Here is a 56980-nt window from a genome sequence, read left to right as displayed (position 1 = left end):
CACCGGCCGGGCGGTGACGGGGCCGGTCGCCCTTTCCCCCGGGGGCGGCTGGCCCAACCCCAGGCGGCCTGCCCGACACAGCCGTATCTGCTCCATGCCAACTCGGCGCTACGGAAGGATGGATGGATGAGCGACTGGGAGTTCGTGAAGGACAGAACTGCCACCGAAGGTGCGGTGTGGAAGTCGGCTGACGGCCTGCTCTACAAGCGGACCGGCGGCGAGGATCTGCGGGCGGAGACCGAGTTCCAGCAGCTGGCCGCCGGCCTCGGCTACCCGGTGCCGGAGATCGTCGACAGTGGCTCGGAGGACGGGCGCTACTTCGTCGTCGAGCGCGCCATCGGCGACAACTCGCTGCACGAGGAGGCGCTGGCGCTGGCCGACGCCGGACGGGACGGTCAAGTCAGCTACCAGGTGATCAGCACGGCGGCCGCCGTCGCGTCGAAGCTCCTGCAGGCCCAGACGAGGCACCCCCTCCCCGCCACGCCGTGGTTCGAGAAGGCGGCCTTCGCGGCCGAGGTCTTCGAGGAGAATCCGGACTTCGACATCCCACGCGTCCACGAGGCGGTCAAGCACGCCCTCGACCGGCTGGCCCGGCTCCCGATGGTGCAGGGGCACCTGGACTACGGCCTACCCAACGTCCTTCAGGCCGGCGTCATCGACTGGCAGCACCACGGACCGATCCCGCTCGGCTACGACGTTTACCCCGCGCTCGACATCGTGGCCTTCAAGGGCGGCGGCAAGGGCTACAGCATCACCCCGGAACAGCGCGCCGCCTACACCGCAGCGCTCGACGAGACCACCGCATCCCTGATCGGGCAGCGGGTGAGCGAGCACCTGGGCGACTTCCTGCTGGTCAAGTGCTTCTTCTTCCTAGCCCTCATGCGGCCCACCGACCCCGCCCGGCACGACAAGCACATCAAGTGGCAGTACCGCCGCACCCTTTTCACGATGGGACTTGATCAGTATGAGTCGTCCGACACGATCGACACCGGCACCTTCCCCACTCTGGAACGGTTCACCGCTAAACACCGGTAGGCCGGTCCCCACCGTCCGCGACCGCGACTACCTGATGGACCACCACGGAGTGGTCTTCAAGGTCATCGGCGACAGCCACCCCGGCAGCCACTACCTCGGCTACGTCAAGTATCACCCCCGACGAGAAGGGCGACCGGCGGCTGTTCGGCCAGACCTACCGGCAGAACAGCGTCGTGTCGAAGTCCTTCGGCATCCTGGCCGGCAGGCCGGAGTGCTACGTCTACTCCGACACCCTCGGCTGTGTCATCACCGGCATCCCGCGAGAGGACGTGGCCGTCCACTACTCCTGCCGCCAGGCCCTCGCCGCCATCCACGAGGACCCCGGCGCGGTCGCCGACAACCCGGTCGGCAAGGACCTTCTGGCGATCACCGAGTGGATCACCGCGAACGACGCCCAGGGCCTGATCGGCGTCACCGGCTCCTTCCTCGTCGGCTGCTTCAACGAGCGCTCCGACATCGACCTCGTCTGCTACGGACCGGAGGGCTACCAGGCCGCGCAGGAGCTGTTCCAGCAGGCCGACCTGATCCGGCCGTACGACGGAGACGACCTCACCCGGCTGTACATCCGCCGGGCCAAGTACATGGAGGGCAGCTCATTCGATGCCCTCATCAAGCAGGAACGCCGCAAGCTCCAAGGACTTACCGCCAACGCCGGCGCGCACATCAACTGCGAACCCATCCGCTCCGACCGCGACAAGACCTTCGCCCGGATCTCCTCCAAGGAGATCGGCGAGATTTCCCTCCTCGTCAAGATCACCGACCACGCCGAGGGCCTCACCACCCCGGCCGTGTACGGGATCAAGGTCAAGACCATCCTCAGCTCGACCATCGACGAGGCCGACTCCTTCGCCCGCCGGATCACCCACATGCGCTCGTACCTCGGCGCCTACACCGGAGCGTTCCGATCCGGTGACACCGTGCATCTGGCCGGCAAGCTCGTCCACACCCAGGACGGCGACCACAGCGGCTTCGGCATCGAACTCACCCCCTGGACCGTCAGCGGCTCCTACGTCGCCAACCTCGCCGGATAGGAGCCTCGTCTTGCCCCTGCTCGTCATCCGACACGCCGAGTCCGTCGAGAACGCCGACAAGTACAACGGCTTCTACCAGGACCCCCGCCCCTACAGCGGAACCGCCGCGCACGCCATCTCCCGCACCATCGTCGGCCTGACCCCGCGCGGCTTCCGGCAGGCCCAGTGGCTCGCCGAGGTCCTCCCGCAGCTCGCGGGCTCCGAGCTGCTGCACGTCTACACCTCGACCTACCGCAGGGCGATCGACACCGCCGCGATCGCCCTGCCGGCCCTCCCCGATGGCTGGCCCCAGCAGACCGCGCTTCTGGACGAGCAGCACTACGGCGACGCCACCTACATGACCAAGCGCGAGCTGTACGAGAGCTACCCCGCACTCGCCGAGGACCGCCGCCTGCGCAAGCACGTCTGGACCGCGCCAGGTGGCGGCGAGTCGCTCGCCGAGGGCGTACTCAATCGGGCCGCCGAGTTCGCCGCCCTTGCCCAGGCCGAACTCCAGGGAGCGCGCACCGTCGTCGCCTTCACACACCAGACCGCCGCGGTGGCGCTGCGATCCCTGCTCGAACTCCGCAGCCTGCCCGAGATCCTCGCCGAGGAGCGGAAGGGCAAGATGCCAAACGCCGCGATCCTCCACTACGAGCTGCACGACGGCCGGTTCACCCGGACGGGAACCACCACCCCGCCGATCTAGGAGGAGCCCGTGCGACACCTGTTCCTCAATGGGCCCGTCCAGAACGGGCCCTTCACCTTCGACACCCGCCCTGGCAAGGCCGTCGGCATCCGCCTCGCTGCCGCTCTCAACGCCATCCTCGGCTTACCGTCCGCACCCCACCTGTGGAACACCGTCACCCTCGCCGGAGATCTTCGCCACCGCGAGGCTGGCGGCCCGACGATCCCCCGCCAGCGGTTCGAGGCCGACCTGATAGCCGACAAGTACCCGCCCGGACAGTTCCCGGTGGGCGGCATCATGACCGACACCGACGCGGAGGTCGCCAACCTCGCGCTGGAGATGATCGAGAACAACCTCCGCGCCGGCACCCTCACCATCAGCCGCGAGACCGTCCCCACTTGCCGGGCTTGCAGTCACATGACCGGCACCGGCAGCCACCCCTGCAACGCCTGCGGCAGCACCGACACCGAGGACCGCACGGGCCTCCAGCTTGTCGCCGAACTCGCGAAGGACCGCCCCGTCTTTGACCGCTCGGACATCCACGCCAGCCATCGCCAGCAGCCCAAGCACCTCCAGCACACCGCTGCCAACGTCGCCCAGCGCCTGATCCTCTCCCGAACCCGCGACCACGGCATCAACCTCTCGCCCCTCGGTCTCAACGGCCTCGTCCTCGATCCGCGCGTCGGCATCCACGCCACCGTCCTCGCCGCCGCCCGGAAGCAGCAGGCAGACGTGGTCGTCATGACCATCACCCAGAACGCGGCCAACCACATCGTCGCCCACGGCCAGCACTTCCGCGCGTACGACGGCATCCGCCTCCAGTACACCCTCCACGGCCACCTTCCCTACGACCACACGGCAAGCCTGCAGCCACTGCTCGAGGCGTACCAAACCACCCAGGCGATCACGGACGGCTTCGAGCAGTGGTTCCTTCCGCTCTTGTCCCTGAAGGCGAAGACAACAACTCGGTCGGACCAGCTGCCCGCGCTTTTCAAGCACTACATGCGGGCACACCTGGCTCGGCCGGCCGAGGCCAACGAAGCCGTCCTCAAGGCAGTGCAGCACGCGGTCGCCGCCGGTGACACGGACTGGATCACGAGCAAGCAGACGCTGGCCAACGTGATAGCGGGCCTTGAGACAGCGCTGGTCGTTGCTGCAGAGATCTGACCAGCTGCTCCGACATAGCCGCTGCCCTCGGCTTGAGGTTGTTCGCGAGCGTCTCCTGGGCGCCCGACCAGGAGACCGGCCCAGTCTCCGGTCCGATGCACGTGTCCTGGTCGGACTGCGCGAACTGTAGCCAACCTCTCTCTCGTCCACGCCTGTCATCCTGAAATCGGCGCCGCTGGACTCATTGATAGGGCAGGCTGGCGGCATAGGGAGGGAGTCCGATGGGACAAGCATCGCGAAGGAAGCGCGCCCGCCAGGCAGCGGACGTGAGGGCCGCGGCCAGACCCAGCTCGGCAGCGTCGACAGACCCACGTGCCGAGGGAGAGGCTGCGCTCGGGCGCCTTCTTCGGACCAACGCTCCGGGCAAAGTGAGCCTGGCCGGGGCGTATGTGTTCGGGTACGGCGCTCTGGGAATGGCACAACTGGAGGCTGACGGTCCTCGCTGGTTCCACGACCTCGACCCCCTCGACGCGCTTTTCCTTGGAACGGCCTGGCCCCAACGCTTCCGTGACGAGTTCGAGTTCTCCAACGCGCGTGACGGATGGCTCAGGCTCGTACGTGGAACCGTTCACTGGAAGGGCATTGAGCGCTTCGTACTTGAGGTCGTGGCGGCAAGTGAGCAACACGACCTTCCTGTGGACGAAGGTGAGTTGATGCTGCTGCTAGCGGGGCGTCTGGAGGAGATCGGCCTGGACCAGCGAAAGCTACCCGCCAGGCTACTGCCTGGAGCGGCGCTCTCGGGGACCCGGCTGATCGATGGTCCACCGGTGGACTTGGCACTGCCGGAGCCGCCAGCCGACGCAGCGCAGAAGGTGGCTCAGTTCTGGGAGAGCACCCAGGTTGAGGTCCCACATGACGGCACCATTCTGGACGCGCTCCGTGAAGGGGTCCATCTCCTCCACCGCGCCGGGCTCGCAGTACGTGAGGAATCGGGTCTGCTCCTGCCCGCTCTCTACCTCGCTCTCGTCGCGAAGGAGGACGAGGAGATCGAGGAGGCGGGGCCGCGATCAGCAGTTTGGGCACTGGCGTTGCCCGCCGATTCATCTCTGATCTCGGTGACGGACCTGCTTCTCGTAGCGCCGGAACAGAGACTCACTGCGGACGAGGCATTGGCGCACCTCTTCGCTCTGCCGTCTCTTGCCGCAGGAACCAGCGCTGCAGACAGAAGGTGGACCAGCTCCCCGGGGCGCGCCCTGATCGATCTGGCCTTCGAGCTGGAGATTCCTCAGGTCACGACCAGAAACGGCAAGATCATCCGGTTCGGTGAGAATGCTGCAGCTTCCTTCAGGGCACAGCTGCGACGCTTTGAAGAGAAGTTCGGCCGTCCGCCGGAGCCAAACGACCCGGTGTTCTTCGATCCGGATGCGGATACTCCGCGGCTTCGCCCGTTTAGTGACATCGAGACGAAGGGCGCGACCCTCCTTGAAGAGATCGGGCTGTCCGCGGCCTGGGCCTTCGCCTATCGCGAGACCGGGGGACTACTGCCTCGGCTCGACGGCACATTTCTGACAGAGCGTGATGCCGAGGAGTGGGATGATGCGGTCAGCCGATACGTGCAACAGTACGGCGGCGAGTCCCCCGACTTCGACGACAACATGCGTGTCCTTCGCACCAGCGTGGTGACTGCAGAAGTGATCAGTGCTGCCCGAGACCCTGAGCACGGGCGCGAACTCGTAGCCATCCTCGAAGAAGGGCACGGCGAGGAATCGCTTCACTCCTTCCTTGTTCACATGGGCCCACACCTTCTTCAAACGCTTCAGGAGGAGCCTGAGATCCTGCGCTCTGCAGCCGAGTTCGCCCGGGCTTGGAGCGGTGCCGGCCTACACGACCGGGTGCGTGATTCGGCCCACGGCCCGATCAGCGACGACTTCGCTGACGCGCCTGTTCTCCTCGCCATCGCCGCAGCGACCTTTGCTCCTCAGAGCCCCGCGATGGTTGAGGAGTAGTACCACCTACTCGCTCCGGCCCTTCCAGTAGATGTGTCGCGGAACCATCTACCGGAAGGGCGAAGACTTCGACTGCCCCCCGATCGGTGGTGGCACCGGCAGGAGGCTGGACTCCAGAGGAGTGCCATGGAACCGCGCAGCGCAGGAGCACTGGGAGCGGATTTCCCCTACACCCAGCGCACCTTGTGCTACATCGAGGTCGCCAAGGACGGCGCGGTGTCCCACGGCACCGACGCCGGCACGTATGAACGCGCCCGGACTGGCGAGTCCCGGCTATTCGCTGTATGGCCTGGCGAGTGGGCCAGCCACCTGTTCGTGATCGACGACCTTGATCAATACGCCCGCGCCCACGGTCTCATCCACGACAAGGAGCGCACGGGCCTGGCTGAACATGAGCACTCGGTCCGGTGGGAGATCGGCCCCAGTGAGACGAAGCCCAGTTCCATCTATGTCAGCATCGAGGTTGAACTGGACTGCGAATGCACCATTGAGGATCTCAGGACCTTCGCCAGCCAGATGCGAGTACAGCGCGGATGGGACATCGCCACATCCGGTGGCTGGGGCCGGAGCACCCGGCAAGGTCGTACGACTTACTCTCTGCGCGCCCGCCGCAAGAGCCTAACCTCATGATGACGGTGGTTACCGCGCTTCGCCCGCCTCACGAGTCAGCAGTCGCTATTCAAGCGGGCCTGGTGACGTGTAGACGTACTGGCGGGCGTAGACCTGGCCTTCGACAACGTACGCCGGGGCGACGGCGAACCGTACCGGGTTATTCGGATCGCAGGGGGACCAGGGCTCCTGGCGTTCCGCGTCCAAGGCTGCGCCGTTGGTGCAGGTGAAGTCCCAGTGGGCGTGCAAGCCTGCCTCCTCCGCGCGCTTCCCAAGGCTCACGCACTCCGAGCGAAGTTTCCTCAGCGACTCGTTGCTGGTGTCGCTGTCTCGTGACACGCCTAGCGCGGCGCGGAGGTCGGGGACCAAGGGAATGAGAGTTCCCGCGGCATAGAAGAGGTGCCTGCTCAACTCGGAGATGAAGCGCGGAAGCTGCTGTCGTTCAGGCCAACGGGCAGTGTGGCGGCTGTGCTTGAACTCGCCACGTGCGAAAGCCTGCACTCGCTGTTCAACCAGTGCACGATAGTTGAGCGCGATTGTCTGGTGCGCGCTGTGGCTGCTGGTTGCCAGATCCGCACGATCGCGAGTGCGGGCGGCCAGGAGGGTATTCACACGTCCTTCAAGCTTCCTCAGCGACCCGTTCAGCTCGTTTTGGTTCCTCTCCAATCGATGGGTGATCTGCTCCAACTTGAGGAGGCGGAGGTCAAGTTCCGCGAGCTGCTGGCTCCAGGCTTCGGGGTCTTGCTGGAAACTTAGGCCGAGTCGGGCTAGGACGGCTTCCACGATGGCTGGCAGGGACTGTGCCGCGACTTCCTTCCCATTGTTAAGGCCGTGACCTTCATCGCGGGGTACGCCGATCATGGGCTCCTGGAAGCCCGACGACCAGGTGCCGTGGTGGTACTCGTTGTCATAATCGTCGGTGTGATATGGGGTCATGCCGAGGTCCTCTTCGCCTAGTAGTTGGAGTGGAAGCGGAGGGAGGTCCCAACCTCCTCCCCGGTTTGCATCACCACCGCGCGGGCCTTGACCTCGGTCTCGCCGAACCGCATGTGCAGCTTGATGCCTCGGTCATCCAGGGCGAAGCGCATCACCCGCTTGAGGTCGACGTGGATGGAGCCGACCTCGTCACAACCCTCGTCGGTGACGTAGCGTGGATCGGGGTCAGCGGTGGCGTATAGATCGAAGTCCACACCGGTCTGGGTTCCCTCGACTGGGAAGTAGACGTGTGTGACCTCCTGGTCGGAGTCGACGGTGTCACCAGCTGACACAAAGATCGAGAATCGCGTAGCGCACAGTTCTTCTCCGGCGGAGGTCGTGTACTTCGATGCCTCGGGGTCGGTCCCGCTCTCAAATGGCTTGCACACGTCCACGCCGTACGTGAATCGGCTGCGGCGGGCCCGGGTGTGGGGCTCGTAGCAGAAGTGGACTGCGCCGAACAGCACCGCGACGTTAGGGTCCGGGGGGATCAGTACGGCAGCGCGGGCTCCCAGCCGGTCCTTGACGGCCTGCTGCAGGTATGGGGAGGTGCTGAACCCGCCGACAAGGAGAACCACCTCACGCTGGGAGTCCTCGGTGCGCGTCCGATACATCTCGGTCAGTTGGTCATCGATCAAGTCCAGGACGTCGGGGACCACGTTGTCGAACAAGGCGCGTGCCTCGTCGGCGGTGATGACGATTGCGTCATTGGTGCCGTTCTGCTGCCGGGCCAGGCGCCGGCGCATGGGGGCGCCCAGGTGCCGGTCGATGGCGGCCGGAATGTTGAGGTAGATGGGATCGTGCTGGTCGATCCGGATGTGAAGCTTCGCCCGTTCCCAGGCATCCGTGAGGTCGAGCAGAGCCTCGGGGAATCGTTCACGCAGGTCCTGGAGGACTTCCGCCCCTCCGAAGCGGGAGACGAGGAACTGATCCTCGAAGGTGCGGTTGAGGTAATCGGAGCCCAAACGTCCGCCGCTGACCTGTCCGATCTCGACCATGCGCCCTGACGGGTCATTCTCATAGGCAGTGATGTCGACGGTGCCGCCGCCGCAGTCCACGACCATGAACCGGGCGCCCGCTGTCATCAAGTCAGTCGGATTGCTTCCGTCTGGTGAAGCGACACTGACGCCGCACACGCGTGCGTGGTGAGCTGCGGCCTCAGGCTCAAGGGCAAGCATGAGCCGCCCGTCCTCGGTGGGCATACCGGCATTCTTCGCCACGTCACGCATGACCATCTTCTGGTAGTCGGACCAGATGGCGGGGACGGTGAGGCACCAACGGATGTCGTCTTCGTCGTAGCCGCTGGCTGTGATCTGCTCCAATGCCCGAGCGTAGACCTGCCGCACGTACGCAGTGATGAGGCCTGGAGTGACGCTGTCCCCGGGCAGTCCGTTGGCGCGGGGCTGTCGATCCTCAGAGTCGAGACCAACGCTCTCAGAGTCGTCGTCGGCTTCGGGACCGTCGGAATCCGCTTCGAGGGCTTCGTCCTTCGTGCGACGACCGCCCGCCGCCAGGTTCATCTTGAAGCCCGCGTGGTATCGCATCTGACCGGGAGCCGCCTCAGTACGGGTGGTGAGAAAGCGGCGCCGGGCCTCGAAGCCCCAGGCCAGTACATCACCCTGGTGGTCTAGGATTAGCGCGGACAAATTCTTGGCACACGCTACGGGCTGTGCTTCCCAGCGGTTGCAGTAGTTGATCTGCCGCTTCCTAGGATCGGAGTTTCCGTCCTCCACTACACACCACGCGAAGCCGGTTCCGTGTGTCCCGAAATCAATTGCAGCCACGACGCGAGGCTCGAACATTTTGCTCTCCCTGCTCTGGAAGCACCTGAGATCGTCGAGTCGAGCGTGGCCCACCCGCCCAGGGCGTCCCATGCCTGTACGGATCTGTACAGATGTGGGACCCCACGCACGGCTCTCCTGCGCGGAACTCTCGCGAAGAATGGGGACATGGGGCAAATCAAGAAGGTCGAGCCGCACCGAAATGAATTCAGATAGCGTAGTTGGAGTATTGTCGCACTGGGCCTGAGCGGCGTTTAGGGTGTGCAAATCTGTACATGGGCGCGGCCGGTGAACTAGGTTGGCGTACTCTGCCGGATATGCGTAACGAGTCGCGGCTTGAAGCGGGCAATCCGAGCAGGAGAGCTCTTGGCCCCTTTCCTGTGCAGGAGCAAGGTGGCCAGGCGTCGGAACGCATGCACTCGCAGGCGCGCGACGGGGGTTTGGACCTCAGAGAGCCAGGTCATGTCGAGCCGGGGCAGTCGGCCGCCGAGGGAGACGTTCTCAAGCAGCTTGAGGCATACAGGGCCGCACTGGAAGCGCGCGATGGCTTGGTCCGACGCGCCCGCGACGCCGGGCTGAGCGAGACCCAGATTGCCAAGGCGACAGGGCACTCGCGGACGACGGTTCGGAACATCCTGGCCAGAACGAACTGAAGGTAGATTCCGCCGGTCTGGAGCGAGTCTGCGTGAGCGATGCGTGAGCAGACGGCGCAGCACGTGCCGGTTCGGGCGGGAACTTGGATCACGGGGCAGCGCTCTGACCTGCGAGTTCATCACCAAGTGATCGATACTGGCAGCAGCCAGCATGATCACTCTCGGGCTCGTAATGCGTAGGTCGCGGGTTCGAATCCCGCAGGCGGCTCAGTGATGAGCCCCAGGTCAGTCCTCTGGCCTGGGGTTTTTGGTTTTGGGGAGGGAGGGGTGGGTGGGGGTCGTATGGTGGTGACGGGGTGTCAGGCAGAGTGGGCGGCGGGGGTGGGGACGTGTATCACGCTGTTGTTCGGCGCAATCTGCGGAAGTCGTTCGGTGAGGTGAACCGGGGGAACTACGGGGCGATCGTGCGGCAGTTCGCGCCGGAGGCGGAGCACTGGTTCTCGGGGCGGCACGCGTTGTCGGGGGCGCGGCGGCGGGGGGAGGAGATCCAGCGGTGGTACGACCGGCTGGCGGAGGTCATGCCGGATCTGCGGTTCGAGGTGAAGAAGGTGGTGGCGAAGGGGTGGCCGTGGGACACGGTGGCCTTCGCGGAGTGGGTCGACCACCTCACGGACCGGGAGGGCAACCGGTACTCGAACCAGGGGGTGCACGTGGTGCGGATCAAATGGGGGAGGATCACCGAGCTGCACATCTACTGTGACACCGAACTCCTGGAGCGGGTGCTGGAGAGGATCGGGGGGCAGGGGGTCGGGGAGGCCGTCGCCGAGCCGGTCGGGGAGCCCGGGCCCTGGGCCTCCTAGAGGAAGAGGCGTTCCCACCAGGGGACGGGGGTGGGGACGGGGGGTTCGGTGACGATCGGGACGAAGCGGCTCTCGATCGGGGTGTCCCACTCGACGAGGGCGGCCGGGAACCAGGTGACCGGCTGGGTGTCGTCGAGGGCGTTGGCCCAGGCGGCGAGGCGGTCGGCGGGCTCGCGGGATGGGATCAGGCCGCGGCTGTCGGTGGTCACTCCGAGGTCGCGCACGGCGTCCTGGTAGAGGTCGTTGCAGAGCCAGCTGTGGAGTACGCCGCCGTTGTAGCCGAGCACCTCCCAGCCGATCTCGCGCCCGCCCCCGGCCGGTTCGGGGGCGGGGCCGGCGCCGACCCGGCGGTCGAGGTGGGCGAGCAGTACCGGCTCGTACACCGCGGACGCGCGGATGTCGGCGACGAGGCCGGCGGTGTGCTCGGCGGGGACCAGCAGCGCGTACAGCCGTGCTCCGGCGGGCACTTGGATCATCGCGCAGGCGTCCAGGGCCTCCTGCGGGGTGTCGAACCAGCAGCCGTCCTCCGGCAGGCGGTCGATCAGGCAGTCGCAGGCCGTGGTCAGCCGCTCGTGCGGGACGTCCAGGCCGGTCAGTGGTTCGGGGACCGCCACGAAGTAGCCCGCGAGCAGCGGACCGCCGGTGGCGCGAGCGGGCGGTGGCGCGGGAGTGCGGCGGCGGGACGGTCCCAGCTCCGGCCGGGCCTCGCCCGGGCGGGGCGGGCGGCGCTCGGCGAGCCAGAAGAGGTAGCCGCGCAGGTACTCCTCCAGGCCCTGGTCGAGGTGGGCGATGTAGTCGCGCAGACCCTGGGCGGAGTCCCGGTGGTGCGACCGGTACTCGCCGCCGGTCCGGGCCAGGCGGTCGGAGGCCGTGACGGCCCACTCCCGGACCCGGCCGCGCCCGTGCCACCACTCGCGGACGCCCGGGACGGTCCAGTGGTCGTCACCGTCCATCGCGAAGCCGCCGTGGCCGAAGAAGCAGCCGCTCAGGAGGTCGTAGGTCTGGTCCGGGTCGGTCGGCTGGCGGTAGACGAACTCCCGGCCGTCGTCGTCGTAGGCGATGTGGAACGGTGCGTCGAGCCGGCCCATCTCCATGGTGTCCGTGTCGGCGCCGTAGAACGGGCCGGGGACGTTGAGGTGGTTGCGCTCCCGCCAGAGACCGCCGAACTGGTCCAGGTGCGGGTCTTCGAGGATCAGGTGCCGGGCGGTCGGCAGGGGGTCCCAGTAGCCCTCGCGCATGGGGAGTGGTCCGTTCGCTGGTGGCGGCTGCGGACTGCCAGTCATATCAGAGCCCGGAGGCGGCGGTGCGGCCCCGGCCGGGGGACGGGGAGGGGGCGGCCTCCGGGCGGCGGCGCAGCAGGACCGCGACCAGGGCGGCGCCCGCCAGGGCGGTGAGGCCGGCGGCCAGCAGGGTGTGGTTCAGGGCGGTGGCGAAGGCCGTCCGGAGCAGTTCCCCGGGCAGTTCGGCCGGGGGGCGTCCGGCGCTCAGGGCGGAGGCGGCGGCGTCCGGGTCGGCGACGGCGGACGGGTGCCCGGCCAGGGCGTCGCGCAGTCCGCGGTGCAGGACGAGGCCGAACACCGCGATGCCGAAGGCCTGGCCGAGCTGGCGGAAGGTGTTGAGGGCGCCGCCGGCCATGCCGCCGCGCTCCGGCGGGACGGCCGCCATCGCGCCGGAGGCCAGGACCGGGCTGACCGCGCCGACCCCGAGGCCGGTCAGGGCGAGGCCGGGCAGCAGTGCCGGCCAGCCGGACGATCCGTTCAGCACGGACTGGAGCAGCGAGCCCAGGCCGATCACGGCCAGGCCGCCGGCCAGCGGGACCGCCATCGGCAGGGCGGCCAGTCGGCGGCCCGCGAGCGCGGAGACGGTGAACGCGGTGGCGCTCATCGGCAGCAGGGTGAGCCCGGCGGCCATCGGGCCGAGGCCGAGCACCGACTGCAGCCACAGCGAGGTGTAGGGCAGCGCGGAGAATGCGGCCGCGGAGTAGACGGCGCCGCACAGCAGCACTCCGGTGAAGGCCGGGCGGCGGAACAGCGCGAGGTCCAGCAGCGGCTCCGGGCTGCGGCTTTCGACCAGCAGGAAGGCGGTGAGCGCGACCGTGGCGGCCGTGCCCGCGCCGAGGACGGCGGGCGAGGTCCAGCCGTCCGACCCGCCGCGGACCAGCGCCAGGACCGCCGCGCCGGCCGCGACGGTGAAGGACGCGGCGCCGGGCAGGTCGAGCCGGCGGGTACCGGGGTCGCGGGACTCCGTCAGCGTGCGGCGGGCCAGGACGCCGCCGGCCAGCGCCAGCGGGAGGTTCACCAGGAAGACCGACCGCCAGCCCAGGAACTCGGTGAGCAGACCGCCGGCCACCGGTCCGACGGCGGCGGCCGCGCCGCTGACGGCTCCCCAGACTCCGAACGCCACCGCCCGGTCGCGGCCCCGGTAGGCGAGGTTGAGCAGGGCCATCGCGGTGGCGAACATCGCCGCGCCGCCCACTGCCTGGACGATCCGCGCCGCCACCAGGGTGCCGCCGTCCGGGGCGAGCCCGCAGGCGAGCGAGGCGAGCGCGAACACGGCCAGGCCCGCCGTGTACACCCTTCGCCGGCCCGCCCGGTCGGCCAGCGCGCCGAGGCCGAGCAGCAGCGCGGCCAGCGCTAGCGCGTAGCCGTCCAGCACCCACTGCAGGCCGTCGAAGCCCATGTCCAGCCCGGCGCCGATGTCCGGCAGCGCCACGATCACGATGCTGACGTCGGTCAGCAGCATGAACACCCCGATGCTCACCGCGACCAGCGGTCCCCACTTGCGCATCCCCGTCGTCCCCGTTCCCTCGCTCCGCGTCGGCCGCTGCGGCGGACGCTCCGTCACCTTCGGTCCCCGGGCGGTCTCCGCGCCGCCCGGCGGCGGGTTTCCGGCGGATCTCGACACGCCCTACCATCCCGGTGGTGGAAACCCTGACCCTGGACGAGGTGGACCGGGCGCTGCTGCACGCCCTGCAAGTGGACGGCCGGGCGCCGTTCCGGCGGATCGCCGAGGTGATCGGGGTGTCCGACCAGACGGTGGCCCGCCGCTACCAGCGGCTGCGCGCCGCCGGGGTGGTGCGGGTGGTGGGGCGGACCAGCGCCCGGCTGCTCGGGCAGGTCGACTGGCTCACCCGGATCCGGTGCGTGCCGGACGCCGCGGCGTCGATCGCCGAGGCACTGGCCCGGCGGCCGGACACCTCCTGGGTGAGCCTGCTGTCCGGCGGCGAGATCGTCTGCAACGCCCGGGCGCAGGTCCGGCCGGAGCGTGAGGAACTGCTGCTCGGCAGGTTGCCGCGGACCCCCCGGGTGCTGTCGGTCGCGGCGCACTACCTGCTGCGCACCTACGTCGGCGGGCGGGTGGCGTGGAGCGGGCGGACCTCGGCGCTGAGCGCCGGGCAGGTGGAGCGGCTGCGGGCGCCCGCGCCCGCGGCCCCTCCACCGGGCGGCGCGGTGGTGGTGCCGGGGGCTCCGGCGGCGCCGGTGGTCCTGGACGAGCTGGACCGGGCGCTGCTGGCGGCGCTCGCGGTGGACGGCCGGACGCCGTCGGCGGCGCTGGCGGCCGGCACCGGGAGCCCCGAGGCGACGGTGCGCCGGCGGCTGGCCGCGCTGGTCGCCGGTGGGCTGCTCTTCTTCGACGTGGACGTGGATCCCCGGCCGCTCGGCTACGAGATCGAGGCGTTCTGCTGGCTGGCGGTGGCTCCGGGGCGGCTGGCCGCGATCGGCCGGGCGATGGCGGACCACCCGGAGGTGGGCTTCGTGGCGGCGACCACCGGGCCGACGAACCTGGTGGCCGGGCTGGTCTGCCGGGACACCGAAGCGTTCTACACCTATCTGACGGAGCGGCTGGGCGCGCTGGAGGGAGTCGGCGCGCTGGAGACGGCGCCGGTGGTCCGGAGCGTCAAGCGCGCCGGAATGATGATTCCTTAATCTAATAACCTGCAAAAAGCTTTCGATGGCTGGAAATTCATGACTCCTGGCGGATTATCCGCCTGGAGATCATCAGACAAATCGAGAATTCCATGATTCCCCTCGAAAATGCCTCGCCAGGCGTTCCGGGCGGCCTTAGTATCTGAACGAACACTTTCGGTGATCGTTCGACTGTGGGCTGCAAAGGGGGTCGTCATGGGGGAGTGGCCTCGAACCGCTGTGCGTCATGCTGCGTACCCGTTCCTGCTGGTGATCCTGGTTGTGATCTCGGCCGCTTCCCTGCGTCTGCGCTGGGACCTCGGCCGTGCGAGCCAGCTCTTCCTGCTCGGGACGATCGGGTACATGGCACTGCTCGAACAGTTGATTCCGTACGAATCGGAGTGGGTGCCGAATGTGCGCGAGTGGGGCTGGTACGGGATCTATTTCGTCCTGACGACGATCGGCGGGGCCCTGTCCCAGGTGCCCGTTTCCGCCCTCGTCGGCTGGGCGGCGCCGGACCGCGGGGTGCTGCCGCTCTGGGCGGAGATCCCGGCCGCGCTGCTGCTCGGCTCGCTGGCCAACTACCTGGTCCACCGCTGGTGCCACACCGATCCCAGGCTCTGGCGGCTGCACGGGGTGCACCACGTGCCCGACAAGGTGAACGTCGGCAACAACGGGGTCAACCACCTGCTGGACGTCGTGCTCACCCAGGGCTGTGTCCAGTTCTCCCTGGCGCTCGCCGGATTCTCGGAACCGGCGGTGTTCGTGGTGGGCCTGTTCGTCGTCGCCCAGGGCTACTTCGTGCACGCCAACATCGATGTCCGGCTCGGCCTGCTCAACCATGTGCTCGCCGGACCCGAGCAGCACCGGCTGCACCACAGCACCGACCTGGCGGAGGCCGGCCACTACGGCTCCGACCTCTCGGTGTGGGACCACGTCTTCGGCAGCTTCACCTGGCGGCCGGGGCGCCGTCCGGCCGCGGTGGGGCTGGCCGATCCGGGAGCCTTCCCCGCCACCGGCCGGGTGATCGCCAGCCACGTCCAGGCCTGGCGCCGCCCCGCCCGGGCCGAGGGCTCCCCGACCGGCTCGACCTGACGCACTCGCCTCACATTCGACCCGCCGCACCCCCGTTGACCGCCCCTCCCACCGACCGCCCCTCCCACCGACCGGCGCGTCCCTTCGGCCGACCCGGTGTCCGGCCTGCCCGGAACCGGTGCCCGGCCCGTGTCCCCGGCGCGCGCGGAAGCTCCCGCCAACCCGCCCGCGCGCGCGAACGCAGCGACCCAAGGACTCGACTCGCATGACGGATTCCCGCTTCGTCACCTCCCCGGAACCCTCCGCACGCCCCGCACCGGCCGGTCCGTCCGCCGCCGGGCGGGAGAAGATCGCGATCATCGGGATCGGCCTCCGCCTGCCCGGCGGGGCCTGCGACCACCGGTCGTTCTGGCAGAACCTGGTCGACGGCAAGGACTGCATCACCCCCACCCCGCGCAACCGCTACGACGTCGCCACCCTCGGCAGCCGTGACAAGGCCAAGCCGGGCCGGCTGGTCGGCGGCCGCGGCGGCTACATCGACGGCTTCGACGAGTTCGACCCGGCGTTCTTCGGCATCAGCGGCCGCGAGGCCGACCACATGGACCCGCAGCAGCGGAAACTGCTGGAGGTGGCCTGGGAGGCGCTGGAGGACGGCGGGCAGAAGCCGGCCGAGCTGGCCGGCCGCGAGGTCGGGGTCTACGTCGGCGCGTTCACCCTGGACTACAAGATCGTCCAGTTCTCCGACCTGTCCTTCGAGACGCTCGCCGCGCACACCGCCACCGGCACCATGATGACGATGGTGTCGAACCGCATCTCGCACTGCTTCGACTTCCGCGGCCCCAGCGTCTCCATCGACACCGCCTGCTCCTCCTCCCTGGTCGCCGTCCACCTCGCCGCACAGAGCCTGCAGCGCGGCGAGACCGATCTGGCACTGGCCGGCGGCACCCTGCTGCACATCGCCCCGCAGTACACGATCGCCGAGACCAAGGGCGGCTTCCTCTCCCCACAGGGCCGCTCGCGCACCTTCGACGCCGCCGCCGACGGCTACGTCCGGGCCGAGGGCGTCGCCGTGGTCGCGCTCAAGCGGCTCTCCGACGCCCTGCGCGACGGCGACCCGGTGCACGCCGTCGTCATCGGCAGCGGCGTCAACCAGGACGGCCGCACCAACGGCATCACCGTGCCCAATCCGGACGCCCAGGTCGCGCTGATCGAGCGGGTCTGCGCCGAGGCCGGGATCACCCCGGGAAGCCTCCAGTACGTCGAGGCGCACGGCACCTCCACCCCGGTCGGCGACCCGATCGAGGCGAACGCGCTGGCCCGGGCGCTCGCGGTCGGCCGCCGTCCCGGCGACGCCTGCTACGTCGGCTCGGTCAAGACCAACATCGGGCACACCGAGTCCGCCTCCGGACTGGCCGGACTGATCAAGTCCGCGCTCGCCCTCAAGCACCGGACCATCCCGCCGCACATCAACCTGGAGACGCTCAACCCGGCGATCGACCCGGCCACCCTGCCGTACGAGATCCCCACCGAGCCGACGCCCTGGCCGGCCCACGAGGGACCGGCCCGCGCCGGGGTCAACTCCTTCGGCTTCGGCGGCACCAACGCGCACGTCCTCCTGGAGGCCGCGCCGGAGGACGATGCCGGTGCCGCCGAGCCCGGTGCCGCTGATCCCGGTGCCGCCGAGCCCGAGCCGGCCGCCGCGCTGCCCGCCTGGACGGTGCTGCCGCTCACCGCCAGGGAGGCCGCCGCGCTGCCCGAACTGGCCGCGGGCGTCCAGGCCGAACTGGCCGGTGTCCGCGGCGGCCGCCCGGCCCGTCCGGCCGACCTCGGCCACACCCTGGCGCACCGCCGCCAGCACCACGACGCCCGGCTCTCGATCGTCTACGACGCCCGCGAGCACGCCGCCCGCGCCTCCCTGGACGAGGCGCTCACCGCCCATCTGCGCGGCGAGCCGCACCCCCGGGTCCTCACCGACCACCGCCGGGAGGCCCGGCACCGCCGGCTGGCCTGGGTCTTCACCGGGATGGGCCCGCAGTGGTGGGCGATGGGCCGTCAGCTGTTCGCCACCGAGCCCGTCTACCGGGAGGCCGTCGAGCAGTGCGCCGAGCACCTCGCAGACCTCACCGGCTGGTCGCTGACCGATGAACTCGCCGCCGACGAGACGGCGTCCAGGATGGCCGAGACCTGGCTCGCCCAGCCCGCCAACTTCGCCGTCCAGATCGGCCTCGCCGCCCTCTGGCGCAGCCGGGGCGTACGGCCGGACGCGATCGTCGGCCACTCCACCGGTGAGGTGGCGGCCTTCCACGAGGCCGGCGTCTACGACCTGGCCGACGCGGTCAAGGTGGTGGTCCACCGCAGCCGCCTCCAGCAGCGGCTCGCCGGCACCGGCGGCATGCTCGCGGTCGCGCTCACCGAGGCCGAGGCGCTGCGCCGGCTCCGCCCGTACGGGGACGCGGTCTCCGTCGCCGCCGTCAACAGCCCGGGCTCGCTCACCCTCGCGGGGGACGCGGCGGCGCTGGCCGAGATCGCCGCCGCGCTCACCGCCGAGCAGGTATTCGCCCGGCCGCTGACCGTGGAAGTCCCCTACCACAGCGCCCGGATGGAGCTGATCAAGGACGAGCTGCTGGAGTCGTTGGCCGACCTCAAGGCCCGCCCGGCGCAGGTCCCGCTCTACCTCACCGGCCGCGAGGGCACCGCGCACGGCACCGAACTCGACGCCGGGTACTGGTGGCAGAACGTCCGCGACAGCGTGCGCTTCCGGCAGGCCGTGGAACGGCTGGCCGACGACGGCTACGGGCTGTTCCTGGAGATCGGCCCGCACCCGGTGCTCGGCCGTTCGATCCAGGAGACCGTCGAGGCCCACCCGGGCACGGCGGACCGGCCCGAGGTGCGGACCCTGCCCTCGATCCGCCGCGAGGAGGACGAGCGGGCCGTCCTCACCGCCTCGCTGGCCGCGCTGCACAACCTCGGCGTCGCGGTCGACTGGTCGGCGCTCCAGCCCGCCGGGCGGATCGTCCCGCTGCCGCGCTACCCGTTCCGGCGCGACCGGCACTGGGTGGAGCCGCAGCCGGTGGAGCAGGTCCGGCGCGGACGGCTCGACCACCCGCTGCTCGGCCGCCGGCTGCCCGGGGCCGAACCGGCCTGGGAGGCCCGGCTGGACGCCGAGGCCCTGCCCTACCTGGAGGACCACCGGATCCAGGGCGACGTGCTGTTCCCGGCCGCCGGCTACCTGGAGATGGCCGTCCAGGCGGTCCGCGCGCTGACCGGCGGGACGGACGCCGCGCTGGCCGACGTCGAGCTGCGCAAGGCGCTGTTCCTGCCGGACGAGGAGAGCCGCGCCGTCCGGCTGACCCTCGCCGCCGAGCACGGCACGTTCACCGTCGCCACCGGCGAGGGCACCGAGCGCACCGTGCACACGGTCGGCACCGTCCGCCCCGCCCAGCGCCGCCGGCCCGGCCGGCCACTGGACGTCGAGGCGGTGCGCGGGCGCGCCCGCCGTCGGCTCGCCGGACCGGACTGCTACGCCGAACTCGCCGCGCTGGGCTACCACTACGGCCCGGCCTTCCAGGGCATCGAGGAGGTCTGGATCGGGCCCGGCGAGGCGCTGGCCAGGATCCGTCCGACGGCGGCGGTCGCCGGCCAGGGCGCGAACCACCAGGTGCACCCGGTGGTGATGGACGCCTTCTTCCAGACCCTGCTGACGCCCCAGTTGCTGGACGGCCGCCCCGAGGATGCGGGCATCCGGCTGCCGGTGGCGATCGCGGAGGTCCGGCTGGAGGCGGTCGGCGAGCGCCCGCTCTGGGTGCACGCCACCGTCACCCGGGACGCCGGCAGCGAACTCGTCGGCGACCTCGCGGTGCACGACGATCACGGTGCGCCGCTCGGCGGGATCACCGGCTTCCGGGCCGCCGACGTCGAGCAGGCGGCCACCGCCGTCGGCCTCGGCACCATCGACGGCTGGCTCGCCGAACCGGCCTGGACGGAGCTGCCGGCCGCCGCCGACACCCCCGACCTGCCGGCCGAGCACCCCGACCGGTGGCTGCTGTTCGCCGACCGGGGCGGCGTCGCCGACGCGCTGGCCGCGCGGATCGCCGAGCGCGGCGGCGACCGCCTGCTGGTCCGCCCCGGCCCCGGCTACCGGCCCGCCGACGGCGACCGCCCGGCCACCGTCGACCCCGGCTCGGCGGACGACCTCGCCCGGCTGCTCGCCGACCGCAGGGCCGCGGGCCTCCCCGACCCGGCCGCGGTGGTCCACCTGTGGAACCTCGACCGGCCCCGGCTGGCCGGGGCCGACCACGCCACCGTCGCCGGTCACACCGCCGAGGGCGCCTACAGCCTGGTCGTGCTGGCGGCCCTGCTGGCCGCCGAACTCCCCGACTGCCGGCTGCACGTGGTCACCCGGTCCGCGCAGTCCACCGTCCCCGGCGAGCTCGTCGAACCGCTCGCCGCCCCCGCCTGGGGCATCACCCGCGTGCTGCGCCACCAGGAACTCCCCGCCCACCGGGGAAAGCTGATCGACCTCGGCGAGGCTGCGGAGGCCGGAACCGAGGCCGAGGCCCTGCTGCGGGAGTTCGCGCTCGCGGACGAGGACGAGATCGCCCTGCGCGCCGGGCGTCGGCTGACCTGCCGGCTGCGGACCGCCGAGGGGCTGAGCCGCCCGCTCGCGCCACGCCTGCGCGCGGACGCGGCGTACCTGGTCACCGGGGCGTTCGGAGCGCTCGGGCGGCTGCTCTGCCGCACCCTGGTGAAGCGCGGGGCGCGCCGACTGATCCTGGTCGGCCGCAGCCCGCTGCCGCCGCGCGAGCAGTGGCGCGACCTCGACCCGGCGAGTCCGGCCGGGCAGCGGACGGCCTTCCTGCGCGAACTGGAGGCGCTCGGCGCCGAGCCGGTCCCGGCGCCGCTGGACGTCACCGACGGGGCCGCGCTGGCCGCCTGGCTGGCCGAGTACCGGCGACTGGACCGGCCGCCGATCAGGGGCGTCTTCCACCTCGCCGGACAGGTCAGGGACACCCTGGTGGGCGAGCTGGACCGGTCGACCTTCGAGACCGTCCACGGCCCCAAGGTGCTCGGCGCCTTCGCCCTGCACCGGCAGTTGGCCGGCGAACCGCTCGACCACTTCGTGCTGTTCGCCTCGATCGCCTCGCTGCTGACCACCGCCGGACAGACCAACTACGCCGCCGGCAACGCCTTCCTGGACGCCCTGGCCCACCACCGCCGCGCCCTCGGCCTGCCCGCGCTCAGCCTCGACTGGGGCCCCTGGGCCACCGGCATGATCGAGGAACTCGGCCTCATCGACCACTACCGGCACAGCCGGGGGATGAGCTCGCTCGCCCCGGAGACCGGGATGGCGGTGCTGGAGCGGGTGCTCGGCCAGGACCGCGCCCAACTGCTGGTCGCCACCGTCGTCGACTGGCCGGTGTTCCTCTCCTGGTACCCGGCGCCGCCGCCGCTGGTCGCCGAACTCGCCGCGGCCGCCCGGGAGTCCGCCCCGGTGACCGGACAGACCGGGCTGCTGGACGCGCTGCGGGCGGCCGGCGAGGAGGAGCGGCGTGCGCTGCTCACCGAGCGGTTCACCGCGCTGGCCGGAACCGTGCTGCGGGTGCCGGTCGAGCAGATCGACCCCGCGGCCGGCCTCGGCGTCCTCGGCCTGGACTCGCTGCTCGCGATGGAGCTGCGGGCCCGGCTGAGCGCCGAACTCGGCGTCACCCTCCCGGTGGTGGCGCTGCTCGGCAACACCCCGGTGGCCGAACTGGCCGCCCGGCTGCACGAGTCGCTGGCCGAGCTGCTGGACGAGGACCCGGACGGCCCGGGCGCGGCCGAGGTCGAGCGCTACGAGGACGAGTCGGCCCACCCGCTGACCCAGAACCAGAAGGCGCTCTGGTTCCTCAAGCAGCTCAACCCGGACGGCTTCGCCTACAACATCGGCGGCGCCGTCGAGGTCCGGGTGGAGCTGGAGCCCGAGCTGATGGCCCTGGCCTTCCGGACCATGGTCGAGCGCCACCCGAGCCTGCGGGCCAACTTCGTGCTGGACGGCGGCCGGGCCGTGCAGCGGATCTCCGCCGCGGTGGAGCCGGACTTCGGGGTCTTCGACGTCGAGGGCCTGGCCTGGGACGACATCCACGCGATGATCGTCCGCGAGTACCGCAAGCCGTACGACCTGGAGCGCGACCCGCTGGTGCGGTTCCGGCTGTTCCGGCGCGGACCGGCCCGATGGGTGATCATGAAGGCCGTCCACCACATCATCTCGGACGCGATCTCCACCTTCACCTTCATCGAGGAACTGCTCGCCGTCTACGAGGGGCTGCGCCGCGGCCGGGCGCCCGGCCTGCCCCCGGTGGCCGCCCGCTACCTGGACTTCCTCAACCGGCAGAACGCCTTCCTGGCCGGCCGCGAGGCGCCGAGGATGCTGGAGTACTGGCGCTCGCACCTGCCCGCCGAGGTGCCGGTGCTCAGCCTGCCCACCGACAGGCCGCGCCCGGCGGTGCAGACCCACAATGGCGCCTCCGAGTTCTTCGTCCTGGACGAGGAGCTCAGCGCCCGGGTGCACGCACTGGCCCGCGAGCACAACGTCACCGTCTTCATGGTGCTGCTCAGTGCCTACTACCTGCTGCTGCACGCCTACGCGGGCCAGGACGACATCATCGTCGGCAGCCCGGTGACCGGCCGCACCGACGAGGAGTTCGCCGGCGTCTACGGCTACTTCGTCAACCCGCTGCCGCTGCACGTCTCGCTGGCCGGTGCGCCGACCGTCGCCGAGCTGCTGGACCGGGTGCGGACCACGGTGCTCGGCGGGCTCGACCACCAGGAGTACCCGTTCGTGCTGCTGGTGGAGAAGCTCGGGCTGCAGCACGACCCGAGCCGCTCGGCGGTCTTCCAGGCGATGTTCATCCTGCTCCACCACAAGGTGGCCACCGAGAAGTACGGCTACCACCTGGAGTACATCGAACTCCCCGAGGAGGAGGGCCAGTTCGACCTCACCCTGTCCGCCTACGAGGACGAGGCCGAGCACCGCTTCCACTGCGTCTTCAAGTACAACACCGACCTCTTCCTGCCCGCGACGACGGCCCGGATGGCCGGCCACTACGTCAACCTGGTCGAGGCGCTGACCACGGCCGGCCCGGAGCGGGCCGCCACCGGCCTGGAGCTGCTCGGCCGCGAGGAGCGGGCCGTGGTGCTCCGGCAGTGGAGCGGCGCCGAGCGGCGGGTGCCCTTCCCCGAGCCGGTGCACGAACTGGTGCTGCGCGCGGCGGCGGCCGACCCCGCGGCGCCCGCGGTGGCGACGCCCGCCGAGTCCGGCCCGACCGCCCGGCTGACCTACGGCGAGCTGGCCGAGCGCTCCCGGCGGGCCGCCGCCCGGCTGCGCGCGCTGGGCGCCGGACCGGGCACCGTCGTGGCGCTCTGCCTGCCGAAGTCGCCCGAGCTGATCACCGCCCTGCTCGCGGTGCTCCGCACCGGCGCCGCCTACCTCTCGCTGGACCCGGCCCACCCGGTGGACCGGCTGGCGTACATGGTGGGGCACGCGGGCGCCGCCCTGCTGGTCGGCGACGACGCCGAGCGCCTCGGCGGGCTGCCCACCCGGCTGGTTTCCACCGCCGAACTCGACGCACCCGGCGCACCCGGCGCACCCGACGCACCCGGCGCACCCGCCGGGCCCGCCGGGCCCGCCGAACCGGGCGCACCCGCCGGACCCGGCGCACCCGACCGGCCCGGAGTCGGGTTCACCGACGCGGCGGTGAGCCACGACGACCCGGCGTACGTCATCTACACCTCGGGCTCCACCGGCCGGCCCAAGGCGGTGCGGGTCTCCCACGGCAACCTCGCCTCGGCCTACCGGGCCTGGCACGCCGAGTACCGGCTGGACGCCGACGCCCGGGTGCACCTCCAGATGGCCAGCCCGTCCTTCGACGTCTTCACCGGTGACGTGGTCCGCGCGCTCTGCTCGGGCGGCGCCCTGGTGCTGATCGGCCGGGAACTGCTGTTCAACACGGCCCGGCTGTACGAGGTGATGCGCACCGAGCGGGTGGACGCCGCCGAGTTCGTCCCCGCGGTGGTCCGCACCGTCATGGACCACTGCGAACGCACCAGGCAGGACCTGGCGTTCATGCGGCTGCTGGTGGTCGGCTCGGACGTCTGGAAGGTCGAGGAGTACCAGCGGCTGGGCGCCCTCTGTGGGCCCCGCACCCGGCTGGTCAACTCCTACGGGCTGACCGAGACCACCATCGACAGCGCGTACTTCGAGGGCCCGGCGGACGGCCTGGAGCCCGGCCGGATGGTCCCCATCGGGCGGCCCTTCCCCAACAGCGCCTTCTACCTGCTCGACGCCCAGGGCCGCCCCGTGCCGCCCGGCGTCACCGGGGAGCTGTGGATCGGCGGCTCCGGCGTCGCGCTCGGCTACCTCGGCGACGAGGAGCAGACCGCCCGCCGGTTCGCCACCCTGCCGCTCGGCGGCGACGACGGCACCCGACCGGTCCGGCTCTACCGCACCGGCGACCTCGCCCGCTGGGACGCCGGCGGCGGGGTGCACCTGCTCGGCCGGGCCGACTCGCAGATCAAGGTCCGCGGCCACCGGATCGAGCTGGGCGAGATCGAGACCCAGCTCGCCGACTGGCCCGAGCTGGAGCGGGCGGTGGTCACCGTCCGGCCGGACCGCGACGGCGAGCCCGTGCTCTGCGCCTACTGCGTGCCGGCCCCCGGGCAGGTCTTCGACCACCGCGAGCTGCGCCGCCACCTGGCCGGGTACCTGCCGACCTTCATGATCCCGACGCACTTCGTCGAGCTGTCCGAGCTGCCGCTCACCGCCAACGGCAAGGTGGACACGGCCGCGCTGCCCGATCCCCGCACGGATGCCGCGGAGGCCGCCGAGCCGCCGGTCACCCTCTACGAGGTCCGGATGGCCGAGCACTGGCGCGCGCTGCTCGGCATCGGGGAACCCGGTCTCCAGCACGACTTCTTCGAGTCGGGCGGCTCCTCGATCAAGCTGATCGAGCTGATCCACGGCTTGCAGGCCGAGTTCAACATCAGCATCCCGGTCAGCCAGCTCTTCAAGGTCACCACCCTGCACGGGATGGCGAAGACCGTCGAGCACATCATCACCGGCCGGATCGAGGGCGCCCAGCCGTACCTCTGGTTCAACCAGGAGCAGCAGCAGACGCTGTTCTGCTTCCCGCCGGCCGGCGGCCACGGGCTGGTGTACCGGCAGTTCGCGGCGCACCTCCCGGAGTACCGGATGGTCGCCTTCAACTACGTGAGCGGCGACGACAAGGTCGACCGGTACGCCGACCTGGTCGAGGCGCTCCAGCCGGAGGGCCCGTGCGCCCTGCTCGGCTACTCGCTCGGCGGCAACCTCGCCTTCGAGGTGGCCAAGGAGCTGGAGCGGCGCGGCCGGGCGGTGCCCAATGTGGTGATCATGGACTCGCACCGCATCCCGGAGTCCTTCGACCTCGGCGACGAGCACCTCCAGGCCTTCGAGCGGGAACTGGCCGAGCACCTCCAGCGGCACACCGGCTCGGCCGCGGTCGCCCAGGAGACCCGTGAACAGGCCCGGGACTACCTGCGGTTCTGCAGCCGCACGCCCAACCTCGGGGTGGTCACCGCCGCGCTCAGCGTGATCTCCGACGACGAGAAGCTGGCGCTGTACGAGGCCGGGCAGCACGGAGCCTGGCACGGCAGCTCGGCCACCCGGACGGCGGTCTTCCGGGGTTTCGGCCCGCACGCCGAGATGCTCGACCGCGAGTTCATCGCCCACAACGCCGGGCTCGCCCGGTCGATCCTCACCGGAGCCGCCCCCCATGCGTCCTGACACGGTCCGGGGCCGCGCCCCGAGCCTGCCCGCCCCCGCACGAGAGACGGATCCGCCCATGCTCCGCCAGCACCCGCCGCTGACCTACCCCTTCGAGCCGAACGGCCTCGAACTCGACCCCCGTTACGCCGAGTTGCGCGAGCAGCCGCTGGTCAGGATCCGGATGCCGTACGGCGACGGCGCCTGGCTGGTCACCCGCTACGAGGACGTCCGGACGGTGCTCGGCGACCCGCGGTTCAGCCTGGCCGCCGCGATGGGCGAGGACCAGCCGCGGATGCGTCCGGTGGCCCGCACCGGCGCCGGCCTGTTCTCCACCGAGCCGCCCGAGCACACCCGGCTGCGCTCGCTGGTGGCCAAGGAGTTCAGCGCCCGCCGGGTCGAGCGGCTGCGCGCGCGGGCCGGGGAGCTGGCCGACGAGCTGCTCGACGCCATCCTCGCCAAGGGGCAACCCGCCGAGCTGGTCGAGGACTTCGCGATCCCGATGCCGACCACCATCATCTGCGAGGTGCTCGGCATCCCGGCCGAGGACCACCGGATGCTCTGGCGCTGGGCGGAGACGGTGCTCTCCGCCGTCACCCCCGGTGAGGTGCTGGCCGTCGACGGGCAGGCGTTCATCGACTACATGGCCGGGGTGCTGGAGCTGCGCGGCCGCGAGCCCGGCCCGGACCTGCTCACCACGCTGGTCCGGGCCTGCCGGGAGCAGCGGCTGATCAGCGAGGAGGAACTGCTCTCCATCGCCTGCGACCTGCTGATCGCCGGGTTCGTCTCCACCACCAACCAGATCGGCAACTTCTTCCACCAACTCCTGGTGAACCCGGGGGAGCCGGCGCGGCTGCGGGAGCGTCCCGAGCTGATCCCCAAGGCCGTCGAGGAGCTGATGCGCTACGTGCCGCTGCTCACCGGCTTCAGCCTGCCGCGGTACGCCACCGCGGACGTCGAGCTGGGCGGGGTGGTGATCCGGGCCGGCGAGGCGGTGATGATCGCCACCGCCGCCGCCAACCGGGACCCGGAGGTGTTCGAGGAGCCGGAGCGGCTGGTGCTGGACCGGCCGGCCAACCCGCACATCGGCTTCGGCCACGGCGTGCACTACTGCATCGGCGCGCACCTCGCCCGGCTGGAGCTCCAGGTGGCGATCGAGCGGGTGCTGACCCGGCTGCCGGGGCTGCGGCTGGCCGTCCCCGAGCGTGAACTGCGCTGGAAGGAGGACGCCATGGTGAACGGCCTCCAGGCGCTCCCGATCACCTGGTGAGCAGCCGCAGCCGCAGCCCCGCTCCCGCCGCACCGCACCGCACGACACCACGGCAAGGCACGCGAAGCACGACACCACGGCACACCGCACCACGGCAACGGCTAGGCAAGGACGACGAGGAAGGCCAGGAATGGCACGGCAGACAGACACCGCGCGCCGGCGGGAGTCGATGATCATCGTCGGCGGCGGGCTCGGCGGCCTGTCCACCGGGTGCTACGCCCGGATGAACGGCTACCGCACCAGGATCTTCGAGATGCACGAGATCCCCGGCGGCTCCTGCACCGGCTGGGACCGCAGCGACTTCACCTTCGACTGGTGCATCAGCTGGCTGCTCGGCAACGGCCCGGGCAACGAGATGTACCAGATCTGGCTCGAACTGGGCGCGCTCCAGGGCAAGGAGATGCGGCACTTCGACGTGTTCAACATCGTCCGGAGCCGGGACGGCCGGGCGGTCTACTTCTACTCCGACCCGGACCGGCTGGAGGCGCACCTGCTCGGCCTCTCGCCGGCCGACGCGGCGCCGATCCGGGAGTTCTGCGCGGGCATCCGGACCTTCCGCAAGGCGCTCGCGGCCTACCCCTTCCTCAAGCCGGTCGGGCTGATGGGCCGGCTGGAGCGCTGGCGGATGCTGGCCTCCTTCACGCCGTACTTCAACACCATCCGCAAGTCGATCGCGGTGCTGATGACGGACTTCTCGCAGCGCTTCCGCGACCCGCTGCTGCGCGAGGCGTTCAACTTCATCCTCTACGAGAAGCACCCGGCCTTCCCGGTGCTGCCGTTCTACTTCCAGCTCGCCTCGCACGCCAACCACGCCGCCGGGGTGCCGGAGGGCGGTTCGCTGGCGCTGGCCCGGTCGATCGAGGAGCGCTACCGCGGGCTCGGCGGCGAGATCACCTACAACGCCAAGGTCGAGGAGATCCTGGTCGAGCGGGACCGCGCGGTGGGCGTGCGGCTCAGCGACGGCCGCGAGTACCGGGCCGACATCGTGGTGTCCGCCGCCGACGGCCACACCACGGTGATGAAGCTGCTCAAGGGCCAGTACCTCAACGACACCTACCGCCGGCTCTACACCTCGCTGATCGACGAGCCCGGCCAGCTGTCGCCCGGCTACGTGGCGCTCTTCCTGGGCCTGCGCAAGCCCTTCCCGGCGGGCGACCCGTGCACCACCCACCTGCTCGACGAGCAGACCGCGGCGCAGTTGACCGGCATCCGCTGCCCGTCGATGAACGTCCAGTTCCGCACCCGGCACTACCCGGAGCTGGCGCCGGCCGACTCCACCGTGGTGTTCGCGACGTACTTCTCCGACATCGCCCCCTGGCGGGCGCTGCACGAGGGTCCCGAGCAGTCCTCCCGGATCCGGCGCGGGGAGGAGCTGCACACCCTGCCGGTCAAGCACGGCCGGGAGTACATGGCGGCCAAGCGGCGGGTCCGCAACGGCATCGTCGGCTTCCTGGACGAGCGCTTCCCCGGCTTCAAGGACGCGGTGGCCGTCGCCGACGTGTCCACCCCGCTCACCCAGGTCCGCTACACCGGCGTCTACGACGGCACCTTCCCCGGCTGGAACCCCTTCGTGGAGGGGGCCGAGACGGTGGAGGAGGAGATCAAGAAGAGCGGTCCGGTGCTGCCCGGGCTGTCGAACTTCTACCTCTCCGGGGTCTGGGCGACCATCGGCGGGCTGATCAGGGCGGCGGCCGCCGGGCGGCACGTCATGCAGTTCGTCTGCCGGGACGACGGGCTGGAGTTCACCGCCGAGATCGACCGCAGCGCGCCGCCGCCGACGCACCTGGTCATCCCGGTGGGACGGCCCGCCGAGCCGGCCCGGCGGACGGTGCCGGCGGGCGTCGGAAAGGCGGCACGGACCGAGGACAGCGAGAACGTGGAGACGGGAGCCCTGGCATGAGGATCGAGAAGTGGGTGGTCCGGGAGCACCTGGACGGTGTGCCCGACGTCAACCGGATCTACGAGAAGGTCGTGGAGGACGTCGAGATCGACCTGCGGCCGGACGAGATGCTGTTCCGGACCAGGTACGTCTCGGTGGACCCGTACCAGAACGGGCTGGCGCTGGAGACCCCGGTCGGCCACCACATGGGCGCCGACTCGATCATGGAGGTGGTCGAGGCCGGACCGGAGGCGGCGTTCGCGGTCGGCGACCTGGTGCAGGGCTTCGGCGGCTGGCGCACCCATGTCGTCCACAACGGCGCCGAGGAGCTGTGGACCACCGGCATCTTCCCGATGGTCTTCCCGGCCTACCGCCGACTGGACCCGTCCTGGTACGACGAGCGGCTGCCGCTGTCCACCGCGCTCGGCGTCATGGGCGCGCCCGGGATGACCGCCTGGGGCACGCTCACCCGCTTCCTGGAGGTCCGTCCCGGCGACACCGTGGTGATCAGCGGCGCGTCCGGCTCGATCGGCACCCTGGTGGGCCAGTTGGCGAAGCGGGCCGGCGCCGGCCGGGTGGTCGGCACCACCGGTTCGCCGGGCAAGGCCGAGTACCTGCGCGAGCTGGGCTTCGACGAGGTGGTGCTCTACTCGCAGGGCGACGACGCGGAGAAGGCCCGGCAGGCGCTGCTGCTCGCCGCTCCGGACGGCGTCGACCGGTACTTCGACAACCTCGGCGGGACCGTCACGGACGCGGTGTTCACCATGCTGAACGTGGACAGCCGGGTGGCGGTCTGCTGGCAGTGGGCGACCACCGTGAACGGTGAGCTGACCGGGCCGCGGCTGTTGCCGTACATCATGTTCCCGCGCACCACGATCCGCGGGATCTTCACCCAGGAGTGGTTCACCGAGCCGCTGTTGGCGCAGATGCACCGGGAGCTGGGCGGGCTGGTCGCCGGCGGGGAGATCCGCTACCACCAGACCGTGCACAAGGGCTTCGACGCGATCCCGCAGGCCTACCGGAGCCTCTACCTGGACCGGGAGGCCAACCGGGGCAAGGTGCTGGTGGAGGTGTGAGCCGGTGCCGAGCGGGCGGACGGCTCCGTCCGCCCGCCCGGCACCCGGGAACCTCAGTCCTCGTCGAGGCCGTCGAGCCCGCCGGCGTCGGAGCCGTCCGGAGTGCCGGAGAGCGCGTACCCCTGGCGGCGCGCCTCGTAGCAGGCCACCGTGGCGGCGGCGGAGACGTTCAGCGAGCCGACCCGGCCCAGCTGCGGAACGAACACCACCTGGTCGCAGAGGCCGAGCGCCTCCGCCGTCACCCCGCGGTCCTCGTGCCCGAGCACGAAGGCGACCGCCGGGGTCAGCGCGGCGGCGAACATCGGCACCGCCTCGTCCGCGAGCTCCAGGCCGACCACCTTGAAGCCGTCGGCCTTCGCCGCCGCGATCGCCTCGGCGACGGTGGGGAAGTGCTCCACCTTCAGGTACTTGTCGGTGCCCATCGCCGCCTTCTGCGCGCCGGAGGAGCGCACCGACGGGGTGTCACCGGTGAGGTAGAGCTTCTCCGCGCCCATCGCGGCGCCGGTCCGGACGACCGAGCCGACGTTGAACGGCGACTGGAGGTTCTCCAGGATCATCGCGAGCCGGAACTCGTTGCCACGCCGCCACGAGCGGTGCAGCCGCTTCAGTTCGGTCCCGCGGAGCTGCTTCACGACGTCGTCCCTCGTCCACTCTCGGGGCCCTCGCCCGCCGCCGGGCGGGGCCGCGCTTCCAGAATCCGGAACCCGTTGACCGAGGTCAGCCGGGTGGTCGGCCAGCCCTGCTCGTTCAGCCACTTCTGCAGCGAGTCCGAGCCGAGGTGCTTCTGCACCACCAGGAAGGCGGAGCCGTCCGGGGTCAGCCGCCCGAGCCACTGCTCCAGCAGCCGGCGCAGCGCCGCCTTGCCGATCCGGATCGGCGGGTTGGAGTAGATCGCCGCGAACCGCAGGTCGGCGGGGACCTCCTCGGGCAGCGCGGCCTGTACGTTGCCCAGCCCCAGCGATTCGGCGTTGTGCCGGACCAGTTCCAGGGCGCGGCCGTTGACGTCCACCGCCCAGACCGGGAGCCGCTTGCGGCGGCTCGCCCAGGTCAGCGCGATCGGGCCGTAGCCGCAGCCGACGTCCAGGATCGGGCCGCGGACCCGGGGCGGCGGCGCGTGCTCCAGCAGGATCCGGGTGCCGGGGTCCAGCCGGGTGCGGGAGAAGACGCCCGCGTCGGTGGTGAGCTCCAGGGTGAGGTCCGGCAGGGTGACCGTGATCGGACGGCGCTCGCTGGCGACGTCGGGTGCACCGGTGAAGTAGTGCGAGCCGGACATGGTTTCCCCGTCGTTCGTAAGGGCCTCGGGGCCACCGGGAGGTGTGGGTAAGCCCTGCTGGTACGGCTCCGATCGTACCCCGGTGGCCGGGAGGCCCGGTCTGCCCGAGCGGACGGCCCGCGGCGGTCAGTGGGTGCCGGGGGTCTTGCGGGTGGCGACGTTGATCCGGTTCCAGGCGTTGATGGTGTAGCAGAGCGAGATCAGCTGGGCCAGCTCCTGCTCCGGGAACAGCGCGGCGGCCCGCCCGTACACCTCGTCGGACACGCCGCCGCCGATGTGGGTGATCTGCTCGGCCAGCGCGAGGGCGGCGCGGTCGCGCTCGCTGTAGACGCCCTCGGGGGCCTCCCGCCAGGCGGGCAGCAGATAGATCCGCTCGTCGCTCTCGCCGGCCTTGCGGGCGTCCTTGACGTGCATGTCCAGGCAGTAGGCGCAGCCGTTGAGCTGGGAGGAGCGGATCTGCACCAGCTCGACGAGGGCCGGGTCGAGGCCCTCCCGGGCGGCTGCGTCCAGCGCGATCATCGCGCGGAAGGCCTTGGGGGCGGTGCGGGCGTAGTCGAGGCGGGCGGTGTGCTGCGGGGTGTGCGTGTTCGTCGTCATGGCTATGACCCTAGGAAGCGGGTGAACCCCGTACGGGGTGCATTCCCGATCGGTTTCGACGGGTCAATCCGGGTAGGAGGCAACACGCCGACGGGCCGGTGGCGCTTCGCGCCCGGGCGGTGGCCGACGGATACTGCCAGTACGCCACCGGGCAGTCGCCACCGGGTCAGAGGAAGCCTCCGATGAAGTCTCCGATGAAGTCTCCGAGGAACCTTCGAGGAACGAGGACGGACGCCATGCCGCAGAACCACGAGGACTACCTGGACGAGGTCGACGAGGCCGCGGAGCCGGACGAGCAGACGGTGGAGGACGAGTACGACGAGCTGGCCGAGCGGCGCGCGCTCGGAGCGGACCCGGCCACCGATGTCGCGGACGTCGCCGAGCAGAGCCGGATCGTCCAGCTCGACGAGGACGAGTACCGGGAGTAGCCCCGCGCCGGGGAGTGGCCCGCCTCAGAGCGCCCCGCGGCGCTGGAGCCAGCTGAACGCCGCCCAGCCCGGGAGCACCGGCAGCAGGAGGGTGAGCAGCCGGAAGAGCGTGACGGCGGCCAGCGCCCCGCCCTCCTCCATCGAGGAGGTCAGCCCCAGGCCGGCCACCAGCGCGGTGTCCACGATCCCGGCCCCGCCGGGCGTCGGCGCCGCGCTCCCGGCCGTGTTGCCGACCAGGAACACCACGCCGACCGCGGCGAAGCCGGGCTCCGAGCCGACCGCCCGGGCGGAGCAGTACAGGCAGGCGATCAGCGTGATCGACACCAGCAGCTGCCCGGTGAAGCCGACCGCCAGCCGCCACGGGTTGCGCAGCAGCTCCACCAGCCGGGGCAGCACCTCGGCGGTCAGCGGGCGCAGCCGGGTGGCCAGCCAGCGCCGGGCCGGCGGTACGGCGGACACCGCGGCCAGCAGGACGCCCGCCACGGCGAGGCCGCCGACCACGAACGGCAGGGCCTCCAGCTCGGAGCCGCCGGTCTCCACCCCGGTCAGGTAGACGAAGGCGCCGATCTGGAGCAGGTGCAGCACCAGCCCGAGCAGCTGTCCCACGCCGACGCTGGAGAGCGCCTGCGCGGTCGGGATGCCGGCCCGCTGGAGGAAGCGGGTGTTCAGGGCGACGCCGCCGACCCCGCCGGGGGAGACCAGCTTCACGAAGGAGCCGGCGACCTGGGCGAGCACCGCGTTGCGGAAGTCCAGCCGCTCGGGGACGAAGCCGACGAAGCCCATCGCCCCCATGACGTGGCTGACGGCCGCCGCGAGCAGGGCGAGGACCAGCCAGAACGGGTCGGCGTCGGCGACGGCGGCGATCGGGTTGCGCTCGGTGGCGAAGAACTGCGGCACCAGCAGCCAGCCGGCCACCACGCCGCCGCCGACGGCGAGCAGGGTGCGGGGGCGCAGCCGCTCCAGCCGGACCGGGCGGACGGGGGCCTGCGGGCGGCTGCGGAGGACTTCGGCGCGGATCTCCTCCAGCAGGTCGGGTGCGGGTGCTCCGGTCTCCGCGGTTCCCGCGCTCTGCGCGGCCCGTCCGGCCTGCTTGAGGGCGTGCCGGGTGCCGCGGGTCAGCGCGATCGGCTGGAGCAGCGGCAGCGCGGCGGCGACCGCGTCCGGGCCGAGCACCGCCACCGCGGCGCGTACCGACCGTTCGGCCCCGGTGCGCAGCGCGAGCGTGGTGAGCAGCTGGGCGATGTCGCTGCGCAGCACCAGTTCGCCCGCCGCGATGTCGCCGTCCGCGAGGCCCACCAGGTGCACCGCGCCCGCCGCGTCGACCAGCAGCGCGGAGGGCACCAGCGCGCGGTGTGCGATCGCCCGCCGCTGGAGCAGGGCCAGCTGGCTCCAGGCGTCGGCGAGCAGCGCGTCGGTGAGTTCCCCGTCGGCCAGCTCGTCCAGGGTGCGGCCGGGCAGCCGCTGGTAGGCGACCAGCGCGGTGTCCGGACCGAGTTCGGCGGTGGCGGCGATCGGGCGGGTGCGGACCCCGGCGGCGACGGCCGCGTAGGAGACCAGCGCCTCGTGCTCCAGTCCGGTGCGCAGCGAGCGCAGGGCGCGCGGGTGCGGGGCGGTGCGCAGCCGCAGCCGCCGCCAGGCCCGCTGCACCAGGGCGGCGGTGACCGCCTGCCGGTCGAGCAGCTGGACGTCCAGCTCGGGGCGGCCGTCCCGTTGGCGGACCAGGTAGCGGTCCTGGCCGGCGGGGGTGGCGGCGACCGGGCGCAGGCCGGCCTCGCGCAGGCTGTGCAGCAGCTGGGCGGGCCGGGGGCGGGGATCCGGCGTGCCGACGGCCCAGCGGGTGCCGTGGGCGGCCGTCCAGCCGATCAGCACCCCCAGCAGCAGGGCGGTCGGGGTGGCGGCCCCGCCGGCGAGCCCGGCGAGCGCGGAGAGGGCGAGGACGGTCCGCGGGACCCGGCGTTCGCGGGCCGCCGAGGCGGTGAGGAAGGCCAGGACCGGGGCGAGGTGGCCGTAGACCGGTTCGGTGCGGGCCAGCGGGTCGCCGGGCAGCGGCTGGGTGAGTGCGGAGACCAGGGAGAACGGGGCGGGTCCGTCGATCCACAGGTCCAGGGCGATCGAGGCGCCGTAGGCCAGGACGGCGGCCAGCAGGCCGTCGGCGAGCTGCTGGAGGACGTGCCGCCGGTCGGCCGTCGGGCGCAGCAGCCGGCGGGTGGCGGACAGGACGGGCAGGAGCAGCAGTGCGGCGGTGGTGAGGCCGGTGGCGACGCCGCCCAGCGGGTGCGGCACCAGCGCCGCGGCGGCGGCGACGTCCTCGGCGAGGCCGCTGGTGGTGGCGCGGGCGCAGTCGGCGGAGAGCAGGGCCAGGGCGATCACGGTGAGGCCGGCGAGCAGCCGGATCAGCGCCGCGGGCTGCCGGATCCGGCCGGTGGCGGATATGCCGGACGGCGGGGGGTCCCCCGTGTCGCTGGTCGTGCCAACCGTCGTGCTCCCCGTCGCATCCGCCACTGGGGCATGCTCCCACGACCCCTCGGGCGCGTGTCCCGGGGAGCGGGTCGGGCCCGGCGTCACTACTGTGCGTTCCATGAGCGCCTGCGAAGACCTCGCCGCCGCACCCCGGGACATCGCGCCCCGGCCGCCCGTCGACGGCTGCGCCGACTGCCTGGCCCAGGGACGCCGGGACTGGGTGCACCTGCGGCTCTGCCTGGACTGCGGCCACATCGGCTGCTGTGACTTCTCGCCGCAGCGGCACGCCACCGCGCACTTCCACGACAGCTCGCACCCGGTGATCCGGTCGTACGAGCCGGGGGAGGACTGGCGGTGGTGTTTCGTCCACGAGCTCATGGGGTGACTGACCGGGTTGACGTTCCGGCGGCCATGGGTTGAGGTGTAATCCCCGACCAATCGGGACATAACGCCCGTGCGGCCTCCGGCCGGGTCCTGTCCGGCCGGCGGCCACCGAAGGGAGGCCGACGATGACCAAGCGAACAGCGGGAAGCCCGTCCAGGCTCCGCAGCGGTGCCCAGGAGCTGCTGGAGCGCCGGGGCATGGCGACGACGCCGGACACGCTCCTGCCGAGGCTGCGCACCGCGACCCCGCAGCCCGCCGCCGGTGCCGGGACCGCGGGCGGCGCCTCCTTCCGGCACGGCGGGCGGGACGCGGCGACGGCGGTCCCGCACTCCGCGCCCGCGCAGCACGCCGAACTCAAGGGTCACCGGCACCGCGGTGCCGAGAAGCACAGCGCGCACTGATCGCCCCGGCCGCCGTCCTGACCCGTGTTCAGGACGGCGGCCGAGGGTGCGCGGTGGCGTTGTCAGTGCGCTGCGGTACCTTTCCCGGTGATCGACGACAGCAGGTGAGCGGGGGCGCGGACGATGACCGAGCTGATGACCGAGCCGGTGACCGGGCCGGTGACGGAGGAGCCGGTCGAGCTCCAGCTGGAGCGGTACCGGACGGAGCTGACCGGGTACTGCTACCGCATGCTCGGCTCGGTCTTCGAGGCCGAGGACGCGGTGCAGGACACCATGGTCCGCGCCTGGCGCGGGTACCGGGGGTTCGAGGGCCGCGCCGCGCTGCGCTCCTGGCTCTACCGGATCGCCACCAATGTCTGCCTGGACGCGCTGAACGGCCGCAACGCCCGGGCCCGGCCGATGGACCTGGCGGGCCCGTCCACCGTGGCCACCGCGACCGACGCCCAGCTGCCCGAGGTGACCTGGATCGGCCCGACGCCGGACGGCCGGGTGCTGCCCGAGACCGGCGACCCGGCCGAGGTGGCCGCGCAGCGCGAGTCGGTGCGGCTGGCCTTCGTCGCCGCGCTCCAGCGGCTGGCGCCCCGGCAGCGTGCGGTGCTGATCCTGCGCGAAGTACTCGGCTGGCGGGCCAATGAGGTGGCCGAACTGCTCGGCGTGACCGTCGCCTCGGTGAACAGCGCGCTCCAGCGGGCCCGGGCCGCGCTCGCCGCCGAGCCGGCCGCGTCCCGGCCGGCGGCTGGGCTGGACGAGGACCACCGGGCGCTGCTGGCCCGGTACGTCACCGCCTTCGAGGCGTACGACATGGACGGCCTGGCGGCGCTGCTGCACGAGGACGTCACGCTCAACATGCCGCCGTTCGCGCTCTGGCTGACCGGGCACGCGGACATCCGGGAGTGGATGCTGGGGCCCGGCCACGGCTGCCGGGGCTCGCGGCTGGTGCCGGTGGAGGCCAACGGCGGTCCCGCGTTCGGCCAGTACCGGCCGAGCCCGGACGGCGGGCACGAGCCGTGGGCGCTGATCGTGCTGGAGGTGTCAGCGGGCCGGATCACCGGGCTCACCAACTTCCTCGACACCGACGTGCTGTTCCCGCTCTTCGGCCTGCCGCCGCGACTGGAGGCCGGGGAGTAGCCCCACGGCGTCCTCCCCGCTGCCGTCCTCCCCGACGCCGTTCGCCTCGGCGGGGAGGACAGCAGCGGGGAGGACGGCGGCCAGCCCGCTGAACGCGAGCAGTTCGCGCAGCGGGCCGCTCGCGTTGCGCAGCACGAGGCGCACACCGTGCCGGGCGGCGGCGAGCCGCAGCCGGGCCAGGGCGTCGACGACGGCCAGGTCGGGGATGGTGAGCGCGCCCAGGTCGCAGCTCAGCGGGCGGTCGGCGGGTGCTTCCGGTTCGGTCTTCACGGAGGTGAGACCGGTGCGGCGGACAGGGCTCATCGGCCCGGCGGAAAGATTCCGGAAAAAACTTCGCCGGGGAGCGATGAGTTTCCGATGAGTCCCCGGTCTACCCCTGTGAAAGCGCGGCACCGAGCAGCGCGTCCACCGAACAGAGGGAACCACCACCATGACCGAGAACCTCGGCACCCTGTCCATCGTCCGCGAGCTGCCGGCCACCCCGGCCGAGGTCTTCCGGGCGTACGTCGAGCCGGAGCAGTTCGTCCGCTTCTGGGGCCCGGTCGGCACCCATGTGCCGCTGGACACCGTGACCATCGAGCCGGAGGTGGGCGGGCGCTTCGACAGCACGATGGTGATCGAGGAGACCGGCGACCGCTACCCGCTGAGCGGCCGGTTCACCGCGATCCGCGAGGGCGAGATGCTGGAGTTCCTGGAGGAGGGCGTCGGCCTCACCGGCCGGATCACCCTCACCGACCTCGGCGACGGCCGCACCCGGGTGCTCATGGAGCAGGAGGACGTGCCGGCGATGTTCCTGGGCCCGGAGGCGGAGGCCGGCCACAACTCCAGCTTCGACCGGCTGGTCGAGCACCTGTCCGCCCGGAGCTGACCGCCCGGCGACCGGGGCGGCGGAGCGAGGGCCGGCGGAGCGAGGGCTGGCAGAGTGGGGGCGCACCCCCTGTCCCCGAGTCCCAGGAGGCCCCGCCGTGTCGGTCGAGCCGTTGAAGTCCCGTGAAGAGTGGTTGGCCTCGCTGCCGCGGATCTACGCGGCGGCGGGGTGCGTCCTGCGGGACGCCTCCGGGCGGATCCTGCTGGTCAAGGCGGGGTACCGGGAGTACTGGCAGTTCCCCGGCGGCACCATCGACCTGGGGGAGGGGCCGGCCGAGTGCGCGGCCAGGGAACTCCTGGAGGAGACCGGCATCGTGCGGGAGGCCGGGGACCTGCTGGCCATCTCCTGGACCCACCCGTCGGACGAACTCGACCATCCGGCCGAGCACTTCCTCTTCGACTTCGGCAGCGTCCCGGACGGCACCCCCGTGACCGTCCCGGCCGGCGAGCTGGACGACCACCGCTGGGTCGGCGATGACGAGGCGCTCGAACTGCTGGGCCCGGCACGCTCGTTGCGGCTGCGTGCGGCCCTTGGGGCGAAGCTGGACGGGCGGGTGCGGATCGTCACCACCCATGTGTCGGGCTTCTGACCGGACGGTGGTGTTCCGGGGTGTTCCGGGGCCGCGCCCGTCCCGCACGGCCCCGGAACGGCTCCTTCAGTCCTGCTGCTGGTCGCCGGCGCCCGACGCGATGAAGGCGGCCAGGAGCTCGCCGACGAACCGCTCGATCTCCTCCTTCTCCACGCCGAGGTCGTTCAGCACCCCGGCGCCGTTCTCCAGCTCCAGCAGGGCGAGCAGGATGTGCTCGGTGCCGACGTAGTTGTGGCCGAGCTTCAGCGCCTCCCGGAAGGTCAGTTCCAGGGCCTTCTTGCCCCGGGCGTCGTAGGGGATGAGCGCCGGGACCTCGGTGCCGGGGGCGGGCAGCACGGCGGCGGCGGCCGTGCGCAGCGCCTCCGGGGTGACGCCCTGGGCGGCGAGCGCCCGCACGGCCAGGCCGTCCGGCTCGACCAGCAGGCCGAGCAGCAGGTGCTCGGCGCCGATCTCGGCGTTGCCGGCCTGCCGGGCCTCCTCCTGCGAGGCCATCACGACGTGCCGGGCCCGGTCGGTGAACCGGCCGAAGCCCTGGCTCGGGTCGAGGTCGTTGGGGGTGGCCGGGTCCTTGGGGACGAAGCGCTTCTGGGCGGCCTGCTTGCTGACGCCCATGCTGCGGCCGATGTCGGTCCAGGAGGCGCCGGAGCGGCGGGCCTGGTCGACGAAGTGGCCGATGAGGTGGTCGGCGAGTTCGCCGAGGTGGTCGGCGGCGATGACGGCGTCGGAGAGCTGGTCGAGCGCGTCGGTGTGGAGCTTCTTGATCGCGTCGATCAGGTCGTCGAGGCGCAGCTGAGTGGTCTTGGGAACGATCGGATTCTCCATAGCGTCAACCGTAGGTTGTCGATCCTGGATCGTCAACCTTGGGTTGACGCTATGGCGAGTTGGCCGCTAGCGCTTCTCCCACGCGTACGCCGCCGAGACCGGGTGGCTGCGGTACTTCTCCCACTTCGGCTTGAGCGCGATCCAGGCGTCGTCCACCACCGCCTCCCGCATCTCGGTCAGCGTCCAGCCCGCCGCCAGGCCGGCCGTGAGGTGGTCGGAGACCAGGTGGACGTGGGTGGTGATGGCGATGTCCGCGCCGTCCGCGCCGGTGAAGTGGGTCGGCATGCCGGCGGCCATGATGAAGTACGGGTGCAGCCCGACCAGGACGCAGCGCCCGCCGGGTCGGGCCAGCCGGAAGGCCTCGCGGTAGTACGGGCGGAGGTCGGCCAGGTGCTCGTCGATCAGCGAGGAGACCACCAGGTCGTAGGCGCCGGCTTCGAGCCCCGTGGCGGCGACGTCGCCTTCCTTCAGGCTGTCGTGGGCGCCGCGCTCCTCGGCGCGCGCCAGCATCTCGGGGGTGAGGTCCACCCCGTCCAGCACCAGGCCGTCGCCGGCCTTCCCGCGCAGCCAGGCGCCGGTCCGCCCGGTGCCGCACCCGAGGTCGGCGGCCCGGCGGACCTCCGGCCACGGCGGTGTCGCGAGCCGGTCCAGGACGGCGAGGTCCATCGCGTCCTCGACGGTCTGCTCGTAGCTGTCGACCCAGCCGGCGTAGCCGGTCCGGACGTCCACGGTCGGGTAGTTGCGGGTGTCGAAGTCGGAGAAGTCCACCATGCCCGGCAGTATTGGGCGCCGCCCCGGCCGGCCGCGAACGATTATCGGAGCGTCAGCTTGAATCCGTCGTGGCTGCGGTCGAAGCCGAGCGAGTCGTAGAACCGGTGCGCCCCGGTCCGCCGCTTGTTGCTGGTCAACTGGACGAGGGCGCACCCGCGCTCCCGCGCCCGCTCGATCGCCCGGACCATCAACTCCCGCCCCAGCCCGGCTCCGCGCCGGTCCGCCCGCACCCGGACCCCCTCGATCAGCGCCCGCTCCGACCCGCCCCGCCCGAGCCCCGGGATGTACGTCACCTGGAGGTACCCGAGCACCGTCCCGTCCCCCTCGTCGAGCACCAGCATCTCGTTGCGCGGATCGGCGTCGATGTCGGCGAAGGCCCGGGCGTACGCCTCGCCCACCTCGACGGAGGCCGGATCGGCCACCCCCTCCTCGTCGGTGAGCAGCGCGATGACGGCGGGCAGGTCCCGGCGGGTGGCGGTTCGGAGGATCACGCCCGGAGTCTGCCAGGGCGCGGACCGGGTGCCGGACCGGGTGCCGGAGCGGGAAGTCGGACGGGCCGGCTTCCCGGTCGCCGGATGTCCCGTCAGGAGGGCAGCAGGCGCGCGCGGACGGCGGCGAGGTCGGCGGGGGTGACGCCGGCGGCGAGGAGGTAGGAGGCGGGGGTGAAGCCGGCGAGGGTGGCGGCGAGGGCGGTTTCGGCGGTGGTGCCGGCCTCGGCGAGGGCGGCGTCGATGCGGTGGAACGGGTCGGGGAGGCCGAGCATCCCGTACAGGGGGCGGACATTGGGGGTGCTCAGCAGGTAGTCGGCGACGATCTCGGCGGGCTCGACGTCGGCGAGGGCGAGCAGCAGGAGGGCGGCGAGGCCGGTCCGGTCGCGGCCGGCGCCGCAGTGGACGACCAGGCCGCCGGGGCGGGCGCCGGCGATCGTGGTGATCAGCTCGGCGGCGGCGTGCGGGCAGTGGTCGAGGTAGGGGCGCAGGGCGAGCGGGGTGCCGTCGAGGTGGCCGTGGGCCTGCCACCAGGCGGGGCCGGCGAGTTCGTCCAGGGGGACGCGGACCAGTTCGACGTCCTCGGGGAGCGGGAGGAGCGGCTTGTACTCCTCGGCGTTGCGCAGGTCGACGACGGTGCGCACGCCGTGGTCGAGGAGGGCGTCCCAGCCTTCGGCGGTGAGGCGGTCCAGGTTGTCGGCGCGGACGATCGCGCCGGAGGCGGTGCGGGTGCCGGTGGTGGTGCGCAGCCCGCCCAGGTCGCGGACGTTGAGGCAGCCGTCCCAGACCAGGGTGCGGTCCTCGGTGGTGGTGGCGCGCGCGTCGGCCCGGCTCATCGGTTCCCCGTTTCCTCGACGAGGAGGTCCCGTTACCCCCTCGTTATACGAGGACTTCCGGTGAAGCCGGATGGTTCCTGTGATGGTCGGATGATCAGTGGTGCGAAGCCCGGGGCCGTGTCAGGGGTGGTCGAAGTCCCAGAGCGGCCGGCCGAGGGTGTCCATGCACCGGACGACGGCGAAGAGCTCGTCCCCGGCGGAGAGGAAGCCGTGGGCGACGCCGCGCAGCACGGTGCGCGCGGCCGCGTCCGCCCTCGTCCAGGCGCCGGTGAGGACGAGTGCCCCGCCGACCAGTTCGGCGCGCTGGATCCGGGCCACCGGGACGGCCAGCAGGGCGGCGTTGACCTGTTCGAGCTCGGCCGGGGAGAGGTAGGTCTCGCCGGCCGCCGTGCCGCGCTCCCGTTCGGCCCGGCGGCGCAGCTCGGGCAGTCCGTAGTGGCGGACGGCGGCCACCGAGTCGTCCAGGGCGACCCGCCAGCGCGGGCCGGGCAGCACCTCCCACCAGACGTCCTCGCAGACCGGCAGCAGCTCGCCGATCCGGGCCCGCCAGGACTCGACGCCGTAGACGGCGCGCGGGTCGGGGCGCGGGCCGGGGAAGGCCGCGGCGGTCCAGTCGGCGCGGCGCACCAGGCTCAGGTCGAAGGTGTAGCGGAGCCGGCCGTCGGCGCGCTGCTCGACCAGGCCGAGCAGCGCCCAGTGGGTCGGGTCGGGGAGGCTGAAGGTCCGCCGCCAGCCGGTGAGGCCCAGCAGGCGGAGGGCGGGTGCGAGGTGGTCGCGCAGGCCGCGCTCGAAGAGCTCGTGGGCGGCGGAGGTCATGGCGTTCCTGGGGGTGGGGGAGCGGCCGGCAGCACCTGCAGCGCGCGAAGGGGTGGGGGCGCGAGGCGGCGGCGAGAATGGATCGTTCACCTACAACGTAGGTGATAAGGCCATTCTGGCGTCACATGCGAAGGGCGGGAGCTGTCGGGACCTTCGACCTGAAGGTTCCATGGGGGTTGGTCCGCGTTTCGGTCGCGGTCCGCCGGGTTGCGGACGGAGTACCGCGGGACGGTCCCGGCGCAGTGGCACGGGACGTTCGCCCGAATGGCGGATGATGTGGCGGGTGCAGAGTGCAGAACGCCCCGGAGCGGGCACCGACAACGCCGTCGGCCGGTCCGGACCGGTCCCGACGTCCGGACCGCCACCAGGCCCGCCCGCGGGCGGCGCGACCACCACCCCCGTCGATCTGACCGAGGCCGTCAGGGCGGCGCAGGGCGGGGACGAGGAGGCCTTCCGGCTGCTGTTCCGGAGCGTCCAGCCGGGCCTGCTCCGCTACCTGCGGGTGCTGGTCGGTGGCAGGCCCGAGGACGCCCAGGACGCCGAGGACATCGCCTCCGAGGCCTGGCTGCAGATCGCCCGCGACCTCGGCTCCTTCACCGGCGACGGCGACGGATTCCGCGGCTGGGCGGCGACCGTCGCGCGCAACCGGGCGCTGGACCACCTGCGGGCCCGCCGCCGCCGACCGGTCACCGACCTGCCCTTCGAGTACCTGTCCGGGCTGGCCGGCGGGGACGACACCGCGGGCGCGGCGCTCGCCTCGGTCGGCACCGCGGACGCGCTGGCACTGATCTCCCGGCTGCCCCGGGACCAGGCCGAGGCGGTGCTGCTGCGGGTGGTGATGGAACTGGACGCGGAGAGCGCCGCCCAGGTGCTCGGCAAGCGCTCCGGCTCCGTCCGGATGGCCGCGCACCGGGGCCTGAAGCGGCTCGCCAAGCTGCTGGAGCAGTCGTTCCCGGCGAACGCGGGCGGCTCCGGCATCCCGGCCGCGCGGCGCGGCGGGGACGGTACTCCGGGGGGCGGCCCGGCCGTCGGTCAGGCCGGGGGGCCGACCGGCGGCGGGGCGGCCCGGAAGGGGCTCGGACGAGCCGCGAAAAAAAATTCTCCGCAGGGTGTGACAGAACGCCGGGCCGCGACGCTGAAGGACATGAGATGAGCACCAACCGATCCCGTCGGATCGACCGTGACACCGCCGAGCAGCTGCTCGCCGGTGCCGTGGGCGGCCCGTCGGCCGGGCGGGACGCCTCGCTCACCGGCCCGGACGGCAGCACCGGGCACGCGGGACCCCTTCCGCCCGGCAACGGGCCGCAGGAACGGGTCGCCCGGGTGCTCGCCGCCGCCGCGGCGCCGGCGGAGCAGGGCGAACTGGCCGGGGAGGAGGCGGCCCTGGCCGCGTTCCGGGAGGCCCGTCTCGCGCCCGTCCCCGCAGTACCCGCCGCACCCGCACCCGTCCGGAGACGTTCGATGGCAACCGCCGCGCTGACGAGGGCCTTCAGCACGAAGGCCGCCGTCGTCGTGCTCGGCGCCACTGCGCTCGGCGGGGTCGCGGTCGCGGCCGGCACGGGCAACCTGCCCTCGCCGCTGGGCGGCGGTTCGAACACGCCGGAGCGGCACGTGGTCGCCCCCGTGACGTCCGCTCCGCAGAGCACGACCGGGACCCGTTCCGGAACGCCGCCGGCCGGTGGGCCGTCGGCGGAGCCGTCCACCGCCGCTCCGGCCGGTGGAGCGTCCGGCGGTCCCTCGGAGAGTCCGTCGAGCGGCCCGGCCACCCCCGGTCCGGCCGCCTCCGACCCCGCCGCCTCGGCCGGCCGGCCGACGGCGTCGCAGCCGCCCGCCGCCACGCCGGGGGACGGGCGCGGCCCGTCGAACCCGGTGGCCCACGCGGCGCTCTGCAAGGCGTTCTCCGACCGGGAGGGCAAGGGCGAGCGGCCGCGCACGCTGGTCACCGACCCCCAGTTCGGCGGGCTGGTCGCCGCGGCCGGCGGGGTGGACAAGGTGGAGGAGTACTGCGTCCGGCTGCTGCGCGGCGCGGGCGACGACGGCCGCCAGGGCACTCCGGCACCGTCCCGGCCCGGTGCCGCGACCTCCGGGGCCTCCGGAGGCGGCGGGAGCGGCGGGACCGGCAGCGGCAACGGCCAGGGCGCCGGCGGTTCCGGCAGCACCGGCCAGGGCAGCCAGGGCGCCGGCAGCCAAGGTGCCGCCGGTGCGAACGGTGGCGCCGGCCGGGCCTCGAAGGCGGCCACCGCGCCGCCCGCGGCGGTCACCCCGGACGTGCCGGGGCCGGCGAGGACCGACCGGCCGGACAGCACCGGCACCACCCCGGGCCACACGAGGTGACCCACGATCTCCGGATGGGCGGCGAGCGATTCCCCCCGGGCCCGTCGCCCATCCGGACCGCACCACCGCAGTAACGCAGTACCCCGCACCACCGCAGTACCCCGCTCCACCCGAGGACCCCGAGTGGCCGGCCGGCTCCCCCGTGCCAGTCGTCCACCCGGCCGGTCCCGGACGGTCCCGCGGGCGCACCCCGGAACGCGCCCGCAGGACCGTTCGGACCGGACCCCGCCGGCCCGCCCGCCCGCAGTCAGGGCGGGCCGGCACCCCGCTCGACCAGTCCGACCAGGACCGATCGTGACCGTCGTCCCCGTACGACCACGAGCCGGCGGTCGGGGATCCGCTGCCCGGTTCCCCGGCCGCCTTCCTCCTTCCGGCGGGCCCGCCGGCGGCCGGGGCTATCGTGCACAGGTGCACGAGGCGGCCCGGGACCCCGGGCCGGGCCTCTGAGGGGAGCGGTTCCAGGTGATCGGACGCGCGCTGAACGGGCGCTACGAACTCGTCGAGATACTCGGCGTCGGCGGCATGGCCACGGTCTGGCGCGGGGTGGACCACGTGCTGGGACGCCAGGTGGCCGTCAAGGTCCTCAACGGGGGCCTCGCCGACGACCCGCGGTTCGCCGAGCGGTTCGGCCGCGAGGCGCAGCACGCCGCGATGCTGGTCCACCCCAGGATCGTCATGGTCTTCGACTCCGGGGTCGACCAGGGCTCGCCGTACATCGTGATGGAGCTGGTGCAGGGCCGCTCGCTGGCCGCACTGCTGGCCCAGCGGCCGGTGCTGCCGGTCGAGCAGGCGGTCGGGATCGCGGCCGCGGTCTGCGAGGGGCTGGCCCACGCGCACGCGGCGGGCCTGGTGCACCGGGACATCAAGCCCGGCAACATCATGATCACCGACGACGGCGGGGTGAAGGTCGTCGACTTCGGCATCGCCCGGGCGGGCTCCTCGCACAACCTGACCCAGACCGCCTCGGTGCTCGGCACTGCCGCGTACCTGTCGCCGGAGCAGGCCACCGCGAGCCCGCTGGACGGGCGCACCGACCTGTACGCGGTCGGCTGCGTGCTCACCGAGATGCTCACGGGCGCGCCGCCGTTCACCGCCGAGACTCCGGTGGCGATCGCCTACAAGCACGTCGGGGAGCAGCCGCTGCCGCCCTCCGCCCGGCGTCCCGGCCTGCCGCCCGTGCTGGACGCGGCGGTGCTGCGGCTGCTCGCCAAGCACCCGGCCGCCCGTCCGGCGGACGCCGTCGCGGCGCGGGCCGAACTGCTGGCCTGCGTGCCGGGGCTGGTGCCCGCGGACCCGACCACCGAACTGCTCGCCGCCGCCCCGCTGCCGCCCGCCTTCCCGGCCCCCGCGCCCGCCCTGGACCAGCAGCACACCACCCTGCTGCCGCCCCAGCCGGCGCCGCCCGTGCCCCCGGCGGCCACCTCCGTGATGGCGCCGATCCCGGCGGGCCCGCCGCCGGCGGAGCCCGAGCGGGAGAGCCGCCGCAAGCCGATCGTGTTCGGCGCCCTCGGCCTGGCCGGTGTCGCGGGCGCCGCGGTGCTCGCCCTCACCGCCTTCGACGACCCGTCGACCCCCGCCGCCGCGCCGTCCGCCCGCCCCACCGCGACCGCCACCGCTGCGCCCACCCCCACCGCGACGCCGACGCCGACACCGACCGCCACCACCCCGTCCGCCCGCCCCACCCCGACGGCCCCCGCCGGCACCCCGGCCCCGCACGACCCGGCCCCGCTGATGCAGATCAACGCCCTGCGGCAGAGCATCGCGCAGACCCAGGTGGAGAAGGACCGCGGCCGCCAGATCGAACTGCTGCGCACCCTCGACGAGGCCACCGCCCGCCTCAACGAGGGCCGCCCCGACGACGCCGCCGCCAAGCTGAAGAGCGCCCAGCGCTCCGTCCGCGACCTGGCCAAGAAGCACGCCATCGACGGCCAGACCCACCAGAACTGGAACTCCCGGCTCTCCTCCCTCATCACCTCCCTGAACGCCGTCGCCGACGAGGAGGAGGAGTGACCCCGCCACGGGCCCGGCCGACGAGGTCTTCGTCGGGCGGGCCGACGGCGGCGGCCCGGTCCGCCAGGAGGCCGCGGCCAGGCGGGTCCACGGCGCCCGCGCGCCCACCGGCCGCCACCGGCTCGCCCTGACGCACGACCGCCGGCGCCCGGTCGTGGCGACGGACCTGCCCCGCGCCGCCCGGACCCCGGTCAGGCGCCGAGGAAGCGTTGGAGCTGCTGGAGGAGGTAGTTGGCGCCGGTGTAGCCGAGGGGCTGGAACCAGAGCTGGTCGTCGACGGGGAAGGCGCGGTGGGCCTTGACGGCCTCCAGGGACTGCCAGGCCGGGCTCGCCAGGGTGGCGGTGAGGCCGTTGCGGGCCGGGTCGCCGTAGCCGGCGTAGAGGAGCAGGTCGCCGTCGGCCTTCGCGAGCTGGTCGGGCGGGAGCTCCTGGTCGGGCTGGTCGGTGTTCTGGGCGTCCGGTCGGGCGAGGCCGGCCTCGGCGAGCACCGAGCCCGGGAAGGTCTGCCGGCCGTACATCCGGATGCCGCCGCCCTCGACGAAGCGGAGCAGGCTGACCCGCCGACCGCTCGCCCTGGCGTTCGCCAGCGCGGTCACCACCTGGTTGACGTGCCGCTGGTAGGAGGCCGCGAACGCCGCCGCCGCGTCCTGGCGGCTGAGCGCCTGGGCGTGGGTCTGGACGTTGGCCTTCCAGGGCGCGCCGGTGGTCTGGGTGAGGACGGTCGGGGCGATCGCCCGCAGGTCGTCGTACCGGCCGCCGTCGCGGGACTGGTTGGACAGGATGAGGTCGGGGCGCAGGGCCCGGACCGCGGCGAGGTCCGGGGCACCGACCGGGCCGACGTAGGCGATCCGGTCGAGCCGGGAGGCGGGCCAGTAGTCGGGGAACGCCCGGTCCGCCGCGGGCCGGGCCGCGCCGACCGGGGTGATGCCGAGGGTGAGCGCGGAGTCCAGTTCGGCGGTGTCCAGGGCGACCACCCGCATCGGCGCGCCGGGCACGGTGACCGGGCCGGTGGCGGTGGCCACGGTGACCGGCGGCAGCGGGGTGGGCGAGGGGGTGTCGGCGCTGGCCGGGAGTCCGGCCGGCGGGGGTGCGGGGTGGCGGGTCGTGCAGCCGGTGAGCGCGGCGCCGCCGAGCCCGCCGAGGGAGGTCAGCAGGGTGCGGCGGGTGAGCGGGGACATCGGCACCTCGGACGGCGGGGGGAGGGTGAGCGCGGGGTGAGCGCAGTCCGTCGATTATGTCCGAATTGGTGCATAAAGTTTTGCTATGCGCCCGTCTTGGCCGCCCACGGCGCGCCCGGTACCACCAACGGCGTCCCGGTCACCGGATCCGGCACCACCACCGAGTCCAGCCCGAACACCTCGCGCACCAGCTCCGCCGTGACCACCTCGGCCGGCGGGCCCTGCGCGACGATCCGGCCTTCCCGCATCGCCACCAGGTGGTCCGCGTACCGGGCCGCCTGGTTGAGGTCGTGCAGCACCGCGACGATCGTCCGCCCGCGCTCCACGTTCAGCCGGCGCACCAGGTCCAGCACCTCGACCTGGTGCGCGATGTCCAGGAAGGTGGTCGGCTCGTCGAGCAGCAGGATGTCGGTGCCCTGGGCGAGTGCCATGGCGATCCAGACCCGCTGCCGCTGCCCGCCGGACAGCTCGTCCACACCGCGCTCGGCCAGCTCGGCCGTCGAGGTGCGCTCCAGTGCCTCCGCGACCGCCGCCTCGTCCTCCGCCGACCACTGCTGCCACCAGCTCTGGTGCGGCTGGCGGCCGCGCGACACCAGGTCGGCCACCGCGATGCCCTCGGGGGCGGACGGCGACTGCGGCAGCAGGCCGATCCGCCGGGCGATCTGCTTGGTGGGGACGCGCGCCAGCTCCTCGCCGTCCAGCAGCACCGCGCCGCGGGTCGGCTTCAGCAGCCGGCCGAGCGCGCGCAGCAGGGTGGACTTGCCGCAGGCGTTCGGTCCGACGATCACCGTGACCCTGCCGTCCGGGATCTGCAGCGAGAGCTGCTCGGCGACCGTCCTGGCCTCGTAGGCGAGGGTCAGCTCCCGCGCTTCCAGGCGGTGGACGGACTCGGTGTCGACGGACACGGCGTCGGCGGGCATCGGGACCTCCACGACTCAGGCACCTCCACGGCGGGAGCGGATCAGCAGCCACATCAGGTACGGCGCGCCGACCAGCCCGGTCACCACGCCGACCGGCAGCTCGGTGGGCGCCAGCATCCGGCGGGCCAGCAGGTCGGCCAGGACGACGACCAGTGCGCCGGTGAGCGCCGAGCAGAACAGCGGGATCTGCGCCGAGCGGGCCAGCCGCACGGCGATCTGCGGGGCCATCAGCGCGACGAAGTCCACCGGACCGGCCGCGCCCGCCGCGCAGGAGGCGAGAACCACGCCGAGCAGCGCCATGCCGAGCCGGATCCGGTTCAGCCGCAGCCCGAGGCCGACGGCGGTGGCGTCGTCGAAGGAGATCGAGCGCTGCGCCCGCGCCGCCCAGAGCGCCACCGGCGTGGCGGCCAGCAGCACCCAGGCGAGCCAGCCGGCCTGGTCGTATCCGGCGCCGTTCAGGCTGCCGGTCATCCACACCTTGGCGGCCTGCGCCTGGAAGCCGTCGCCCTTGGTGAGGAACACCGAGGTCAGCGAGGAGAGTGCGACCGAGATGCCGATGCCGATCAGCACGAAGCGCTGGGCGTGCAGCCCGCGCCGCCAGGCCAGCAGGTAGACCAGTAGGCCGGCCACCAGTCCTCCGGCGACGGCCGCGTACGGCACCTGGCCGGTGGAGTCGACCACGCCGTAGGCCAGCAGGCCGACCACGGTGGCGGTGGCGCCCCAGGAGACGCCGACCACGTCCGGGCTGGCCAGCGGATTGCGGGCGACGGTCTGGATCAGTGCCCCGGCCAGCCCGAGCGCGGCGCCGACCAGCAGGCCGACCACCACGCGGGGCAGCCGGAACTCGCCGACCACCAGTTCGTGCGGGCTGGGCTGCCCGAGCACCACCTTCAGCACCTCGCCGGGCGCCACGGTGGACTCGCCCAGGCAGAGCGAGGCGACGACGGTGGCGGCGAGCGCCAGCAACAGGCCGAGCGCCGCGTAGCCGGAGCGCCGGTGCAGCAGGAAGGAGACGCCCCGGGCGCGCACCACGGTGTAGCCGCGCAGCGGGACCATCGGGGCCGTCATGCCGCCACCACCTTCCGCCGCCGGACCAGTGCGACCAGCACCGGCACACCGACCAGTGCGGTCATCACACCGGCCGGCACCTCGGAGGGCGGGAACAGCACCCGGCCCAGCGTGTCGGCGAGCAGCAGCAGCGCCGGGCCGAGCACGGCGGAGAGTGTGAGCACCCAGCGGTGGTCGGCGCCGGCCACCGCGCGGGCGGCGTGCGGCACGGCCAGGCCGACGAAGGCGATCGGTCCGGCCGCCGCGACCGCCGAGCCGGTCAGCACGGTGGCGCCGAGCGCGCCGACGGCCCGGACCAGGCCGGTCTTCGCACCGAGCCCCTTGGCGGTGTCGTCGCCGAGCGCCAGCGCGTCCAGTCCGCGCGCCACCGCGAACACCAGCACCGTGCCGACGGCCAGGAACGGCATCAGCTGCCAGGCGACGTCCGCGGTGCGGCCGGAGAGCGAGCCGACGTGCCAGAACCGGAACTGGTCCATGGCGGCGGCGTCGGTGGTGAGCACCAGGGTGTTGAGCGAGGTGATGAACGCGGACATCGCCGAGCCGGCCAGCGCCAGCTTGATCGGCGTCGCCCCGCCCCGGCCGCGTCCGGCCAGCCCGTACACCACCATGGTGGCGATCACCGCGCCGGCGAAGCCGAACCAGACGTACCCGGTGAGCGTGGAGACCGAGAACGCGGAGATCGCCAGCACCACGCCGGCCGCCGCGCCCTGGCTGACGCCGAGGATGCCGGGGTCGGCGATCGGATTGCGGGTGATGCCCTGCATCACGGTGCCGGCCAGGCCGAGCGCCGCGCCGACCGCGAGGCCGACGACCGTGCGCGGCACCCGCAGCTCGCGGATCACGACGGCGTTGGTGGTGTCCCCGCCGTGCAGCAGGGCGTCGACGGTGTCGCCGAACGGGATGTTCCGGCTGCCGACCGCCAGGCTCAGCAGCACCGCGGCGGCCAGCACGGCCAGCGCGGCGGCGAGCCACAGTATTCGGCGGCGCAGCAGGCGGGTTCTGCCGGGCTCGGTGGTGTCGGTCATGGCTCTCTCTCGCAGATAGCTCAGGCAAACCTAAGTTCCACGCGGAAGCCGGGGCAAATCGTTCCTTCGGGCAGGTCGGCGGCCCGGAGGGCGCGGACGGCCCGGCCGGGCGCGTTGGATAGCCTGACGGTCATGCCCGCTATCTCGGACGCCCCGCTCACCGTCGGCTTCGACCTCGACATGACGCTGCTGGACACCCGGCCCGGCATCCGTGCCACCTACCTGGCGCTGTCGGCCGAGACCGGGACCTTCATCGACGCCGATCTGGTGGTCACCCGGCTCGGACCGCCGCTCGTCGACGAACTGCGCAACTGGTTCCCGGCGGAGCGGCTGGAGGCGGTCGTGGACCGCTACCGCACGCTGTACCGGGACCACGCCTTCGCGCCGACCGTCGCCCTGCCCGGAGCGCACGCCGCCCTGGAAGCGGTCCGCGCGCACGGCGGCCGGGTCGCGGTGATCACCGGCAAGTACGAGCCGAACGCCCGGCTGCACCTGGAGCACTCGGGTCTGCGGGCGGACGCGGTGGCCGGCGACCTCTGGGCGGAGACCAAGGGCGACGCGCTGCGCGAGCACGGCGCCACCGTCTACGTCGGCGACCACCTGGGCGACATCCGGGGCGCCCGGCACGCGGGCGCCGTCGCGGTGGCGGTGGCCACCGGCCCGTACGGCCCCGAGGAGCTGCGGGCGGCCGGCGCGGACGTGGTGCTGCCCGACCTCACCGCCTTCCCGGCCTGGCTGGCCGGGCACCTCGGCGCGGTCGTCTAGGACACCTCTCAGGCGTTGGCGCGGGAGCGGCGGCGCTGGGCCCGCGCGGAGAGCAGCAGGCCGGTGAGGGCGAGCAGGAAGCCCAGCGGCATCAGCATGCTCAGCCAGTACGCGGCGGTGGGCAGCGGCGTCAGGCCCAGGAACAGCGGCACGAAGGTGACGAGCGTGGCGAGCGCGCCGAGCCCGAAGACGATCGCTCCGGCCTTGACGTAGGCGTCGCCGCGGTCGGCGCTCTGGCTGCTCACGGGGTCTGCTCCTCTGCGGCCGGGACGGCGGGTTCGGCTGCCGCCCCAGTCTCGCAGAGGACGCCGGGGGTCGTTTCGGCACGGTGGCGGCGGCGCTGCCCGGGACCGCTTCGCGGACGAGCGGCCCCGTCACGTTGCGCAGTTTTCCGGGCGCTGGGAGTTTTGATCCCTGCTGGGCGGGGGTATGCAGGCTGTGCCGAGGGGTGCGATCAGTGCGCCCCCTTTCTCTCCGACCGGGGGTGCGAGCCTGTGGACAGCGCCGAGCCGCGCCCCGGCCATGCCGGTTCCGGGTCGCCCGTGGCCGTCGGAGCCCCGTACGGATCTTGTGCGGAACGCGGATGAGACAGTGACGGACCGTTAGTCTGCTCCTTACAGCGTGCTGACCGTGCGAGCCCCCGCGGGCGCGTCCCCCAGGGCCGGCCCGCTGTCCCACCACCCAGTGATCCCCGGCCAGGGCCGGGATCCCTCACACCCACATCGAGGACTGTTCGAGATGCCCACCGGCCAGGTCAAGTGGTTCAACGAGACGAAGGGCTTCGGCTTCCTGTCGCGCGACGACGGCGGCGACGTCTTCGTCCACACCAAGGCGCTGCCCGCCGGGATCACGTCGCTGAAGCCGGGCCAGCGGGTCGAGTTCGGCGTGGTCGCCGGGCACCGCGGCGACCAGGCGATGCAGGTCCAGCTGCTGGACGCACTGCCCTCGGTGGCCGCCGCCCAGCGCAAGAGCCCGGACGACATGGCGGCGCTGGTGCAGGACCTCATCACGATGATGGACGCGGTGCTGCCGGGCCTCCAGCACGGCCGCTACCCGGCCAAGCCGGCCGGGCAGAAGCTCGCCGTGCTGCTGCGCGCGGTGGCCGACCAGTTCGACGTGTAGGGGGGCCGCGCGGCGGGGCTCAGAAGTCCAGCGCACCCGGGCCGAGCGGAGGCACCAGCCCTTCCGCGGCGGCCCGGGTGAGCAGCGCGCGCACGGCCGCCCGCCCCTCCTCGCCGAGGTCCGCGGTGAACTCGTTCACGTACAGGGCGATGTGCCGGTCCGCGACGGACGGGTCCATCTCCTGGGCGTGCTCCAGCACGTACCGGCGGCTGGCCTCCGGGTCGTCCCAGGCCTGCCGGACGGAGGCGCGGACCGTCGCGGTGAGCTCCCGCAGCCGCTCGGTGCCCAGCGAGCGACGGGCGATGATCGCGCCCAGCGGGATCGGCAGGCCGGTCTCCCGCTCCCAGGCCTCGCCCATGTCGGCGAGGCAGCGCAGACCGTAGTCCTGGTAGGTGAACCGGGCCTCGTGGATGACCAGGCCGGCGTCCACCCGGCCGTCCCGGACGGCGGGCATGATCTCGTGGAACGGCAGCACCACGATCTCGCCGAGGCCGCCGGGCACCGCCTTCGCCGCCCAGAGCCGGAACAGCAGGTAGGCGGTGGACCGCTCGGAGGGGACCGCCACCGTCCTGCCGCTGAGGTCGTCGCCGCTCTCCGGGCGGGTCAGCACCAGCGGGCCGCAGCCGCGGCCGAGCGCGCCGCCGCACGGCAGCAGGGTGTACTCGTCCAGCACCCACGGCAGGGCGGCGTAGCTGACCTTGAGGACGTCCGGCCCGCCGCGCTCGGCCAGGCCGTTGGTGACGTCGATGTCGGCGAAGGTGACCTCGGGGGCGTCCGCGCCCGGGACCAGGCCGTGCGACCAGGCGTGGAAGACGAAGGTGTCGTTCGGGCAGGGCGAGTACGCGATGCTCAGCCGTTCAGCCACGGCCGGCCTCCTTCACTAGCGCGGGGTGGGGCAGGGCGGCGAAGGCGCGCTCCAGCGCGGCCAGCGCCTCCCCGATCCGCCAGGTGGACCGGTCGCGCGGGCCCACGGCGTTGGAGACGGTGCGCAGTTCGAACGACGGTACACCGTGCCGGGCGGCGGCCTCGGCGACCCCGAAGCCCTCCATCGCCTCGGCCACCGCGTCCGGGTGGCGGGCGGTCAGGGCGGCGGCGCGCGCGGCGCTCCCGGTGACCGTCGACACGGTGAGCACCGTTCCGGCGACCGCGCCCAGGGCCTCGGCGGCGAGCGCCACGGCGGCCGGCGCCGGGGAGTGCCGGACGGTCCCGAAGCCCAGTTCGGTGACGTCGGCGAAGCCCTCGGGGGTCTCGGCGCCGAGGTCGGCGGCGACGATCTCGGTGGCGACCACGGTCGCGCCGACCGGCGCCCGGGGGGCGAAGCCGCCGGCGATGCCGGCCGAGAGCACCAGGTCGTAGCGGGCGGCGCCGAGCGCGGTGGCGGCGGCCGCCGCCGCGGCGCCGGGGCCGACCCCGCCGGCCAGCACGTCCACCGTCACCCCCGAGGGGTGCGCGACGCGGTCCAGCGCGCCGCCCGGCAGCGCCACCCGCTCCGGCGGGGCCTGCGGTGCGCGGCCCAGGCCGCGCAGCACGGCGTCGGCCTCGGCCGGCACCGCGACGACGACGAGCAGCCGGGCCCGCGCGGGGTCCGACTGCTCGTCGGGGAGTCGTACCGTCACCGGACGACCGTCAGCTGTCCTGGGTGTTCAGCTGGAAGTACCAGACGGCGTAGATCGAGTCCGGCGCCTTCGGGTCGGTCTCGACCACGGTGATCAGGGTCTTGCCGGAGGCGTTGAGAGCCTTGCTGGCCGGCACCGAGCCCGAGAAGGTCACGTCGCGCGCCGCCGAGGCGAGGATGAACCGGCCGCCCTGGCCCTGCTGGCCGCCGTTGGTGTTGGCCCACCAGCCGCGGTCCGCGACCTCCGGGCTGACGCCGATGGCGATCCGGTCGCTGAGGACCACGTCGGACGAGGGGAGGGTGCCGTCCTCCAGGGCCTTGCCGGCCTTGTCCTGGCACTCCTCCTGCTGCTGCTCGGTCAGCGGCTGGCCGCCGTTGAAGCAGAACGGGTCGACGGCCTGCGAGGAGTTGCCGACCACCAGGGTGGCGCGGTGGTCGCTGATCTCGTGCTGGTTCGCCGCGTAGGCGATGGACCCGCCGACCGTGCCGGCGGCGATGACGACGACGGCGCCGAGGCCGGCGACTGCGCGGGTGCTGAGGCTCATGCGTCAGAGGCTACCGGGCTTTCGCGATCACGCTACGCGGGGGTCGGGCACCGCGTGTTGTCCGCGGGGACGCCCTACGCGACCCGGGGCGCGGCCGGGCGGGGGCGCAGCCCCACCCGCAGCAGCGAGCGGAACGTCCAGAGCAGCACCACGCCGACCACGGCGGCGGCCACCGAAAGGCCGAGCGCGCCGTCCAGCGGCAGCAGGATGCCGACCGCGCCGCCCGCCACCCAGGACAGCTGGAGCGCCGTCTCCGAGCGGGCGAAGGCGGAGGTCCGCACCGACTCGGGGACGTCCCGCTGGATCAGCGCGTCCAGCGACAGCTTGCCCAGCGAGGCCGCCAGTCCGGCCGTCCCGGCGACCGCGACCACCGTCACCGTGCCGTACCAGAGCGCGGCGGCGGCCGTGGCGCAGCAGGCCAGCAGCAGCATCGCGGTGACCGTCAGCTCCGGGCCGCGCGGGCGCAGCCAGGCGCCGAGCACCGAGCCGAGCGCGTTGCCCGTCCCGGCGGCCAGTGCCACCAGGCCGAGCGCCAGGGTCGGCTGGAGGCCCCCGATCGGGTTGTCGCGCAGCAGGAACGCCAGGAACAGCACCAGGAAGCCGACCAGCCAGCGCATCGCCGCCATCGCGCGCAGCGCCAGGATCACCGACGGGCCGACGGTGCGCAGCGAGGCCTTGGGCCGCTGCCCGGCGGCCTCCGGACCAGGGGTGTCGTCGTGGCCGCGGCCTTGCAGCACACCGAGGTGGTGGCCCGGCGGGGGCTCCTCGGCGTGCAGCACGGCGCGCTGCTCGCCCTTGGCCGAGTCGACCGCGTGCGGCAGGTGGAAGGCCATCAGGGTGCCCGCGACGAACACCAGGAAGGCGCCGCGCAGCGGCCAGCCCGGCCCGATCAGGTGCAGCAGCCCGCCGACGCCCGCCGCGACCATGGTGGCCAGCAGCCCGGCCAGGGTGACCCGGGAGTTCGCCTTCACCAGGGAGAGCCGGCTGGGCAGCAGCCGGGGCACCACCACGCTGCGCACCACCCCGTACGCCTTGGAGGCGACCAGCACGCCGAGCGCCTCCGGGTAGAGCGCCAGCCCGCCGCCGGCCACCACGCCGGCCATCGTCCAGGCGAGCACCGCGCGGGCCAGCATCGACGTCGCCATCGCGGCCCGGCGGCCGTGCGGCAGGCGGTCCAGCATCGGGCCGATCACCGGGGCGAGCAGGGCGAACGGCGCCATGGTGACCAGCAGGTAGAGCGCCACCCGGCCGCGGGCCTCGCCGGTGGGCACCGAGAAGAAGATGGTGGAGGCGAGCGCCACGGTGATCAGCATGTCGCCGAAGGCGTTCAGCGCGTGCAGTTCGATCAGCTTGGCCAGCCCCGACTCGCCGGCGCCCTCGGCGGCGGTGGCCCGGCGGATCCGGCGGCCGGTGCCGTGCACCACCTTGCCGGTGCGGGAGCCGGCCGCGGAGGCGGTGCGGACCAGGAAGTGCCGGCGGGGCTCCTCCCCCTCGGGCACCTCGGCGGCCCCGTCGGCCTCGGCGTCGGGCAGTGGCGAGGGGTCCACGGACCGCGGTTCGTCCGCGGCGTGGACCGGAGGCTGCTGTCGCGGCACGGCGTTCGCCTCGTCGGGGCTGCCGGTCTGCGAGGCGCGCAGTGCGTGCTGCGACGGGTTCTCGTCCGCCACATGCCCATCCTGCCCCAGAATCAGGACGGCGACGCGGGATTCCGCACCGCGCCGCGCGGCCGTCGGCCGGCGTTCCCGAACCGGACGTCCCGGAGCCACTCCGGACGCCCCTGACGCCCCGGACTGTGCCGGGCGGCCGACCGGCGGGTAGCCTGCCCAGGGTCCGCCCGAGGGCCCGACCGGCTCCGGCGGACCTGACGAGCGGCGCGGCCGGTATCCGCGGTGGCCCGCGGTCGCGCAGAATGGACGAGGGACACCGAGCCGCGACGGAACAGGCAACTCGCCGTGGGCGACAGAAGAACTGGGAGAGAATCGACGCCGTGAGTGCTGCGATGCGAAGCCGTACCCCTGATCGGCTCTGTGCCGAGGCCGTCGAACTCGCCCGTCAGGCCGCCGAGGACGCCGTCGGCGCCGAGACCGTCGGAGCCCACCTGGGTGTCCAGGCCGAGGCCGACCGTGTCGTCACCCATACCTTCGAGTGCCTGGACGCGGCCTACCGCGGCTGGCACTGGGCCGTCACCGTGGCCCGCGCCCCGCGCGCCAAGAACGTGACGCTGGACGAGGTCGTGCTGCTGCCCGGCGCCGACGCGATCCTCGCCCCGCAGTGGGTGCCGTGGAGCGAGCGGCTGCGCCCCGGCGACATGGGCCCCGGGGACCTGCTCCCCACCGACGCCGACGACCTGCGCCTGGAGCCGGGCTGGACCGGCGAGGACGAGCCCGCGCCGAACTCCGCCGTGGCGCAGGTCGCCCAGGAGGACGTGCTGGTCTCCGACCCGGACATCCAGCCGGCGCCGGTGCGCGCGCAGATCAGCGCCGTCGCCGACGAGCTGGGCATGGGCCGCAGCCGGGTGCTCTCCCGGCTCGGCATGCACCTGGCCGCCGACCGCTGGGAGAAGGCGCACGGCCCGCAGACGCCGATGGCGCAGTCCGCCCCGGCCTCCTGCGTCAGCTGCGGCTTCCTGATCCCGATCGGCGGCACGCTCGGCCAGGCCTTCGGCGTCTGCGGCAACGAGTTCGGCCCGGCCGACGGCCAGATCGTCTCCTTCGCGTACGGCTGCGGCGGGCACTCCGAGGCGGCCGTCATCCCGGCGCCGCCGGCGCCCGCCGAGCTGATCCTGGACGAGCTGGTGGTCGAGCCGCTGCCGCTGCACCCGGACCGGCTCTCCGGCTCGGTCGAGCCGGACGCGCCCACCGAGGAGCTCGGCCACTCCTGAGCACGTTCGCCGTACCGGCGGCGGCCCGTCCCACCCGGTGGGGCGGGCC

General features: G+C 72.9%; 49 protein-coding genes (1 of these 49 cut by a window edge). 26 read left to right on the top strand and 23 right to left on the bottom strand.

The window, feature by feature from the left end; all coding sequences use genetic code 11:
- The 7 genes from ACFU74_RS05035 to ACFU74_RS05005 form a co-directional block, all read left to right on the top strand.
- A protein-coding gene (locus ACFU74_RS05035) for an ATP-binding protein (RefSeq protein ID WP_380751869.1) crosses the window boundary here: on the top strand, positions 1-130 show its 3' end. 584 nt of this gene lie to the left of the window's left edge; 130 of the gene's 714 nt are visible here — the last part of the coding sequence; the start codon falls outside the window, past its left edge; it ends in the stop codon at positions 128-130.
- Positions 127-1035 (top strand): phosphotransferase, encoded by a 909-nt coding sequence (locus ACFU74_RS05030; RefSeq protein ID WP_380751866.1) that lies wholly within the window; start codon positions 127-129, stop codon positions 1033-1035. Before ACFU74_RS05035 ends, ACFU74_RS05030 begins: the two co-directional genes overlap by 4 nt.
- 173 nt (positions 1036-1208) lie before the next feature.
- Positions 1209-2066: a nucleotidyltransferase domain-containing protein gene (locus ACFU74_RS05025; protein WP_380751863.1), complete on the top strand. Its 858-nt coding sequence runs from the start codon at positions 1209-1211 to the stop codon at positions 2064-2066.
- A gap of 10 nt (positions 2067-2076) precedes the next feature.
- Positions 2077-2754: a phosphoglycerate mutase family protein gene (locus ACFU74_RS05020; RefSeq protein ID WP_380751860.1), complete on the top strand. Its 678-nt coding sequence runs from the start codon at positions 2077-2079 to the stop codon at positions 2752-2754.
- 9 nt (positions 2755-2763) lie between these two features.
- Entirely contained in the window at positions 2764-3900 is a 1137-nt protein-coding gene (locus ACFU74_RS05015) for a hypothetical protein (RefSeq protein WP_380751857.1), read from the top strand.
- A 413-nt stretch (positions 3901-4313) separates the two neighbouring features.
- Positions 4314-5846: a hypothetical protein gene (locus ACFU74_RS05010; RefSeq protein WP_380751855.1), complete on the top strand. Its 1533-nt coding sequence runs from the start codon at positions 4314-4316 to the stop codon at positions 5844-5846.
- Positions 5847-5972: 126 nt separating this feature from the next.
- A complete protein-coding gene (locus ACFU74_RS05005) occupies positions 5973-6476 on the top strand; it encodes a hypothetical protein (protein WP_380751852.1) in 504 nt (167 codons plus the stop codon).
- Between the two features lie 45 nt (positions 6477-6521).
- Here the strand turns inward: ACFU74_RS05005 and ACFU74_RS05000 are convergent, their stop codons facing one another.
- Entirely contained in the window at positions 6522-7391 is an 870-nt protein-coding gene (locus ACFU74_RS05000; RefSeq protein ID WP_380751850.1) for a hypothetical protein, read from the bottom strand.
- A gap of 17 nt (positions 7392-7408) precedes the next feature.
- Complete coding sequence (locus ACFU74_RS04995; RefSeq protein ID WP_380751848.1) at positions 7409-9232, bottom strand: Hsp70 family protein; 1824 nt, start codon at positions 9230-9232, stop codon at positions 7409-7411.
- A gap of 928 nt (positions 9233-10160) precedes the next feature.
- On the opposite strand from ACFU74_RS04995, the gene ACFU74_RS04990 reads away from it, so the two are divergent.
- Complete coding sequence (locus tag ACFU74_RS04990; RefSeq protein ID WP_380751846.1) at positions 10161-10664, top strand: nuclear transport factor 2 family protein; 504 nt, start codon at positions 10161-10163, stop codon at positions 10662-10664.
- On the opposite strand, the gene ACFU74_RS04985 is transcribed toward ACFU74_RS04990, so the two are convergent.
- Both ACFU74_RS04985 and ACFU74_RS04980 read right to left on the bottom strand, forming a co-directional pair.
- A complete protein-coding gene (locus ACFU74_RS04985; protein WP_380751844.1) occupies positions 10661-11902 on the bottom strand; it encodes a hypothetical protein in 1242 nt (413 codons plus the stop codon). The two genes, ACFU74_RS04990 and ACFU74_RS04985, sit on opposite strands and share 4 nt — an antisense overlap.
- A 46-nt stretch (positions 11903-11948) precedes the next feature.
- Positions 11949-13451: an MFS transporter gene (locus ACFU74_RS04980; RefSeq protein WP_380751841.1), complete on the bottom strand. Its 1503-nt coding sequence runs from the start codon at positions 13449-13451 to the stop codon at positions 11949-11951.
- 134 nt (positions 13452-13585) lie between these two features.
- Between ACFU74_RS04980 and ACFU74_RS04975 the strand changes: the two genes are divergently transcribed.
- The 6 genes from ACFU74_RS04975 (at position 13586) to ACFU74_RS04950 (ending at position 29607) form a co-directional block, all read left to right on the top strand.
- Entirely contained in the window at positions 13586-14590 is a 1005-nt protein-coding gene (locus ACFU74_RS04975; protein WP_380751838.1) for an Lrp/AsnC family transcriptional regulator, read from the top strand.
- Positions 14591-14785: 195 nt separating this feature from the next.
- Entirely contained in the window at positions 14786-15664 is an 879-nt protein-coding gene (locus tag ACFU74_RS04970; RefSeq protein WP_380751835.1) for a sterol desaturase family protein, read from the top strand.
- 205 nt (positions 15665-15869) lie between these two features.
- Positions 15870-25403, top strand: coding sequence for an amino acid adenylation domain-containing protein (locus ACFU74_RS04965; RefSeq protein WP_380751832.1), 9534 nt, complete (start codon positions 15870-15872; stop codon positions 25401-25403).
- Positions 25404-25461: 58 nt separating this feature from the next.
- Positions 25462-26652, top strand: a complete 1191-nt coding sequence (locus tag ACFU74_RS04960; protein ID WP_380751829.1) for a cytochrome P450 — start codon at positions 25462-25464, stop codon at positions 26650-26652.
- 130 nt (positions 26653-26782) lie between these two features.
- Entirely contained in the window at positions 26783-28552 is a 1770-nt protein-coding gene (locus ACFU74_RS04955; RefSeq protein ID WP_380751826.1) for a phytoene desaturase family protein, read from the top strand.
- Complete coding sequence (locus tag ACFU74_RS04950; protein WP_380751823.1) at positions 28549-29607, top strand: MDR family NADP-dependent oxidoreductase; 1059 nt, start codon at positions 28549-28551, stop codon at positions 29605-29607. The genes ACFU74_RS04955 and ACFU74_RS04950 overlap by 4 nt, the downstream gene beginning before the upstream one ends.
- 53 nt (positions 29608-29660) lie before the next feature.
- Here ACFU74_RS04950 and ACFU74_RS04945 read toward each other — a convergent pair whose 3' ends face one another.
- The 3 genes from ACFU74_RS04945 to ACFU74_RS04935 all read right to left on the bottom strand — a co-directional run bounded on the left by ACFU74_RS04945 (position 29661) and on the right by ACFU74_RS04935 (position 31477).
- Positions 29661-30239 (bottom strand): TrmH family RNA methyltransferase, encoded by a 579-nt coding sequence (locus tag ACFU74_RS04945; protein WP_380751820.1) that lies wholly within the window; start codon positions 30237-30239, stop codon positions 29661-29663.
- Positions 30236-30880 carry a class I SAM-dependent methyltransferase gene (locus ACFU74_RS04940; protein WP_380751817.1) on the bottom strand — a complete coding sequence of 215 codons (645 nt, stop codon included), beginning with the start codon at positions 30878-30880 and terminating at the stop codon, positions 30236-30238. The genes ACFU74_RS04945 and ACFU74_RS04940 overlap by 4 nt, the downstream gene beginning before the upstream one ends.
- A gap of 126 nt (positions 30881-31006) precedes the next feature.
- Positions 31007-31477, bottom strand: a complete 471-nt coding sequence (locus ACFU74_RS04935; protein ID WP_380751815.1) for a carboxymuconolactone decarboxylase family protein — start codon at positions 31475-31477, stop codon at positions 31007-31009.
- A gap of 236 nt (positions 31478-31713) precedes the next feature.
- On the opposite strand from ACFU74_RS04935, the gene ACFU74_RS04930 reads away from it, so the two are divergent.
- Complete coding sequence (locus tag ACFU74_RS04930; RefSeq protein ID WP_350541386.1) at positions 31714-31905, top strand: hypothetical protein; 192 nt, start codon at positions 31714-31716, stop codon at positions 31903-31905.
- 24 nt (positions 31906-31929) lie between these two features.
- Here ACFU74_RS04930 and ACFU74_RS04925 read toward each other — a convergent pair whose 3' ends face one another.
- Positions 31930-34407: a lysylphosphatidylglycerol synthase domain-containing protein gene (locus tag ACFU74_RS04925; RefSeq protein ID WP_380751812.1), complete on the bottom strand. Its 2478-nt coding sequence runs from the start codon at positions 34405-34407 to the stop codon at positions 31930-31932.
- A gap of 76 nt (positions 34408-34483) precedes the next feature.
- On the opposite strand from ACFU74_RS04925, the gene ACFU74_RS04920 reads away from it, so the two are divergent.
- From ACFU74_RS04920 to ACFU74_RS04910, 3 genes are all read left to right on the top strand, one after another.
- Positions 34484-34750 (top strand): UBP-type zinc finger domain-containing protein, encoded by a 267-nt coding sequence (locus ACFU74_RS04920; RefSeq protein WP_380751810.1) that lies wholly within the window; start codon positions 34484-34486, stop codon positions 34748-34750.
- Positions 34751-34874: 124 nt separating this feature from the next.
- Complete coding sequence (locus ACFU74_RS04915) at positions 34875-35150, top strand: hypothetical protein (RefSeq protein WP_380751807.1); 276 nt, start codon at positions 34875-34877, stop codon at positions 35148-35150.
- Positions 35151-35273: 123 nt separating this feature from the next.
- Positions 35274-36278: a sigma-70 family RNA polymerase sigma factor gene (locus ACFU74_RS04910; RefSeq protein ID WP_380751804.1), complete on the top strand. Its 1005-nt coding sequence runs from the start codon at positions 35274-35276 to the stop codon at positions 36276-36278.
- Here the strand turns inward: ACFU74_RS04910 and ACFU74_RS04905 are convergent.
- Positions 36183-36581 (bottom strand): STAS domain-containing protein, encoded by a 399-nt coding sequence (locus ACFU74_RS04905; RefSeq protein WP_380751801.1) that lies wholly within the window; start codon positions 36579-36581, stop codon positions 36183-36185. The genes ACFU74_RS04910 and ACFU74_RS04905 overlap by 96 nt on opposite strands.
- A 127-nt stretch (positions 36582-36708) precedes the next feature.
- Here ACFU74_RS04905 and ACFU74_RS04900 point away from each other — a divergent pair, with 127 nt between their 5' ends.
- Both ACFU74_RS04900 and ACFU74_RS04895 read left to right on the top strand, forming a co-directional pair.
- Positions 36709-37146: an SRPBCC domain-containing protein gene (locus ACFU74_RS04900; protein WP_380751798.1), complete on the top strand. Its 438-nt coding sequence runs from the start codon at positions 36709-36711 to the stop codon at positions 37144-37146.
- Positions 37147-37243: 97 nt separating this feature from the next.
- Positions 37244-37735, top strand: a complete 492-nt coding sequence (locus ACFU74_RS04895) for an NUDIX domain-containing protein (RefSeq protein WP_380751795.1) — start codon at positions 37244-37246, stop codon at positions 37733-37735.
- A 66-nt stretch (positions 37736-37801) separates the two neighbouring features.
- Here ACFU74_RS04895 and ACFU74_RS04890 read toward each other — a convergent pair whose 3' ends face one another.
- From ACFU74_RS04890 to ACFU74_RS04870, 5 genes are all read right to left on the bottom strand, one after another.
- Positions 37802-38557: a Clp protease N-terminal domain-containing protein gene (locus ACFU74_RS04890; protein ID WP_380751792.1), complete on the bottom strand. Its 756-nt coding sequence runs from the start codon at positions 38555-38557 to the stop codon at positions 37802-37804.
- A 66-nt stretch (positions 38558-38623) separates the two neighbouring features.
- Positions 38624-39328 (bottom strand): class I SAM-dependent DNA methyltransferase, encoded by a 705-nt coding sequence (locus tag ACFU74_RS04885; RefSeq protein WP_380751789.1) that lies wholly within the window; start codon positions 39326-39328, stop codon positions 38624-38626.
- A 41-nt stretch (positions 39329-39369) separates the two neighbouring features.
- Positions 39370-39819, bottom strand: a complete 450-nt coding sequence (locus ACFU74_RS04880) for a GNAT family N-acetyltransferase (RefSeq protein WP_380751786.1) — start codon at positions 39817-39819, stop codon at positions 39370-39372.
- A gap of 92 nt (positions 39820-39911) precedes the next feature.
- Complete coding sequence (locus ACFU74_RS04875) at positions 39912-40652, bottom strand: tyrosine-protein phosphatase (RefSeq protein ID WP_380751783.1); 741 nt, start codon at positions 40650-40652, stop codon at positions 39912-39914.
- A 120-nt stretch (positions 40653-40772) separates the two neighbouring features.
- Positions 40773-41468 (bottom strand): hypothetical protein, encoded by a 696-nt coding sequence (locus ACFU74_RS04870; protein WP_380751780.1) that lies wholly within the window; start codon positions 41466-41468, stop codon positions 40773-40775.
- Positions 41469-41742: 274 nt separating this feature from the next.
- Between ACFU74_RS04870 and ACFU74_RS04865 the strand changes: the two genes are divergently transcribed.
- The 3 genes from ACFU74_RS04865 to ACFU74_RS04855 all read left to right on the top strand — a co-directional run bounded on the left by ACFU74_RS04865 (position 41743) and on the right by ACFU74_RS04855 (position 45812).
- On the top strand, positions 41743-42621 hold the full coding sequence (locus ACFU74_RS04865) for an RNA polymerase sigma factor (protein WP_380751777.1): 879 nt from the start codon (positions 41743-41745) through the stop codon (positions 42619-42621).
- On the top strand, positions 42618-43802 hold the full coding sequence (locus ACFU74_RS04860; RefSeq protein WP_380751775.1) for a hypothetical protein: 1185 nt from the start codon (positions 42618-42620) through the stop codon (positions 43800-43802). Before ACFU74_RS04865 ends, ACFU74_RS04860 begins: the two co-directional genes overlap by 4 nt.
- Before the next feature lie 462 nt (positions 43803-44264).
- Positions 44265-45812: a protein kinase gene (locus tag ACFU74_RS04855; protein WP_380751772.1), complete on the top strand. Its 1548-nt coding sequence runs from the start codon at positions 44265-44267 to the stop codon at positions 45810-45812.
- A 191-nt stretch (positions 45813-46003) separates the two neighbouring features.
- Here the strand turns inward: ACFU74_RS04855 and ACFU74_RS04850 are convergent, their stop codons facing one another.
- The 4 genes from ACFU74_RS04850 to ACFU74_RS04835 all read right to left on the bottom strand — a co-directional run bounded on the left by ACFU74_RS04850 (position 46004) and on the right by ACFU74_RS04835 (position 50003).
- Entirely contained in the window at positions 46004-46990 is a 987-nt protein-coding gene (locus ACFU74_RS04850) for an ABC transporter substrate-binding protein (protein WP_380751770.1), read from the bottom strand.
- A gap of 83 nt (positions 46991-47073) precedes the next feature.
- On the bottom strand, positions 47074-47910 hold the full coding sequence (locus tag ACFU74_RS04845; RefSeq protein WP_380751767.1) for an ABC transporter ATP-binding protein: 837 nt from the start codon (positions 47908-47910) through the stop codon (positions 47074-47076).
- A gap of 15 nt (positions 47911-47925) precedes the next feature.
- On the bottom strand, positions 47926-48978 hold the full coding sequence (locus ACFU74_RS04840; protein ID WP_380751764.1) for a FecCD family ABC transporter permease: 1053 nt from the start codon (positions 48976-48978) through the stop codon (positions 47926-47928).
- Entirely contained in the window at positions 48975-50003 is a 1029-nt protein-coding gene (locus tag ACFU74_RS04835) for a FecCD family ABC transporter permease (RefSeq protein ID WP_380751762.1), read from the bottom strand. Before ACFU74_RS04835 ends, ACFU74_RS04840 begins: the two co-directional genes overlap by 4 nt.
- 132 nt (positions 50004-50135) lie before the next feature.
- On the opposite strand from ACFU74_RS04835, the gene ACFU74_RS04830 reads away from it, so the two are divergent.
- Positions 50136-50768 carry an HAD family hydrolase gene (locus ACFU74_RS04830; RefSeq protein ID WP_380751759.1) on the top strand — a complete coding sequence of 211 codons (633 nt, stop codon included), beginning with the start codon at positions 50136-50138 and terminating at the stop codon, positions 50766-50768.
- Positions 50769-50776: 8 nt separating this feature from the next.
- Here ACFU74_RS04830 and ACFU74_RS04825 read toward each other — a convergent pair whose 3' ends face one another.
- Positions 50777-51013: a hypothetical protein gene (locus tag ACFU74_RS04825; RefSeq protein WP_380751756.1), complete on the bottom strand. Its 237-nt coding sequence runs from the start codon at positions 51011-51013 to the stop codon at positions 50777-50779.
- A gap of 493 nt (positions 51014-51506) precedes the next feature.
- On the opposite strand from ACFU74_RS04825, the gene ACFU74_RS04820 reads away from it, so the two are divergent.
- Positions 51507-51890 (top strand): cold-shock protein, encoded by a 384-nt coding sequence (locus tag ACFU74_RS04820; protein WP_350558304.1) that lies wholly within the window; start codon positions 51507-51509, stop codon positions 51888-51890.
- A 19-nt stretch (positions 51891-51909) separates the two neighbouring features.
- On the opposite strand, the gene ACFU74_RS04815 is transcribed toward ACFU74_RS04820, so the two are convergent.
- The 4 genes from ACFU74_RS04815 to ACFU74_RS04800 form a co-directional block, all read right to left on the bottom strand.
- Positions 51910-52755, bottom strand: coding sequence for a 1,4-dihydroxy-6-naphthoate synthase (locus ACFU74_RS04815; RefSeq protein ID WP_380751753.1), 846 nt, complete (start codon positions 52753-52755; stop codon positions 51910-51912).
- On the bottom strand, positions 52748-53506 hold the full coding sequence (locus ACFU74_RS04810) for a futalosine hydrolase (RefSeq protein ID WP_380751750.1): 759 nt from the start codon (positions 53504-53506) through the stop codon (positions 52748-52750). Before ACFU74_RS04810 ends, ACFU74_RS04815 begins: the two co-directional genes overlap by 8 nt.
- A 10-nt stretch (positions 53507-53516) precedes the next feature.
- Entirely contained in the window at positions 53517-54050 is a 534-nt protein-coding gene (locus tag ACFU74_RS04805) for a hypothetical protein (protein WP_380751747.1), read from the bottom strand.
- Between the two features lie 74 nt (positions 54051-54124).
- Complete coding sequence (locus tag ACFU74_RS04800) at positions 54125-55549, bottom strand: MFS transporter (RefSeq protein ID WP_380751940.1); 1425 nt, start codon at positions 55547-55549, stop codon at positions 54125-54127.
- A 500-nt stretch (positions 55550-56049) separates the two neighbouring features.
- On the opposite strand from ACFU74_RS04800, the gene ACFU74_RS04795 reads away from it, so the two are divergent.
- Complete coding sequence (locus ACFU74_RS04795) at positions 56050-56931, top strand: DUF3027 domain-containing protein (RefSeq protein ID WP_380751744.1); 882 nt, start codon at positions 56050-56052, stop codon at positions 56929-56931.
- The last annotated feature ends 49 nt before the right edge of the window (positions 56932-56980 follow it).

This window comes from Kitasatospora sp. NPDC057500 (assembly GCF_042802195.1).
GTDB lineage: Bacteria > Actinomycetota > Actinomycetes > Streptomycetales > Streptomycetaceae > Kitasatospora.
The sequence above is the reverse complement of the archived record's forward strand: the minus strand, read 5'-3'. Positions and strand labels throughout refer to the sequence as shown.

Coding starts and splice junctions, on each gene's coding strand:
- ACFU74_RS05030 (WP_380751866.1), top strand. CDS start 127: ATGAGCGACTGGGAGTTCGTGAAGGACAGAACTGCCACCGAAGGTGCG.
- ACFU74_RS05010 (WP_380751855.1), top strand. CDS start 4,314: ATGGCACAACTGGAGGCTGACGGTCCTCGCTGGTTCCACGACCTCGAC.
- ACFU74_RS05005 (WP_380751852.1), top strand. CDS start 5,973: ATGGAACCGCGCAGCGCAGGAGCACTGGGAGCGGATTTCCCCTACACC.
- ACFU74_RS05000 (WP_380751850.1), bottom strand. CDS start 7,391: ATGACCCCATATCACACCGACGATTATGACAACGAGTACCACCACGGC.
- ACFU74_RS04995 (WP_380751848.1), bottom strand. CDS start 9,232: ATGTTCGAGCCTCGCGTCGTGGCTGCAATTGATTTCGGGACACACGGA.
- ACFU74_RS04985 (WP_380751844.1), bottom strand. CDS start 11,902: ATGCGCGAGGGCTACTGGGACCCCCTGCCGACCGCCCGGCACCTGATC.
- ACFU74_RS04980 (WP_380751841.1), bottom strand. CDS start 13,451: ATGCGCAAGTGGGGACCGCTGGTCGCGGTGAGCATCGGGGTGTTCATG.
- ACFU74_RS04970 (WP_380751835.1), top strand. CDS start 14,786: ATGGGGGAGTGGCCTCGAACCGCTGTGCGTCATGCTGCGTACCCGTTC.
- ACFU74_RS04965 (WP_380751832.1), top strand. CDS start 15,870: ATGACGGATTCCCGCTTCGTCACCTCCCCGGAACCCTCCGCACGCCCC.
- ACFU74_RS04960 (WP_380751829.1), top strand. CDS start 25,462: ATGCTCCGCCAGCACCCGCCGCTGACCTACCCCTTCGAGCCGAACGGC.
- ACFU74_RS04955 (WP_380751826.1), top strand. CDS start 26,783: ATGGCACGGCAGACAGACACCGCGCGCCGGCGGGAGTCGATGATCATC.
- ACFU74_RS04950 (WP_380751823.1), top strand. CDS start 28,549: ATGAGGATCGAGAAGTGGGTGGTCCGGGAGCACCTGGACGGTGTGCCC.
- ACFU74_RS04940 (WP_380751817.1), bottom strand. CDS start 30,880: ATGTCCGGCTCGCACTACTTCACCGGTGCACCCGACGTCGCCAGCGAG.
- ACFU74_RS04935 (WP_380751815.1), bottom strand. CDS start 31,477: ATGACGACGAACACGCACACCCCGCAGCACACCGCCCGCCTCGACTAC.
- ACFU74_RS04930 (WP_350541386.1), top strand. CDS start 31,714: ATGCCGCAGAACCACGAGGACTACCTGGACGAGGTCGACGAGGCCGCG.
- ACFU74_RS04920 (WP_380751810.1), top strand. CDS start 34,484: ATGAGCGCCTGCGAAGACCTCGCCGCCGCACCCCGGGACATCGCGCCC.
- ACFU74_RS04915 (WP_380751807.1), top strand. CDS start 34,875: ATGACCAAGCGAACAGCGGGAAGCCCGTCCAGGCTCCGCAGCGGTGCC.
- ACFU74_RS04910 (WP_380751804.1), top strand. CDS start 35,274: ATGACCGAGCTGATGACCGAGCCGGTGACCGGGCCGGTGACGGAGGAG.
- ACFU74_RS04905 (WP_380751801.1), bottom strand. CDS start 36,581: ATGAGCCCTGTCCGCCGCACCGGTCTCACCTCCGTGAAGACCGAACCG.
- ACFU74_RS04900 (WP_380751798.1), top strand. CDS start 36,709: ATGACCGAGAACCTCGGCACCCTGTCCATCGTCCGCGAGCTGCCGGCC.
- ACFU74_RS04890 (WP_380751792.1), bottom strand. CDS start 38,557: ATGGAGAATCCGATCGTTCCCAAGACCACTCAGCTGCGCCTCGACGAC.
- ACFU74_RS04885 (WP_380751789.1), bottom strand. CDS start 39,328: ATGGTGGACTTCTCCGACTTCGACACCCGCAACTACCCGACCGTGGAC.
- ACFU74_RS04875 (WP_380751783.1), bottom strand. CDS start 40,652: ATGAGCCGGGCCGACGCGCGCGCCACCACCACCGAGGACCGCACCCTG.
- ACFU74_RS04870 (WP_380751780.1), bottom strand. CDS start 41,468: ATGACCTCCGCCGCCCACGAGCTCTTCGAGCGCGGCCTGCGCGACCAC.
- ACFU74_RS04865 (WP_380751777.1), top strand. CDS start 41,743: ATGTGGCGGGTGCAGAGTGCAGAACGCCCCGGAGCGGGCACCGACAAC.
- ACFU74_RS04860 (WP_380751775.1), top strand. CDS start 42,618: ATGAGCACCAACCGATCCCGTCGGATCGACCGTGACACCGCCGAGCAG.
- ACFU74_RS04850 (WP_380751770.1), bottom strand. CDS start 46,990: ATGTCCCCGCTCACCCGCCGCACCCTGCTGACCTCCCTCGGCGGGCTC.
- ACFU74_RS04845 (WP_380751767.1), bottom strand. CDS start 47,910: ATGCCCGCCGACGCCGTGTCCGTCGACACCGAGTCCGTCCACCGCCTG.
- ACFU74_RS04840 (WP_380751764.1), bottom strand. CDS start 48,978: ATGACGGCCCCGATGGTCCCGCTGCGCGGCTACACCGTGGTGCGCGCC.
- ACFU74_RS04835 (WP_380751762.1), bottom strand. CDS start 50,003: ATGACCGACACCACCGAGCCCGGCAGAACCCGCCTGCTGCGCCGCCGA.
- ACFU74_RS04830 (WP_380751759.1), top strand. CDS start 50,136: ATGCCCGCTATCTCGGACGCCCCGCTCACCGTCGGCTTCGACCTCGAC.
- ACFU74_RS04820 (WP_350558304.1), top strand. CDS start 51,507: ATGCCCACCGGCCAGGTCAAGTGGTTCAACGAGACGAAGGGCTTCGGC.
- ACFU74_RS04805 (WP_380751747.1), bottom strand. CDS start 54,050: ATGAGCCTCAGCACCCGCGCAGTCGCCGGCCTCGGCGCCGTCGTCGTC.
- ACFU74_RS04795 (WP_380751744.1), top strand. CDS start 56,050: ATGCGAAGCCGTACCCCTGATCGGCTCTGTGCCGAGGCCGTCGAACTC.